The sequence below is a fragment of the Akkermansia sp. N21116 genome (assembly GCF_029854705.2).
Classification (GTDB): domain Bacteria; phylum Verrucomicrobiota; class Verrucomicrobiia; order Verrucomicrobiales; family Akkermansiaceae; genus Akkermansia.
In genome coordinates this window covers 2,305,943-2,363,613 of sequence record NZ_CP139035.1, presented here as the reverse complement: position 1 = coordinate 2,363,613, position 57,671 = coordinate 2,305,943, and the positions used below count along the sequence as shown (strand labels likewise).

The window sequence follows — 57,671 nt, the reverse complement described above, 5'->3', positions numbered from 1 at the left end:
GTTTTCGGACCGTGTGATGGTGACGGTGCATGGCCCTTTTTCAACCGGTATGTTTCTCAAAACGATAAAGGTGAACAGTCCAAAGAGTTTTCCGTTATGTGATTGCCATGTATATTTTTGATTGCCTACCGTGATATCGAACGGGAATGATATGTTGGAAGAATTGCCAATCGTCAATTCGAGTCTATACTTCCCTCGGACAGGTATTTGAAAAGAGCCGGAACAGGACGATCCCGGTACATTCAGAGAGACAATCGGCTGGTATCTGGAAGCACTTAGTTGACACTCCCCCGATCGGATAAGTGAACGGATGTCCGTAGTGATTTCCTTGCCAAACAGATCACTGGGGCGCACAAGAACTGTTACGGGATTGCCGTTGGCATCTTTGGCGCTTTTGAAAGACGCATCAAGTGCTTCCCGGGTAACTCCAAAAGCTCCCTGGGAAAAAGCAGGAAGTTCTCCCAAAATGAATAGGAGTAACAGACTCACAAAGAAATAATAGGTGGTGTTGGCTCTCATAAATTCGATAAAATTGGAAATTCCGCATTTCCGTTTTTTATGCGGACATAACTAGACAATAGCGGATTGATCATCCGCTTAAATTTTATGTTACATGCTGATAATAATGATGTAAAATAGGTGAATTATAGCTTCTCCTTTTCATGCGGGTAATAATAATGGATTTACAAATCCCTTATTATTATTCAATTCCATTTTTTTATCGTTATGAGAGGAACAGTTGACAGCGGATGATCAAATCGATGGTTTTGCACCAGATTCTCTGTGAAAGTTCTGTCGTAGCTTAAGGAAGAGATAGGGGATGTCGAAGAGTTCCGCATACATTCTGGCTGTGACAAAGCGAAACATATCGGAGAACAGTCTCATAACATCATCCTATGGAAAGACGAATTTATGAAGGAGGTCGGTATGAGATTTGCCGCATAAGGGAACTAGCATCCTGCTTTTACCAGCAAATCTGAATTACAGGTCGAGAAAGATCCTGGAGTTTAAAACATTTGCTGAAGAGAAATTTCTCTCGTATTTGATAAAATTTTGTATTATTTTGATAATGCAAAAAATGAAAGATGTATAGCGGATTACTCATCCGCTCAAATTCAGTACCACATATTGATAATAATCATGTAAAATGAATGATGATAGATTTATTTTTTATGTCTGTAAAAACAATCCGTTTTGTAAAATACTTATTATCATATAATTATACTTTTGTCTCATTGTAAGAAGAATAGTTGACAGCGGATGAGTAAATCGATAGATTGAGATACTACCATCTTCTCTTACTCCTATGAAACTGAGACTTCCTGTTTACCTTCTATCGGCTCTTCTCGCCTGCTTATCTGTCACCTATGCAGCTGATAAGTCATTGGATTTAAGTGGTAATACAAAAACAGCTACTTGGAATACTACGACTGCCTGGAACGATGGCGCCGCCTGGGCTGATAGTGATTCTGCAACGGTCAAGGCGGCTGCGGACAGTTCTACTCTCAGCATTACGGATGAGACGACCATTGCCGGTACCAATTTGACATTGTCCGAAGGAAAACTGACTGTCGATTCGACGGGAACGTCCGAGACTACCCTCCTGAATTTGACGGGGGCGCTCACCCTGACCACAGGAGAATTGATTTTTAACAATGTCAAGACGACTGCCGCTACCGCCACTATGTCAGGGGCGACGTTGTCCCTCTTTGCCGGGTCGACGATTACGACAATGAATCTCACATCGGGAACCAACGTTCTCAATACGGCTGGTTCTACGATCACGACATTGAATTTGAATGGCGGCTCGGCGCAATTGAATAATGGAACTTTCGGGGGGATTTACGTAAAAACGGCAAATGCGACGACGGCGTTTGACCTGACCGGGAGCGCAACGGTGAACGGCTCGTTGATTATGCACACCGGAACTCTGAATTTTTCGGAGAATACGGATGTGTCCCTGAAGATTTATTTAGGTTTGGGACAGAATGGGGGAGGAGCGATGACGCTTAATATGAACGGGGGGAAGCTGACTGTCCTGGGGCATGATTCCCACACTAACAGTGGTACGACGTTTTCGATTCAATTGGGCAATTGGGGGAAAACTTCCACATTGAATTTGGCATCGGGGAGTATTCTTCTGGAGGATATGGTGATTTTAGCGCAGGGCGCTTGTACCGGAACGTTGCATGTATCCGGCGACGGTTTCATGGGGGCCAAGGGTATTTATGTCAATCGCGATGTAGATGGTTCTAATGGCGTGTTCAATCTGGACGGAGGAACGGTCGTTCTTGGCGTTAATGGGATCCGGTATGCCCCCAAGAATTCAAAATCATCCTACGCCCTCAATCTTTCAGGTGGCACTCTGGCTGCGTCTGCCGATTGGGAATGCGCCTTGAATATCAATCTTGTGGAAGGAAGCGGAGCTCCCGTCAATTTCGACACGACGAAATATGATGTCAACAGTGAGACTCAGGAACGTACGCAAACCGCGGCGACAGCTGCACAAATTACTCTTTCCGGAGTTTTGTCAGGTTCGGGCTGGCTGAGTACCAGCGGTGCGGGATCCCTTGTTTTAACGGGTGAGAACAAGCATACCGGCGGTACGATCGTCACATCCGGAGGGACGCTCAAAATAGCCTCCGTAGCAGCCTTGGGCAATGGAGTGACGACGATTTACCGGGGAGGAAATCTCGCCGCGACCGAGAGCTTTGTCAGTCCAGTTCTATCGCTTGATGCCGGTAAGAGGCTTGATATTACCGGGACGGCTGGAAGCGCCAATCTCTCGATGGGATTGGCGTTGAATACAGGAAGCATGCTTACCGTCGATGTCGATGCCCTGGCAGGGTTGAAAGGAACCGATACGGCCTTGCTGGCCGTGTCGGGCAACATTACTTCTTCCGGAGTATCCAGTTTCAGCCTGAGCGGAGATTTTGACCCGCTGGTTCATACGGATCTGGATGGCACTTACGTTCTGGCCACCGGGACACTTGACGTTGCATCGTGGGCGTCCGGCGCATTGTCTACGGCGTTCCTGAATTCGTCGATTGCCCAGAACTACACATATTCGGTGACTCCGGAGGCCAACAAATTGGTTCTAACCGTGGAAAAAAACAGCGGAAGCCTGTTCTGGAATCTCGATGGGGGAACCGGAATCTGGGATACGACAACTTCCAATTGGCGAGATTCGTCGGGAACGGCCGTTCAGTTCCAGAACGGCAATGTCGTGACATTCGGCGATGTCGGTACGCTGCCTGCTGCCAATACGGTTGAAGTGGCATCGAATATTGCGCCAGGAATCGTCACCTTCGACAATAACCAGGATACTTACGTGCTCAATCAGAAGAGCGGAACGAACGGAGCATTGTCCGGGAGTTTTACCATGTATAAGAATGGAACCGGCACGGTTGAGATCAATATGTCGAATCCCGATTATACCGGTTCCGTCGTTCTTTCCGACGGTAAACTTGTCCTTGGTGCAGCCAATGCGTTGGGAACCCACGCCAGTATCAACTTTTCCGGCGGGATTCTCGGATTGAAGAATGATTTATATCTGGGTAAGACGGAAGGTACGGGGGATGTCCTCGTCGAAGTGGGATCCGGATTGAGCGTTACTTTGGAATCGACGGACGAAACGCTTTATACACATAACATTACGAAGTCCGGTGACGGGAATCTGACATTGAACGGTACGTCGTATTCCGGTGTTCTGACGAGCAGTACCGGATCGATCATTCTCAATACCAGTGCGGCAACGACATTGACGGCTACTTCCAAGTTGGCCGGTTCGTTCGTCAAGACGGGGGATGAGACGCTCAATTTGACTTCCGCCGCTTTTAGTAATTCATCCGGTTCCACGCTGACCGTCGAGAAGGGAACTGTTGTCTTGGGAGAGGGTGCTACTTATTCCGGGACGTTGAATATCCACCTGAAAGGAGAGGGTACGCGATTGAGCGTTACAGGATCAGCAACGAACATTAGCGGAACGGGAACGTTGACGATGGGAGACCAGACTCGCCTTTCCCTGGTGAATGGCAATGGTTCTTCCCGCAGCAACAATCTTTCGATCGTTCTAGATGCCGGAACCGGCGGAACCGTCCGTATTGACGGATTGACATACGGTACGATCAATTACGACAAAACGATTACGGGAACTGGCAATCTCCATATCGTCAATGACCAGGGAAATAACACTTTCCGGCAACGGGGAGGCTGGATCACCAACTCTTATGTAGGCGATACCAGTTTCTACTCCGAAAACGACAAGGTTAGTTTGGTCGAATATAATGTAAACAATGTTGTTTTGACGGAGGGGCAGACGTTGACGCCCTGGGGGACGGGGAATGTCTATATCGGAGGTACGGATTCTACATACAATGCGAAGAATTGTTCGGTCAATTTTTCCGGTCTGCCCGCTGCCCAGACAACTTTCGGCTTTGTGATCAACAATGATATTTTCCTGAAAGCCAGTGCCTCGGCTACGACGCTTCAGATTTTTTCGGGGGCTTCCTCCTCCATGACTTTGAGTGGGCGTGTAACGGCGGATTTTGGCGGTGAGGGAGGCTCCCTGACATTAAAGGGCTCCAGGGAATTGATTTTTGCCGGCGGGCTTGCCGGAAACGGTCCATTGGCGATCTCTCTCAATGCTTCGGCAACGGGTACGCGAGTGCTGGCATTTACCGGTGATTCATCGGAATACACCGGGCAGCTGACTCTGACCGATGTCCAGAAGGTGCGCTTTGCATCCCAAGTGGGCTCTAGGACTTTCGGAGGCAGTATCAATGCCGGGAATGCGGATTTCGTCGTGGCGGAATCCCTGCAGGTTGTTGACGGTTCTCTGTCGACGGGGACAGGCAATTTGAGTATTTCCTCCTCGTCCCTGATGTCCGGCTCCAACGGCGCCGCTCTGACGATCAACGGTTCCTTGAGCGTTGGAGAAGGATTTACGGTGACGCTGGATAATTCCGGAGAAGGAGCCGTGATCCCTTCGTCCGACGGAAAGTATATCCTCTTGAGCGGACAGTTGAACGGTACAACATATGATGCGTTGGCCGCGTCTGCTTCATGGGCGACTGCTCTGGATGAAAGTATCCGGAAGTACTATACGTTTTCCAGTATCAACGATACTCTTTATCTGAGTGTTCGCGGCCTGACGTCGCTGAGCTGGACGGGAGATGCGTCCGGAAATGGGACATGGAGTACCAATGCTGCAGGTTGGATGGATGGTTCCGAGCAGTTCGCCAATTCCAAAGAAGCGTATTTTGCGGATATAGCCGGAGTGGCTTCCTCCGAGATTACGATCGGAACCGGGGCCGGGGACAGTGTCTCCCCAGGAAAAATCATTATGGATGCCGAATCCACCGATTATACGTGGACGGGGGAAGGAACTATTGCCGGAACAGGCATGCTCGACAAGAGCGGTACGGGAAAACTCACTATTGATCAGAAGGCTGCCAATACTTTCTCCGGCGGAGTTACTCTTGGCGGCGGGGAAATCGTTCTTGTTTCTTCCGGCGGTTTGGGAACCGGCTCCATTGTCCTGAATGATGGGACATTGACGCTAGGTTCTGCCGGTGATCATATGCTGACGCTGGGTAACAACCAGAAGATATCGTTCAATGGAGGAGTCCTCGATTATGGAACTACCGGCAATCAGGATATTTCCGGGATCCTGGACACCCTTTCCAAGAGCGCGGTAAAAATCTGCGTTGGCGGCGATGTCTCGCATAACGTCGTCTGGGCAACTGGGCTTGCCGAGTCGGGACTTGCTTTGGAGAAGACGGGGGCGGGCATGTTATCGATTATGTCGGGAGGATCCATGACAAAGAATTTGACCGTGAAAGGCGGCGCCCTTCTCTTGGATTTGGGGAATGATTCTCTGGACATTTCCCTCCTGAAATCGGATGCCGGAACACGTACGATCCTGAAAAAGGGGACAAGCGGGGCAACCAGCCTGACGGGAAGTTTTTCCGGATTCTCGGGTGAACTTGAACTTCGGTCATCCGTATCGACCCCCGGTGTCCTGACATCGAATAACCTGTTCAATGTTGGAGGGGCATCGTTCGATAACGCTTCGAAGCTTATTCTTGACGGTGCGGCTGTCTTCTTCGGCAACGCATCGGGACTGGCCAATGTGCTTGTCGATATTGAGATCGGCGACAATGGGGCGGCATTCCACGCGAATGGCGGCGCGACCAATGGCATTGTGTTGTCGGGTATATTGACCGGGAACGGCATGCTTTCCGGGTTGGATGATTCCGGAATTCACGTGACATTTTCCGGCAATGTCAGCGGATTTGCCGGAGATATGAAGTTCTCTGCGTCGCAGATGGTTTCATTCCTGAACAGCGACGCCGAGGCCTCCGTACTTCTGGGGCAGGCCGTAGAATTGGGGGGAGGAGCCCAGTATGTCGTCAATTATGCCGGAGATGCCGAACTGGGCGCTTCCGTAACGGGGAGTTCCTCCTTGCGTCAATCCGGTGAGGGAACGCTTACCCTGAGCGGCAACAATACATCGTTCGGAACTTTAACGATCGATGGAGGCAAGGAAGTCCGTCTTGGCAACGGAACGCAGGATAGCACATGGCTTGGTTCGATCGAAGGGGATGGCACTCTCGTTGTGAACAATGCTGGAGCTACGGATTTGTCCCGTGTTTCAGGTGTCCTGAACCTGCATGTAACGGGAACCGGAAAAGCTGTCCTCAATCACGATACTCCTTCTTCCTACACGGGAAGTATTACGGTTTCAGGCGGAGGGTTGGATTTTTCATCTCTCGCTTATTCCAATACCATCGTTGTCAATGGAGGGAATCTCCACCATATGGAGAATTACTCGGGAGGAAAGAACGTCGATGTCCTGACTTCGACCGCGTCGGATTTGGGCAATCTTGCCGGTTCCAATATTAAATCCCTGAATACGAAAGCCGGAGGTTCCATTTCCGGTGTCGATGGGAGCATCAGTCTTGATGCTGCAACATTGACGCTTGGAGAAGCCAACCTGTATACGCAGGGAAATCCGATGGCTCTTCCCATTGTTAAATTCAATAATTCCTCCAGCGAGCTCAATCTGGGGGCGTTGACATTGAATGTTTCCTCCATTGAATCCTTCCTGACAACCCAGGTGGACCAGTACTACGTTATGCTGACCAATGGTATCATTACCGGAGCTGTGACGGATAGCGACATTGCCTTCGATCCCTATCTGGAAAGTCTCGGATACCGCTTTCTGGGACTTGATAGAGGTACCGTTACCATTTCGGGAAAAGATGTTGATTATCCTTATATTGTCGGAAAGGACGATGACAAAGTTATCCGGACTCCCGATACGTTGTCGCCATATCCCTCACTCTTTGTCAACGGTCATCTTACTCTGGAACTCGAAGACGGTCAGAGACTTGTTGCCAAGGAACTGAAGAGCGATACCTGGGCCACCGGAGCTTTGATCGATACGGGGACATCTTCGGCCGTCACCGTTGAGTTGAAGAATGCGGTGATGGATACGGATTATGCCGGAAGCATGAGTGGGGCGGCCGCAATTGTCAAAACAGGTGAATTCTCACTGGATATCGCCGGGGATGTAAGTGCTTCCAATCTGACTGTCCAGCAGGGGGCGTTGTCCATTGGCGGCGTTTCGTCGGTTTCCGGCGATCTTGTGGTAGAGGGAACGTCCAATTTGTCTCTCGGCAGGATGACGGAAGTAGGAGGCCAAACTATTGTCCGGGATCAGGGAGAGCTGAACATCGGAGGTGAATTGGCAACAGGCAATCTGGTGATGAGCGGCAATACGACGGCAACGCTGCAAGGAGGAACGATTCTCCTGACCGGAACGGACAATTCCAGCAAGCTGGGTAATTCCGCCTCTTTGAAGGGGACGGGGACAATTGTCATGGGAGAAGGAAGTTCGTTGCTTCTTTCGGAAGGCTCCGTTCTTGAACAAGGCATTGCCATTAAGACGGGAAAGAGCTGGTATATCGATGCCGGTTCCGATTTGTCACTGGCCGGCATGAACGGTTCCCGTCAGTCGGGACTGATTTTGAATGAAGGTGTTACCGTGACGATCGATACGGATGAAGATGCCGTTTTCGAAGGTAAATTGTCCGGTGAAGGAACGCTTGTTAAACTGGGGCAAGGTACTCAGTTACTGAATCTTGACCGGAGTACAGGTCTCTTGGATCAGAATTCTATTGAGCTTGATGTTCGGGAAGGCGGCCTGAGTATCGATCCTGCCGGAGCGGCTTTCCAGAATATGACGGTGGGATCCGTAGAAGGGAGTAAGGCGGTTCTTTCCCTGTTGACCGATACTTCGGCGAGGGAACTGACTGTTCGTTCGGGGAGCAGTTTGATTCTCGGGGCGACCGATCCCGAACTGGCTGTGGCATCCGTTACGCTGAAACTGGAAGGAAACGCTTCATTCGGGCAGGGGAGTACATTCGGAATGGTTATTCCATCCGAAAAGGGAGGCCTCACCACGACGGGAACTATTTCCCTGTCCCGAGAGATGAATCTCAGTTTAATCAACCATGATTCCGAAGGCTGGAATTTCCCCCTGGAAGACCTTGTGATCATGTCGGCAGGCAACGGTTTTCTGGATACTGCCGACAATCACGCGATTGCCGCCGGAACGGTCATGGATCAATGGAAGGTTTCTCTTGAGAAGAGTATTTCTCTCTTCTACTCGACGGCGACCGTTTTCGTCGGAGCCGATGGAAAGACGTTGCTTGCCAATCCGGTCCATAGCGACAACAACAAGCTGCTCGACTATGCCCAGAGCGATACAGCCAGAGTCGGGGCCGAACTTTTGTGGAACGCCGGATTGCAGAAGAGCGGCAGCAACCTCGACCTGATCCTTTCCTCCATCATGGACGACGTGAAGGCAGGCGATGCTTCCTCGGCCAGTCACAAGATGGCAGCCGCCGCCGGCAGCACGGTAACGAGCCTTCTGGGGGCCCAGCAGGCGGACTACCGTTACCAGCAGACCCTGCTGCGCAACCGGATGACGACCATGGGACTTCCCGAAGGGTACAACTACGACGGCGAACTGCCGCTGTGGAACGCCTGGGTACAAGCCACGGGGACATACAATCGTCTGGCTGATTCGGGGGACTTTGCCGGGTTCAAGTACAACACGTGGGGAGGAACCTTCGGTGTGGATGCCAACCTGAGCGAAAGGCTCACGGTGGGGCTGGCGATGTCGGCGAGCTATGGCAAACTGACTTCTGAAGGAGCCGACACTTTGAGCGGCGACCTGGACATCTACTACGCGAACCTGTTCGCCCGGTACCAGAAGGGCAAATGGGGTCACAACTTCATCGTGACGGCGGGTTGGAGCGACGGAACGGTCGACCGTTCCGTCAACTACGGAGAAGGCAGTTACACGGGACACGGCTCGACGAGCGGTTCTACGTATGGAGCGATGTACGAAGCGACCTACGACATTGCCTTGAACGAGGAGAACAATGCGATCTTCCAGCCCTTGGTCAATGTGAGCGTGATGCGGAGCGAAGTTGCCAATTACGATGAGACGGGGGCCGGCAACGCGGGGCTCCGGGTGAGCGGTCTTGAAGGAACATCGGCGACGGTGTCCGTGGGCGGTCGCCTGATGGGGATCGTCGGCGGGAACGTGTTCGGCCGCGAATCGCTTGGGGAACTCCGGGTGCAGGTGGCGCAGGACCTGGGTGACACGCGCAGCGAAGGCAACGTAGGATTCCTGTCCAATCCCGGCTTCAGCCGCAAAGTGAAGGGGAATAAGGCAGGGACGACGGGGCTCCAGTTCGGGGCAGGATTGAGCCTTCCCTCGGGCGACCAGGGGACGATATTCGTGGATGCTACGGCGGACATCCGCAGCGGGATGACATCGGCGAGCGGCAGCATCGGCTACCGGTACAACTTCTGAAGTAGACGCAATACAATAGGAACACCCAGGGAGTGGAAGGGCTGTCCCGCCGGAATGAGGCTGGGGCAGCCCTTTTTCATGATTCCGAATCGGATGATTTTACAGATATTCCTGAACAGAAGGATGTTGAAGGAGTGGATTCCATCCAGTTGCGCCGGGCAAGACGCAGAGCTTTGGAATCGATCGGGCAAGTTCCCGTCAAGAGGATTTGGGTACGTTCGATGACGGGAGGCGGAACATTGGCGAAAGCCTTTTGCGCCGGATGGAAGAATTGGATGTCGCCTATGGCTTCGGCCTTATTGCCGGGGGGAGTACCCAGGAGAGGGCAGATGGCAGTGTAGCATCCCAGTTCGATGGACCGGGCTTCCGCACAAACGGCAATACGGCGTATTCCTTCCTCGTCTTCTACGCAGAAGGGAACGAGCAGGATATCGACGGATTGCTGTTTGAGCAGAGTTCCCAATTCGGGCATTTCCACGTCCATACAGATCAGGGTGGCAATACGCAATCCATTGATAGTAAAAAGACGGATGGCGTGTGTGGAAGTCATGGATGCTTCGCGGGGAGCCAGAGCGATCTTGTCCTGCAGATACCATTGGCCGTGGCTGAGGATCAGGGCGGTATTGGAGGGAGCTTTTCCCTCGGAACAAACGATTTGCAAAGTTCCCGCGAGGACGAATAGTTTTTCCTTCTTGAGTGGAGAAAGGAGGGATTCGAGTAACGCGGGAGTGGCAGTATTGACATCGGAACAGAATGCCCAGAGGTATTCCGGCCAAAGGATAACGGATGCACCGTGTTGATGAGCGGAGAGGCTTTCCCGAACGACGAATTCAGCCATGGAACGAATATCGCAAGGCGCTGAACCGGGGAGAGGGGCAAGGCAGCAGATCAACATGGAGAATGGTACGGAGGGCTAGCCGGATATTACCGGGGGGAGAGCTCTCCCTTGATGACGACGTTATTGTTGTTGAGGAAACGCAGGATGGTATCCCAGTCCCCGCGACCTACGTCATTTTGGGAGAACCAGAGGGCAAGTTTGTCACCGATAAGGAAGAGAACGAAGTCTCCCGTGAGGCGGACTTCCGTGAATTTTTCCAATGGAATGGTGACGGTTTGGGCTCCTTCATAGGAATATTCAAGATGGGTCGGATAAAACCGGTAGGTTTTTTCCTTGAAATAAGAAGGAAGCTTTTTATTGGCATTGAGGGCCATGGTTGCCAGGAAAGGAACGTAGGCGAATGCGGCAAGGAAAGAGAGGCAGGCTCCCCCCAGAGCCAGCCATGTGAAGAAGGGAACCGGAGTCTGCATGAACGAATAGATGGTCATGGCCGTAAAGAAAGTACCGATGCAAATATCGGCCGGTAGTTTCCATTTGGGACGTGCGGCTTTGAACCATTCGATGAGAATCCGTTTGGTGGCGGCGTCGGAAGGGGTGGGTTTGATAATTTCGATCATAAAGGGAGAGGGAAGGGTAGATATGGATTCAATGGGCTTCCAGCCAGTTTGCTCCTGTCTGGGCCTCTACGGAGGCTGGGACGCCATGCGGGAGGACGAGTGCAGTCCGCATGGTTTCTACGATGGGAGAGACCAATTCCTGCTCTTCCTTGTGGAGATCGATCAGAAGTTCGTCATGAATCTGCAGAATCAAGCGGGAACGGGTTTGTTCAAGCAGGCGATGGACGCGGATCATAGCGATTTTGATCATTTCCGCCGCCGTGCCCTGGATGGGGGTATTGATGGCCGTTCGTTCGGCGGAAGAACGGATATTTTTGTTGGCGGACTGGAGATCGGGGAGCATGCGCTTCCTGCCGCACAGTGTCTCGGCATAGCCGAGGCGGGTGGCTTTTTCGATCAAGGTGTCCATGTAGGCTTTGACTCCGGGGAACTGGGTGAAATAGTTTTCGATGAGGGCGGCTGCTTCCGCGCGCGGACAACCAAGTCGCTGGGAAAGCCCGAATGCCGAGATGCCGTAGATGATTCCGAAATTGACCATTTTGGCGGCCCGGCGCATGTCCGAGGTGACGTCTTCCCGGGCGACTCCGTAAACGCGGGAGGCGGTTTCGGTGTGGATGTCGCGATTGTCACGGAAGGCATGGATCATGGCTTCGTCTCCGGAGAGGGCCGCCATGATGCGCAGTTCTATCTGGGAATAGTCGGCGGAGAGGATGAGGTATTCATCCGATCTCGGGACGAATGCTTTACGAATCAATTTACCCTGATCGGAGCGAACAGGTATGTTTTGCAGGTTGGGATCCTGCGAGGCGAGACGCCCGGTAGCAGTAAGCAATTGGTGGAACTGGGAGTGGATGCGTCCGTCTGCCGGAGAAATGAAACGGGGCAGGGCATCGAGATAGGTACCTTTGAGTTTAGCTGCTTCACGGTAGGCGAGAATGTCACGAACGACTTCGTGCTTTTGCGACAGAGTGGAGAGGGTTTCTTCATCGGTGACGAATTGCCCGGTTTTTGTCTTCTTGGGTTTTTCGACCAATTTGAGTTCTCCGAAGAGCAATTCTCCGAGTTGTTTGGGGGAATTGAGGTTGAGCGGGTGCCCAGCCGCTTGTTCGACCTTTCGGATGAGATCTTCGAGGTAGCCTGTCATGGCATCGGAAGCGTCTTCCAAGGCTTTGGGAAGGATGCGGACTCCTTCGAATTCCATGTCGGCAAGGACAGGCAGGAGAGGCATTTCGATCTCCATAAAGAGAGGTTCCATACCGCTTTCACGGACTTCCTTACGAAGGAGGCCAGCCAGTTGGAAGGTGATGTCTGCATCTTCGGCGGAGTAACGAGCCATGGTTTCGACAGGGACAGCGGCGGTATCCAACACTCCCTTGCCTTCTCCGGGAGGGGCAATATCGGCAAGTTTAATGGTCTGGTAGGAGAGCATGGTTTCCGCGAGAGAATCCATGCCATGCTTCAGTCCGGGGTTGACGAGGGCATGCGCCAGCATACTGTCGAAGAAGGGGCCCGCAACCTTGATGCCGGCCGCCCGCATGACTTTGATGTCGAATTTAAGGTTATGCCCGATTTTTTCCGCAGGTCCGGCAAAGACGCTACGGAAGGGTTCCAGATCGGATGGATCGGAAATAGAGACATACCATGCCTTGTGGGGTTCCATGCAGAAGGCGATACCGAGCAGGGAATCCGTCAGAGGATCCAATCCGGTCGTTTCCGTGTCGAAGCACCAGGAGGGAGCCTGTTCGAGGAGACGGGCAAGGCGGAGGCGTTCTTCCTCCGTGTTGATGAGGATGTAGTCGTGGGGGATATCGTTGACGGTTTTTACAGGATGGTCCTCGAACAGCGTGAGCTGCCCATCGGACTGTACCGTAACGGGATGACCCGCAGAATCGTCGAGGGACTCGGAAGCTGAACGGACCGGAGCAAAGAGGTCGTCTGGGGGAAGATTGGCGGGAGCGTTGCGGGGGGGATTTTTGCCGAAGAGACGTGCCTGGATGGTACGGAGTTCGTATTCCTGAAGGAAGTTGCGCAGAGCCGGCTCATCGGGAGTTTGACGAACGAGGGCATCCAGTCCGACGGAAAGCGGTACGTGACGGTTGATGGTGGCCAGTTTTTTGGAGAGGATGGCTTTGTCGGCATTGGCCTCGACGTTTTCCCGGCGTTTGCCTTTGAGTTGATCCGTGTGGGCAAGGAGGTTTTCAACAGAGCCGAATTCTTCAATGAGGGTTTTGGCCGTTTTTTCTCCGATGCCGGGGATGCCGGGGATGTTGTCGGAAGCATCTCCCATGAGGGCGAGGATGTCGATGACCTGGGAAGGTTCCTTAATATTCCAATGTTCAAGCAGAGTGGGGACATCGATGATTTCATGTTCATTTCCCCGTTTGCCGGGACGCCAGAGGAAACATGAAGGTGAAATGAGCTGGCCCAGATCTTTGTCCTGCGAAACCATGTAGGAGGCAAAGCCGTCCGTTTCATCCGCCATGCGGGTGAGGGTGCCGATGGTGTCATCCGCTTCGTAACCGTCAATCCGGAGAATAGGGATACGGAAAGCTTCCAGCATGCGGATGATTTCCGGGATTTGGGCACGGAGGTCCTCCGGCATGGATTCCCGGTTGGCCTTGTATTCCGGATAGATGATATGGCGTTCCGTAGGAACCGACGTATCAAAGCATGCGGCGAGGTGGGTAGGGGCTTCCTGGTCGAGTATGGAGAGAAGGGTGTTGGCAAATCCGAAGATAGCAGACGTGTTTTGCCCCTTGGAATTCCGGATGGGATTGGTGATAAAGGCAAAGTGGGAGCGGTAGGCCAGGGCCATGCCATCCAGCAGGAACAATCGGTTGGGGGCGGGATCACTCATCTTCGGCAAGATTATCAGCAGGACTCCGGAGGTGCAATACCCGAGGTTTCCGGGAACGCAATTAGCACGTTCCCGGAAATACCTTGTACGGGAGAGAAAATCAGTCCCGGAAATCCATGGGTATGACCTTGTTATCCTTGTTGCATCCGACGGGTTCCGGAGTACGGGACGGGTCGCGTTCGTCAAAGTAATAGATACCTTGCTTGTCGAACGAGGCGTAGGCATTTTCCATGCGTTTGCGGAAATTGTCGTAGTTTTTCACTTCCGGGGCAGTCCATCCGGATTCCGCGACGGCGCAGAGGCGTGGCCAGATCATGAAGTCGAGGCGCTTGGGCGTGTCAATGCGTTCCGTCCAGACATTGGCCTGGACACCCATGATGAGTTTTTGCTGATCGGACGGGATTTTCCACTGCTCCAGGCCTTTGTCCGGGAATTCATAGACGTCCTGAAGAGGGCAGAACCCGTTCCATGTGCGTCCCCATTTGTGGGATTGATGCTGGGTAAAATCGAAATACAAAGGACGGCGCGGAGAGAGGATCGTCCTATAACCGGCCTCAAGGGCTTTCTTCAGGATCGGAACCCGGTCATGGCGCCACCACATGAGGATTGTTTGATCCTGTGGAGCGTGGACTTCTAGCATTTCGTCCCAACCGATAGCGGTTTTACCGATTTTTTTATTGAGATTGTCGGTCATGCGATGGACAAAGTAGCGTTCGACATCCTTGTTGGATTTGAGCTTTTCTTTCTCTTTGAGTTGCTGTACTTCAGAGATATCGTCCCAGGATTTACTGGCGAAGGCGACTTCATCACCGCCGAGGTGGATGTAAGGTGAAGGGAAGATGTGAGCAACTTCCTGCAGGATATCGGTCAGGTAGGAGTAAGTTTGTTCCTTGCCGGGATTGAATGTGTACTCGGGGTGGTCCTTGGTACCGCCTCCGGAGTATTCGGGGTAGGCTTTGTTAGCGGCAGTGGCATGTCCTGGCATGTCGATTTCAGGAATGATTTCGATGTGGCGGTCGGCGGCATACTTGATGATATCGCGAATTTCAGCCTGGGTATAATAACGGACGTTTTTGTCATTGGGGCGGCTCCAGGATCCCTGGCCGCCTACTGTGGCAAGCTTGGGATACTTTTTAATTTCCATGCGCCAGCCGGGTTCGTCGGTGAGATGCCAGTGGAATTTATTGAGTTTGTATTTCGCCATATTGTCCAGGATTTGAAGGACTTTTTCCTTTCCGAAGAAATGGCGTGCTTCATCCAGCATGAATCCTCGCCATCCGTAGCGGGGAGAATCCTCAACGATGCCGCAATCCAGATTTTTTATACCTTTGCCGGAGGCGTCCTCCATTTGCTGCAGGAGGGTCTGGATACCGTAAAAAACACCTGCCGGATCGCTTCCCCGGATGATGACCTGCCTGGGTGAAATAGTTAGTTTGTAGGCTTCCTTGCCGGGGATGTCTCCTACCTTGAGAACAAATCGTGCGGAGGTGTCCGGCGCGGTTTTGACCTGCATGCCGAATTTTTTGAGAGCAGTTCCCAGGAAAATGAGTTCATTGTGCAACTCTTTGCCGGCGGCGATGGTAGCCGTCGATGACAGATTGAACTGCCCCGGAGCGTCCGTAACGGAACGCGGCTGAGGAATGGAAACGATGTCGAGAGCTTCGACTCCGGAAACCAGGCAGCAAAGGGAACAAGAGAAAAGAGCAAAGTTTTTGACGGTGATCATGAGTACAACAGTTACGTGGTATGGTTTTATATCCTATCAATTTTCCCGTGGAAAAGAAATAAAATTGTCCGATGAGAAACGGAATTCGGACTTGCTTCGTGGGTGTGTGAAGTGCAATCTGAGCGGGCTATGCTCGATATTCGCATAATTCGTGAGAACCCTGAAATGGTCAAGGAACGCCTCAAACCGCGTGGCGGCGAGGCATGGATGCTGGTGGATGCCGTCTTGAAGTGCGACGAGTCCCGCCGCAATGCCGAAACGGAAAAGCAAAGTTTACAGTCCGAACGGAATGCCACTTCCAAGAAGATTGGCATGATGAAGAAAAATGGCGAAGATTCCTCCGAGCTGGAGCTTCGCATGCGTACCATAGGCGAGCGAATCAAGGAGCTTGACGCTATTGCTGCTCAGGCTGCTCTGGAACAGGAAGAGCTTCTGATGGGTATTCCCAATATGCCTCATGAAGGATGCCCGGTCGGTCTTGATGAAACGTGTAACCCCGAAATTAAAAAATGGGGTGAAAAACCTGCAATCGCCGAACCTAAAGACCATGTCGAACTTGCCACAAAGCTGGGAATGATTTCTTTTGAAGATGCTACCCGCATCACGGGCTCCGGCTTTGTCGTGTACCGTGGCGCAGGAGCCCGGCTGGAACGTGCCCTGATCAACTTCCTGCTGGATACCCAGACCCGTGAACACGGATACCAGGAAGTGGGGGTTCCTTTCATGGTGAAGCGTGAGTGCATGGAAGGCACCGGTCAGCTTCCGAAATTCGAAGATGACATGTACGGTACGGAAAACCAGCAGTATTTCATGGTGCCGACGGCGGAAGTTCCCGTCACGAACCTGTACCGCGACATGATCGTTTCCGAAGACCAGCTTCCCATCAAGATGACGGCTTATACGCCTTGTTTTCGCCGTGAAGCCGGCAGTGCCGGGCGCGACAACAGGGGGATGATCCGCATCCATCAGTTTGACAAGGTTGAATTGGTCAAGATTGTTTCCCCCGAACATTCGTTTGACGAATTGGAATCTCTCTTGGCCGATGCGGAAACAATCCTGCAGAAGCTGGGACTTCACTACCGTGTGATTGAGCTGTGTACGGGGGATCTCGGTTTCTCGTCTGCCAAGACCTACGATATTGAAGTCTGGGCGCCGGGACAGGGCAAGTATCTGGAGGTTTCCTCTTGCTCCTGCTTTGTCGATTATCAGGCTCGCCGCATGAAATTGCGCTACAAGGATGCCGACGGAAAAAACCGTTTCTGCCACACGTTGAATGGTTCCGGAACGGCTCTTCCCCGCCTGTATGTCGCTTTGGTTGAATCCTATCAACAGCCCGACGGTTCAATCCGTATCCCGGAAGCCTTGGTGCCGTACTTCGGCGCTGAAGAAATCCGCTAAAGTAACCGGGGAACTGGCCGGCGTCGTGAGGGCTGGCCTTCACCCGGAATTTGATCTCCGGAACGGAGACAAGTTGTTTTAATCCAATATATCCAAGCCGGCAGAAGAGGGGTGTTTCCCTTTCTGCCGGTTTTTTTGTTGGATGGTGGAGGGAGAGTCCCGGATGTCAAGGTATCCAAATCCCCGTTTTGTACCTTTGGTAATTCTTTTCGATCATCTCCGGGGTATCGGCCTCCAGTGCGGCAAGGATGGCTTTGCTGAATTCAAGGGGATTGAGACCACTGGCTGTGATGATACTGTGGTCGCTGACAACTTGTTTATCGAGGTAGTTGGCGGTGCCGGTGTAATTGGTTCCGGCAAATTGTCTCAGATATTCCAATCCATTGCTGGTGTGCTTCACTTCATTGAGAAATCCATGCATGGCAAGGAACACAGAGGCGTTACAGATGCCCGCCACGATTTTGTTGTCGTCGATAGCTGTCTGGACGAAAGGGACGATTTTCACGGTTTCGGATGTGAACCAACTCATGCCGCCTATTAGAATCAGCCCTGCGTAGTCTGATGGTGCATCCTCTAAACTGTAATCGGGCAGAACCTTGAGCCCGCCGATTGACACGACGGGTTCCTTACTGAGCGAAAGTGTTTTGACGGTGTATTTTGCGCGGCCTGGTTCCAGACCGAAATTCAGGAATGCCGCGATGTAGGCGATTTCCCAGTCGGCAAAGTCGGGGAGCAGGACAAAGAGAACTTCTTTTTTCATTTCTAAAGCAATGGTAAGGAATTCGGAAGAAAATGAAAAGCCGTTTCCTCCTGCGGGCTGGGGAAACGGCTTTGGGATGATTCAAGAATATATCGTGTCGTCAATCAGGCTTCGACGGCAATTGTCTGTTCGCGGTCGGGGCCGACACCAATTGTAGTGATCGGAGTACCGATGAGTTCGGACAGGCGTGCGACAAACTTCTTGGCGTTCTCCGGGATTTCCTTCCAGGAACGGCAGGAAGAGATGTCCTGCATCCAGCCGGGCAGTGTTTCGTAGACCGGTTTGCAGCGTTCCCATTCTTCACAACGGGCAGGGGGATATTCAAGGATTTCACCGTCGAGGTCGTAACCGACGCAGATTTTGATCGTCTTGCACTGATCGAGCCCATCAAGGTTAGTCATGGCCAATTCGTCGAAACCGTTGAACATGGCGGAGAAGCGGAGAAGGATGGCATCAGCCCAGCCACAGCGGCGGGGACGTCCGGTCGTAGCTCCGAATTCGCGTCCGAGGCCATGGAGGTAGTCGGCGATTTCAGCATCTTCCGTGACGAAAGGCCCGGAACCGACGCGGGTGGTATAAGCCTTGCAGACGCCGATGATGCGGTCGATCTTATGGGGCGGCACTCCCGTTCCGGTGCATGATCCGGCAGACGAGGTGTTGGAGGAGGTGACGAAAGGATAGGTACCAAAGTCAACGTCGAGGAATGCGCCCTGGGCTCCTTCGAAGAGGATACTCTTGCCTTCCTTGATCGCCTTGTTCATTACCGGGATGGTGTTGGCGATGTGGGGACGGAGCACCTTGGCTGCCGCTTCTACTTCGGCGATCATTTTGTCTTCGTCCATGGGAGCGGCCCCCATGTTTTGGAGTTCGATATTGGCGCGCTGGATACGGTTGCGCAAGACTTCTTCAAAGATTTTCGGGCAACGCATGTCTGCTACGCGAACGCCGATGCGACGTGCTTTGTCGGCGTAGGTCGGGCCGATGCCGCGCTTGGTGGTACCGATGGCCTTTTTGCCGAGGGAGGATTCGGAAGCGGCGTCCATCTCCTTGTGGAAAGGAAGAACGAGGTGGGCGCGGTCGGAGAGAAGGAGGTTTTCCGAGTTGATGACGATACCCTGCTTGCGGAGGGTTTCCATTTCTTCAACGAGGCCGATAGGGTCGAGGACAACACCGTTGCCGATTACACACAGTTTACCGGGCCACAGGATGCCTGAGGGCACAAGGTGCAGGATGTATTTCTGACCGTTGGCAATGACTGTATGCCCTGCGTTGTTACCGCCTTGTCCGCGGGCAACAACGTCTGCGGTTTCTGTTAAAAAGTCGATGAGTTTTCCTTTTCCTTCGTCCCCCCATTGGGAACCGATAATGATGGTGTTCATGGTAAAAAAACCAGTATGGTCGTTATTTTTTGAGAATCAATTTTTTTGTTGTCGCTTTAAGCCCGGTTGCTGGAACCGGAACGAAAATCTTCGATAAGTCCGGCGAATTCGGCGAAGAAGTAGTTCGCGTCATGAGGACCGGGTGCGGCTTCCGGGTGGTATTGGACGCAGAAGACGGGCAGGGACTTGTGACGGATGCCTTCGATCGTGCCGTCATTGAGGTTGATGTGGGTGACTTCAACATCGTCCGGCAGGGTATCGGGGTCAATGGCGAATCCGTGGTTTTGGGAGGTGATGGCGACTTTGCCGGAGCGAAGATCTTTGACGGGCTGGTTGCCGCCGCGGTGGCCGAACTTGAGCTTGTAGGTTTTGGCCCCGAAGGCATGGCCGAGGATCTGGTGGCCGAGGCAGATGCCGAAGATAGGCAGTTTGCCAAGCAACTTGCGGATTTCCTCATGGATGTAGCCGAGAGCAGCCGGATCGCCGGGCCCGTTGGAGAGGAAGAGGCCGTCTTTGTCCATTGAGAGGATTTCTTCGGCCTTGGTCCTGGAGTTAACGACGGTTACGTCGAATCCTGCCCTGCGGAGACTGCGGAGAATGTTGCGCTTGATTCCGAAGTCGTAGGCGACAATGTTATATTTGACGGGAGGCAGTTTTTCGTAGTTGCCGGATTGCCCGGCGCAAACGTTGGGCAATACCCAATTACGGGATTCGTCTTCCCAGTGGTAGTTGAATGAAGTGGAGACTTCCTGAACGAAGTCGCTGCCTTCCATGGGAGCGCTGTGACGGGCGGCTTCCACGGCTTCGGCAGCGGAAAGGTCGGTGGAGATGCAGGCTCTCATGGCTCCCGCGGAGCGCAGATGCTTGGTAAGTTTCCGCGTATCGACGCCTTGGATACCGAGAATGCCGTGGCGGGCGAGCCAGGTATCAAGGCTTTCCTGTGAACGCCAGTTCGAGGGAATTTTAGAAAGTTCTTCAATGACAAAGCCGCGGACTTGAGGGCCGGAGGATTCGTTGTCTTCTTCATTGACCCCGTAATTGCCGATCATGGGATAGGTCATTGCTACAATTTGTCCACGATAGGAAGGATCGCTGAGTATCTCCTGATACCCTGTCATGGAGGTATTGAAGCAGGATTCCCCGGTTGTCGTGCCGGAGGCTCCGAATGCTATACCCTCAAAAATTGTACCGTCTTCAAGTGCGAGGATTGCCTTCATCAGTTTTAAGCCGGGACAATCTAATGGCCCAATCCATTCATTGCAAGAGAATCTTGATCCATTGGGGGACTTTTCCATGAAAGCGGTCATGAATTCCTCTGTCTAACATCGATCTTGCACAGAATCTGCGTTACGGATAGGCTTCCGGGCGTGTGAGCGATGGATCCCTGCAGCAAGGAATGACCCAGCGCATGGTTGCCGGAACAGCCATGCAGATGGGGGTGCGTGTCCTGCAGGCATCGTCCATGGAACTGGGTCAGATTGTCCGGGAGGTTCTTGAGAGCAATCCAGCATTGGAGGAAGAACGTCCGGATGATCTTGTTTCTCTGGAAGAACCCTTCGATGAAGGACGGGATGACTGGTCGGACGGTACCGGTGACGACTGGGAATCGTATATGACCGATGATGCAATGGATCGGGATGAGGAAGCGGGCGGATATGACAGCGATGCCGTTGCCCGTCATGATTTTGCATACGATTCCATTGCCGGATCTCAATCCTTGTCCGGTTATCTGCGCGAGCAAATCCTTCGGGAGTCCTTACCCGGTGATGTGGAACGTGCCTCTTTGTTACTGGTTGATTATCTGGATGAGCGTGGTTTTTTTTCGGAGGATCCGGAGGAGATTGCCGAAGAGAACGGGGTGTCGCGCAAGACACTGAAGGAGGCTTTAGAAGTACTTCGGGGGCTGGAACCCGACGGGGTCGGTGCTCGCGATTTAAGGGATTCCCTGATGATTCAATTGGAGCATGGAGGTGCGGGGAAGTCCCTGGCTTTTCGGATGGTGCGCGACTGCTGGGACGATCTGGCACGGCATCGTTACCGCGAAGTTGCCGAGAAGCTTAGGGCAACAACGGATGAAGTTACCGAGGCCATGGAAGAGGTCGCCAGGATGAATCCCAATCCCGGTGCAATATTCAGCCGGGAGACGAATCCCTACATTGCTCCCGATGTGCTTGTTGAAGAAGATGAAGACGGTTCGTTTGATGTGTTGCTAACCGGGGATTACGTTCCCCGTCTGCGTCTGGACGATTCGTATAAAGAGGCATTGTCAGAATACGGAGGAAATGCCGAAGTACGGGATTATTTGAAACGGTGTTTTCGCGAGGGGCGCAATTTGATCAGGGCTATTGCGCAACGACAGGAGACGATTCTTCAGGTGGCCCGTGTGCTGGTGCGGAAGCAGGAAGCTTTTTTCAGGAAAGGAGACCGTTTCCTTGTCCCGCTGGGTATGGAAGCGGTTGCGGACGAACTGGGAGTTCACGTTTCGACCGTATCGCGCGCTGTGGCGGGCAAGTACCTTCTTTGCAAATGGGGCTACAGGGAGTTGAGAAGCTTTTTTGGCTCGGGCGTTCAAGCAGCAGGAGAGCATGGAGGAGAATCCGGTGACGGAGATGCTTTGGCGGCGGTGGCGGTCCAGACCGTTATGAAAGAAATTCTGGAGGGAGAACCTTCTTCCAAACCGTACAGCGATGCTGCCCTGACCCGGGAATTGGAAAACCGGGGTATCCGGATTGCCCGCCGCACGGTGACGAAGTACAGGGAGCAGATGAAGGTGCTTCCTGCGTCGCTACGCAGGAAGGGATAAAGGTGGGATGTGGGGGCCGCCTTACGGTTCCAATATAAGCGTTCTGCGTAGACCGAGAGCGATGAGAAGGGATGAGAAGGAAGCGTAGTCGGTTTCCCGGTCGGAGGAAGTCAGCACATATTGGTAATTGCCGATGCAGGCGTCTTCTTCGGCAGCATTGCAGAGGCGCAGGGCGATGATATCGTCTGAGTCCGTATTGCGTCCGCGAAGCCTGGCTTCGAGTTCTTGCTGGGGAACATGGATGTACACATCGGCATAGGCTTTGCGGATGATGGGGTCATCGCAGGCGCGTACCTGGCCGGCACCCTGGACGTCGATGTCCATGACAATGTTGATGCCTTGTTGAAGGAGGTCGATGATGTCCGATTTAAGCGTGCCGTAACAATTGCCGTGGACGGTGGCGTGTTCCAGGAATTCTCCGGAGTCCGTCTTGGCTGTGAAGGCGTCCATGGTGAGGAAGTGATAATCGAATCCGTTACGCTCTCCTTCGCGCGGATGGCGTGTCGTGCAGGAGATGGAGTAACGGCAGAGACCGGCATCGGTGGCCCGGCGGCAGAGGGTTGTTTTACCGGAACCTGACGGTCCGGAGACGACGAGGAGGGATCCCAGTTGGTTCATGGAGAGAAAAGATAGTAGGGGGGAAAGTGTGTTATTCGATGTTTTGCACCTGTTCGCGGATTTTTTCCAGATCCGTTTTAGCGGCGACGACGAGATGGGCCAACGTGGCATCGTTGGCTTTAGAGCCGATTGTGTTGAATTCGCGGAAGATTTCCTGACAGAGGAAATCGAGCGGTCGTCCGGATGGAGTGGATGAATCGCACAGGGCTTTGAATTGGGAGAAATGCGAGGCAAGGCGAGTAATTTCTTCCGTGACGTCACACTTGTCGGCAAAGACGGCCAGTTCGCGGATGATGCGGTCATCACCGAGGTCCACAGGGAGGCCTGCTTCTTCCAGGCGCTTGACCATGGAGTCGCGGAGACGGGAAGGGACGGAGGGGGCCAAGTCGGCTATTTGCGAACGGAAGTTTTCGAGGTTGGAGAGTTTTTCCAGAAGGTCTTTTTTGAGATTTTCTCCTTCGACGGAGCGCATGGAGAGGAATGCGTCCAGGGCTTCGCGCAAAGTCGGTTCCACCAAAGGCCATAGTTCTTCGGCGGATTCTTCCGCATCCTGGGCGGTTGTCATAACTTCCAGACGAATCAAGTCCGATACGGTGAGGGGAAGATCTCTGCCTGCTACTTCCGAGGCTCGGTCGAGAGTTTTCATGCATCCGGCGAGGCGTGTTTCATCAAGGAACATGGTATTTTCCGAAGAATCCGGATTACGGTCTACTGTGACGGAAACGGAGACTCTGCCTCGCGAAACGGCATTCTGGATGACGGGACGGATGGATTGCTCCCATTCGGCATATCCCCGGGGAATATTGATGGCAATTTCCAGCTGCTTGCGGTTGACTCCGGATAGTTCGACTTTGATGGAGCTGGCAGCCGTTTGTATCTGTGCTCGGCCGAAGCCGGTCATGCTGTTCATGGTGAAGTTGGGAAATAGCGTTAGTGTTGTTCCGAGTAAGCCTTGATGATTTCTTCGGAAAGGATAGTCAATCCGCGGCGCAGGATGTCGTCTGACTGGGTGAAACTGATGCGGATGCATTCCTGTGTGTGAGGCCAGGAGTCGTATTCCTCCTTGTCCATGGCAAAGAAGAAATGATGGCCCGGATTGATGAAACAGCCGCGTTCCCGGCAACGTTCATAGAGTTCCTGGGAGGTGATGGGAAGGCCTTCCATCCACATCCAGAGGAACATGGCTCCTTCGTTTTTGTGGAGTTTCCAAGGCAGGTTGTCGGGCATGAGTTCGTGAATCAGCCTGATGGCAAACTCTGCTTTTTGCTGATAGAAAGGTACGACGAGCGATTCGCAGATGCGCTCGATGGAACGGTCTTCGATGTACGGAGCAATGAGTTTTTGTCCGAGATTATTCGGACAAAGGGCGGATGTCGTAACTGTGCGGACGATGGCGTCGATGATTTCTTCCCGGGCGATGATGATGCCGGTGCGCGTACCGGGGAGGCCTATTTTGGAGAGGCTCATGGTCAGGATGACATTTTCGTCCCAGACCGGGGTAGCCTTGACGGAACAAATGTTGGGCAGGGGAGCCCCGTAGGCTCCATCCACCATGAGAGGCACGCCTGCTTCGGCGGCTAGCTTGTGAAGGCGAGCCATTTCATCATCCGTGACGACGTTGCCCGTCGGGTTGGTGGGCCGTGACATGCAAAGGGCTGCTGTCTCAGGCGTAATCTTCAGTCGCTCAAAATCGATACCGTACTTGAACGAGTGCTTGTCGAGAATCGTGATTTTGGGACGGATTCCGCGGAAAACAGCGGCCCCGAAGACGGACTGGGGCTGGTAGCCGATGTAGTCCGGACAGATGGGGAAAAGTATTTCCCGGTATCCTCCTCCGGTTGCCGGTCCCCCCAGAAGGTTGAAGAGCAGGAAGAAGGCCATTTGACCGCCCTGTGTGACGGCGATATTCTTTTCCGTCAATTGCCAGTTATATTTGTCATTGAGATAATCGACCAGCACCCGGATGAATTTGGCGTCGCCGCGAGGGTGGGCATAAGTACCTACGAGGGAATCGAATTCCCCGGAGGCGGCCATTTTGTTGAGGCTTTCATGCCAGAGGGCGCTCACTTCCGGGAAGAAGGCGGGGCTTCCGCCGTTGAGCTGGCAAATATCGGGATTTCCCGAGTGGATAGCCTTGTAAAGGTCTTCCATTAAATCGTCGATGCCAGTGCGGATGATCAGGTTTTGGCCGATTGTAGAAAAGTCCATGGTTAGTAGGGCTATTGTAGGGAGATGAGGGGGAGGGCACCAGAAAATTCAGGTGGGGGCTTCGAAAAGGAGGAGTAAGTCAGAAAATTAGAAGGATTTTTGTCTGCTGTTCGACCAACCGATTGACTTGCATGGTTCTTTTCCTGCATAATACGGACATGAGCTATCTTCAACCATCTCTCAAGGCACTGCTTTGGGCAGGAGTCGCAGTCTGTACACTGACGTCCTGTATGGAAAATGAACAGAAAAAACAGGAGAAGCTTTTACTGATTGAAAAACAGACGCAGGAGATGCTTCAGGAGATCAAGATGATGGAAACAGAGGCTGCCAAAGTCGTTTCTATCCCACATATCGACAAACTTTCCCTGAGTTATGAAAAGGATATTCAGATTCTGTCCCGCAAGGAAAAGAATTTGGATAAATATATTGAAGCTCTGACGCTTCGGCGTGATGCTCTCCGCCTTAAACTAGAAGAATTCCGCGCAAGCCACCCCATTGATTAATTTTTAATTGCCTTATCAAATGTCCCGCAAGGAAAATTTACAGGAACGCTTCCTCGACAAGCCATCGGAAAAACTGGCCGATCTGGAGAAGGAAATCGCAAGGCAGGATGCCGAAGCGGCCAAGGCGCAACAGGAACGCTCCGCCCGGCAACAGAGCAGCGAATCCAAATACGCACCCAAGAACAATTTCTTCAAGGTTGACTTCCAGCCTGCCTCCAGTGGTCAAACAATTGCTCGGAAAACGGTAGCATCGACTGGGGCAATGGCTGCTTCGCCGTCGGAACCAGCATCTTCTTCGTCCTCATCTCCTCATCGGGAAGCTCCTGTGCGCCAGCCGGCTGCCGAGGTAAAAAAGGAACCGGTACGTGTTGCTTCCTCTCCTGTGTCCGAGGATGTGAGAGTCGCTCTTTCTTCTCCCTCTCCAGTTGAAAAAAAATCGGTTCAGGCTCCCATTCCTGTTGCTGCAGAAGAACCTCCTTCGCCTCCCGTGCCCCCTTCAGGTTCTGATGAGGATGCTCTTGAGGATTCGGGCAACAAACAACCGGAAGTTTCTGAGGCTTCAAGCAATTTTTCTTCCGTCCTTTTCTGGAATATTTGCATCATTCTGGGTATCGGCCTGGTCGGAGGTATGGGCTATATGATCTACGAACAGTCCAAGATTATGCCGGAGGATCCGTTGACAAAGGCCAATAATGAATTCGAGCAGGTGCGGAATGAATATAACAAGAAGAAACTTGAATTCTTCGATGTGGAAAAACGGAAAATTCGCAACAAGGCTCTGATTGAAAAAGGGGAGGCAGTTACTATCCTCGAACAGAACGTCGATCTGAAAAACAAGAAAATCAGTGATCTGGAACGTGAAATTCTAGGGGTCCGGGGTGAAATGCGTTCTTACTTCCAGCGCTATAAGGCTGATACGCGCCGCAAGGCCCGCAATCTGCACTTCGACACGATCATGACGGAGAAGACGAAGAAGACCTATTTGGACGTTAGTATCCAGCGTGTGACGGATTCCTATATTTCGATCGTTCATGCGGGAGGGGCTACACGTTTGGATCCATCCGATCTTCCGGAGGCTCTTCAGAATCGCCTTGGATTCGGCGATCCGCTCGGACTGAAATTAATGGAAGCGGAAGTGGCACAGGAAAAGCAGGAAAAAGAAGCTTTGGACAAATATCTTCCCGCCTCGCACAGCCTTCAGGAGCGCCAGATGCTTACTGAGCAATTGACGGAAATAGTCACTCCTGTTCAACAACAGGTAGATCAGCCTGCTGCCCGGCAGACCGCCTCGTCCGCATACCAACCTGCCGCTAGACCGGCTCCCGTACCCGCCAGCGATATCGAACCGGCTTCCGGCAAGCCCCGTGTGGATACATCGGGTCATAGCCTTGATGACAACTGGGTGCCTCCGGCGGCTCCTCAGCCATTCCCCGTGGAATGAGTCGCGGACGCAGAACGATACATCATGCCATTTTTTGCCAATACCTCGGATAATGAGTTTAAGATCCCAGCTGGAAGAACTGTTGCCTGAAATCCTTCCGACTGACCCGAAAGAGGCCATCAAGGGGACGGAGTTGATCCGGCTTGTCCGCATGCGCCTGGGTGGAGACTATTCCGATGCTTCCCTGCGTTACCATTTTTCTTTCATGGCGGCGGAGCCTGATTCCGGCATTGCCAAAGTGGAGCGAGGACAGGGGTATTACCTGCGTATCCCTTCCCGGGAGAGGGACACAAGTATGTCCCCTAAGGGGCTTTTGCCTTTGTTCCTTGGAGAAACCCAGACGGATATGGAATCCATGAAGGCGCGAGCCCTGGCTCTTGTCGTACGACAGTATGATACGACCGGACGCGGTGTGTTCGTATTTGCTCCCGGTGAATACGGTCCGTCGTGGAATAAACCCGAATTGGCAGTTGTGGATTGGCCGGAAGGCGAATGGGAAGGATCTTCCCTCGTCTTTGACAAGAGCGGTCTGGAACGCAGAAGAATGGTGGGAGCTCCTGTAGTTGAGTTGCAGAGTGTTTGTGTCGCCTACATGCCGCAGGCCGATTCCCTGCGAAAAGAATTTTTCCGGGCCTTGTCTACGTCATGTTGGGCGCAGACGGGAGAACTGATCATTGTGGGAGAAATGCCGGATGACGGCGAGGTGGCAGAGCTGCGTCGTTTGGCGGCAGAGTTTGGAGTTGGGGTTGTCTGCATGGAAGTTTCCGAAGAGCGTTTGGCGGAAATGCCCGGAGCAGAGGAGATTTTTCGCGCAGACGATGCCCATTGTGCTCTGTTGCTGGCGGGTATGGAGCCTGTACGCCTGGCGGCGGGACGAGCCAAGCCACGTGGTGCGGAGATGGGAGAGGTCGTCGGTGGCGAGTTCGGAGCGCTTTTTGACTGGATGGCTGCCTGCTTGGAACGCGGGCGAGTGGAAGAATTTGAATTTCGCGTATCAAGTTATTGATTTTTAAGCTGTCGTGATTTTTATTGTATCCCTGTATTATAGGGGAGATGAGTCATCATCCCGTTTTGGACGGGATGACGGGGTCATGGGAATGTGTTGTATGTGGAGCCATCGTTATGGCAATTCACATACAAGACTACGGAATGGCTGCTTCCGGTGCACATGGCGGGGGACTGATTCCCCTGCAGGACGCTCATGTCCTGGCCCAGGGAGCATCAAGGCTGGCGGATGGAGTAACCGATGCCGTTGTTGGTTCGGCGGCACTTACCGGTAAAATCGAGCAATTGAAGGTTCTCGGAGAACGGGCAGAAGTGAGAAAAGGACTTGAACGCTTCCATCGGGAAACGATGGCCGCTTTCCAATCGCGGAATGACTATGAGAATTTTTCCCGCGATTGGGAAGATGCCGTTGCCACGAAACTGCCCGATTATTTTCCAGGAAATCTGAGTGAAACAACTCGGGTGGATTTGGATGAAGCCATCCGGCAATTAAGAGTAACGGGTGGCATTGAAGTCCGCGAAATGGCCCATCTGGGCATGGTAGAACGAGCACGTTCTTCATGGAAAGCCGGTATGGAGGTCGCGGCCCGGAGCGGGGATTCTTCGGCTTTGGAGAAAGGACTGGAAGAAGGAACCGGGGTATTCATCCCTGTTTCGGCAGGGGAATCCTACAAGAAAGAGCTTTTGCAGGCGGGCAAGGACTCAGGCATTGAGAGGGAGAGTCTTGGGAATCCTCTTGTTGCTTTGCGCGAGCTGGATGATGGACGGCACCCATTCTCGAACAGGAAGGATAAAGCCATTGATTTGGAAGCGAAATGCACGGAGCAGGCTCTTGTTGTCAAGGAACACCTGGGGGCTTTCTATGCCAATGCTCTGTCACACGGAGAGCCTCTTGATCCACAAAGTGTTTACAATGCAGAACAAAGGATGTTTTTGAAACCGGAACAGGTACGTAGTCTGTTGGACGGAGAGGCTCAAAAGAGAAGAGAGATGATGGAAGGAGTCCGTTTCAAGGCACCGGAGGCGGACTTGTGTGAATGGCGGAGAAGAATCGACGAAAGGAATGTGACTCGCGAAGGCGAAGCGGAGTTTCTGATTTCTCTGGCGACGGCGGGATTGCCTCGTCGCGATTTTGTTGCGCTTCATGAACGTTTCCTGAAGACGGCTTCTGTACCGGACGGAATCCGAAAACACGTTTCGCGTGAATTGAGTGCCATGTATAGAAATGGTTTATGGGGAGCTCCCGGCGATGACGTGGCTCTTAAAGCCTGGAGACGCATGCAAGATGAGGTGATGGACGCGATTGTCCAGGAACCCTCGGATACGACTCGGGAAAAGGCGGATGAGTTGATTGATAGAGAAAGGATGAAACAGGGGGCTTCATGGGTGGATTTTTCCTCCATGCAAGCGAAACAAGATAACAAAAAAACGAATATATGAACGAGTCGGATGAAAATATGACGGTCTTGGAGTCCGAGAACGGGAAACGTGACATGGAGCGCGAGGAGTACTGGAACCGGGTGTTGACGGGTGATGTCTCTACGATTCCCCAAGATGTCCGTGAAGCTTCCGGTATTGTCTTGCCTGCCGGAGAGGATGATGAGGAACGGCTGGCTGGGCATATCGTGCGATCCTGGGCGGTGGATCATACGCGGCATTCCAAAGAGAAAATCATGTCGGACTGGGGGGAAATCCGGAGAGAAATTGCCGGAGGCAATGGGACGCGTGCGAGTGTTTCTGACAGGGAGTTGTTTTATGTCTTGTCGGAAAAAGCGCGGGTGAAACGCAATGACAGGGAACAACTTGGAAAGTTGTATGTCGAAGCCTATGAAAAAGCCTTGCAAAACCAGGAAGGAACCGATGATGAACAGGTACGTTTTTGGAAGGCCTCCCTGCCAGAAACTTTGCATGAAGTCGCTGAACAGGTCATTCGCCGCGGGCTCCACGAAGGAGGGGATGACCGCCGACGTCTGGAAACGTCCGCCAACCATGTATGGGAAGGCATGAAGAGCTTTATGCTTTATGAGGGCGTCGATGTGGACGAAGAGGACAAGAACGAAGGCATCCTCTCAAAGATAGCTTACAATCCTCTGATGCGAGCCCTGTGGCATACTCCGGATATAGGGAAGGCGACGGAGGTTCTCCAGTCTCTGAATGAGGAGGACAGGCAGAAGGTTTATAGCATGCTGGCTCCCCGGATGAAAGAACGGGTATCTTTACCGGAAGGTATAACCCGGTCCGTGAATAGAGGGCTGATGAACACTGCCTACAATGCTTATCTGGCCAAGGTTAATTCTGATGCCTTATTTTGGTTAAAACAAAAAGATTCCTGGGAAAAGGCTTTTCCCGGAAGTAGCGCCAAAATAGAAAAAAAGGGAAATGAAATTGCGGAGAAAGCCCGTATTTTCAATGAACTACGCGCAATGACCCAAGACAGAATGTTCCCCGTTCATGCCAAGGATGCCAGCTGGATTGATGATTTGCTCGTGGATGGCGCCTACAATGCCGCGCCGGCAGCACTGGCTTTTGCCGGCGGGGCAGGTATCGGCCTGTTGTCCATTGCCGAAACGGGGAGACAGATGGAGGAAGCCCGCGAGATGAACCCGGATGGAGACTACGAAGCACAGATGCGCGGAGCTACCGGTTCCGGATTGGCAAGTGCTTTATTGTCTCTGGGAATGACGAAGCTGGGACAGAAAATGGCTGAAACGGCTTTCCATACGTTCAAGTCGGTACGCGGGATGGCTTCCTCTTTAGAGAAGCTCCGTACGATAGCCGGAGAAGGGGGAAATATAGCCCTTGATACGGGGATGATGGTTGCTGAGAACAAGCTTCAAGAGCTGGTTCAGTATGGAGGCCAGGAAGCTGCGGCATTGGTATCGGGGAAAGAATCCGGCGTGCCCTGGGAGGCCTGGAAAGAAAGGAATTTGTCTCTGGACGACCAGTTGAAAGAGGCGGCCACCATGTTCCCATACATTCTGTTGGGAGCAGGCAAGATCGGGCTGCGGCATTTCAGGAATCCGGAGAGCATTCTCAACAACAGGAAAGCTTTAGGACGATTCGGGATTTCTGAAAAAATAGCGGATCGAATCCGTCGCGAACCGGACATGGATACTCAAACTTCCATGTTGAAACATGCTATTGCAACACGTCCGGTTTGGGGAACAGTATTTCTTGGTAAAAAAGCTTATGAATGGGCCTGTTTGCTGGAAAATCCCAAACAACCCCTGTTCTCGTCTCCCGATGAAGTAAGGGACTTTATGGACATGACCCCGGTAACGGTCGAAAAGCCATGGAAACCTTCCGGTGAACTGGCTGACTTATGGTACGGCAGTCGGAAAGCTCCCGATGAAACCATGGCTATTCATGTGGCGAGGGAAAGATGGATGATTCGTGCCGGTTTGCCGGACATGACCGTTCGTCGCGATGGACAGCGGAAAAAGGGAAAAAGGTTTCTTCAGGAAACCGATGACCATTCTTTGACGGACTGGTTCCGGAAAGAACAGGCGGCCGAACAGAGGAACCTTTCCATCCTCAATTCTGATCCGAACCAGTCGGTTCTTCCTCTTGCTTTGCGGGAGGGAGGAGGATTCCACCCCAATTTGCAGAAGGCTCGGTTAGCGTTTTTGGACGACTCCGCGCAAACGCTTGTCAAACATGCCTACAGGATGCTCCTGTTGAAATATCCGGATCCTGATCTGGTCCCCGATGTTGTCCAACGCAAACCGGAGGCATGGGATAAATGTACGGAAAATATGCAAGCCCGGCTCAAGACAATCGTTCTCGACGGAGCCTTGCAGCTTGCAGACGAGCGATCGGTTCCCCAAGTGGATTACGATATTACCAGGAAGTTCTGGCGTACATGGGTTGAGGATGCCTCTCCCAGCCAAGTCCAGGAAATGACGAAGTGGATCGATGAACTGAACAGGAAATGTCCGGAAAGCTACCGGGACAAACTGGGGCTTTGCCGCGATTTCGATCCTTCCGTCGAGAGATCCGGGGAACAGATGGTGGATTACCTTGTCGTTGCCGAGGACTGGGCCTCTGCCGTTCCCTCCTCTGTCCGGGAACTCATGCCGGAGAATTGGAAGGCGTTAAACCGGATTTCGTGGTCTCTCAAAGCACATGCGCGCACGCTCCGGGAGATGATCCCCGGCTTGCAGGACTTTGACTTGACTGTAATCCGTGGCATGCTTCCGCGTGATGGCTATGCTGATCTCACTCTTCGAGAACTGCGTTTGAAGCCGGAACAAATCCATAAGGATTTTTTATCTTCATCGATTTCGCGGAGTAAGGAAGAATTGAATGTTTACCAAATTTTCGATTATATGAAACCCGCCGTTAAGTATTTGGAGATGCTGACTCCCGACTTCATAACGGTAAGGCGGATTGGGAGCAGATCCCAATTCTTCAGGGTACAGTATCCGGATGGGAATCTTTCTCCCTGGCATCCCAAGAAAGAGTATGCCATCAAAGATTTGGCGGCTCATATGGCCATCATGTTTTCTCCGGAGGGTAGTGTTAAATGGGACATGTCCAGGAAATGGGCGCTGTTTGCAGTGGAGAAGGGGATGGTGTTCCGTATGGACGACTTCAATGTGGTCCGGCTCAAGTCTCCGAATATCAGAGGCAGTCTGTATGAGCAGCTTACTGCGCATGCTGTGGCGGAATTGGTAGAAGCCGGATATGGACAGCGTTCCTTCCGTTCTCCGGGTGAAAAAATTATTATCGCCCCGAATGATACGGGAAGCAAAACCGGGCTTTTGAACCAGACTCTGGAAAAGATGCGCAAGGAGATATACCGCAAGTATGTCGGTCCCGTGAGAGACATGGGATGTGCCGCAGCCAATGGCATGGGATTCGGAGCGGACGGCATTTTGTGGAATAACATTGTCCTCTATGATCACCTTTCTCCTCTGGCAATGATTGAGGATAAGGCGGAAGTTATCTGGAGCCGTCTGCTTGCCACCGGGCAACTGCCTGTGGATGAAGGCTGCAGGATCCTTGCCCAATGCGGCAGAACCATGATTCCGGAAGCGGAATTTGCCAGGAATGCCCATCTTCTGGTCGAGGAATTGTCCCAGTTGTCCAAGGAATACTACATGGCTCATTTGGATCATGCCAGCATTCCCCAATCCGTACCTATGTGGCTTAAATACACGGCTGTGCGACCATTCCCCGACAAGAGGGAAATGTCCCGACTGCAAGCCGCCGTGGAAGAATGTGCATTTGTGCCCGATGATAGCCTGACGTTCGCTCAAAAAGAGCAGTTGCGGAGATGGGCTATGGCAATGGACACACGGGAAGTTAGAAATCTGGTCGATGCGGCACAAATGAAGACATGGGAGAAGCCGGGACTTCCCGGATTTTTTGCCGGCATGATTGCTGACTCGACGGGGATGAACAACATTGTTCGTTCGGAACGCGTTTGGGCATTGGACGGTAGAGGAAAAGACTCTCTGCTCAATGCGCTGGCGGAAGGATACAGAGATGCGACGGGAGCGGAATTCCATTACTACCCGGCCATGGAACGGTATGTACACGCGATTCTGGGAAACAGGCTTCCGGAGATTCTACCGGGTCATATTCTCGGTGATTTGAAACTTCGTCTGACGGAATTGCCTCCGGTACCCTCCAAGGTTGCTCTGCCTGGGTTGGATCACGGAGAAAACCTTTTGGCCAATTTGTCTATCCAGTTGGAACGCATGCCGGAACTTTCGCTCTGGAAGTCCCGGAGCGATGGAACGTATGCCGTTTTGGGGGAACTGGGGGAGGCGAATGCTTCATTCCCGACTCTGGATTCGGGGAATTGGGACACGCCCGTGACGGGCAAAAAAGTGATGAGCGGCTACGGTCCGCGCGTTGGCAGGGATTATACCTTGGACGTGCGCAATACATTGCCGGACAGGATTACCCAATCGCCATCAACCTTGTTGGCATTCAGGACTCTTGAGATGATTCGGGAGGAATTTGCCAGCCGTCCGGTTCCGACCTCCGCCGGTATTGTCTGGGGGGAACGCTTGTTCCTGCCGATAGGCGAAGAACGCCCATATGGGATTTCTACGGATTGGGAGGCCCGTCCCGTTTTCTCGGAAGTGCTGTCCCGGTGGGGGACATTGCCTCCCGGGGAGGTTATTGCAGGTATAAGAGTTCCTGATTCTGGAGGAATTTCCACCGAGGAACTGCAAGCCTCGACGGGGTCCATGTGCGTGCTCCGGGATCCCGAAGATCCCATGCATACGGTACGTCTCATGCCGGGAATTCCGCATGCTCCTTTACCGGAAGCCAGAGCTCCGTTTGTCGTTCACCAGTACCATGGCGTGTTCCTGGATGCGGAAGGAAGACCGGTTTTTCCGGAAGAACCGGGACGCAGTTATATTCCTCTGGAATGTTTTCGGGGTGCGAAGGTCGATTGCGACATGTCTCCCGGAGAGTTGGATGTCTGGCGCCGCATGGCATTCCACCATTATCTGGAGGAACTTGGAGATATGTCTCTGCACCAGCGCCGTTGGTGGACACCGGGGATGGGGGACAGTTCCTATCAGGAAGCCGTGATTCGCCTGTACGAGGAACTCGGAATCGGCCATGCCGTCGAGCAAGGGAAGATGATGGAGGACGATCCTCGCTTCATCCAAATGCTGCGCATGATTCTGCCGCTGATGAGCAAGCCGGGGTATTTGTATTCGTTCGACCAGTACGACGGAAGCAACCACCAGTCGGCCATCGGAGACGGAGCCGCTCTTTACCAGATTTATTCAGATAATCCTTTATAGAAGCGATGACGAAAAAACAGGAAAAGGAAGATATTCCGGGAGCTTGGCTCGAACATCTTGCCGATCAGCAATGGAGGTTGGAACATCTCTATTGGATTGAAAACAAGACGGGCAATTTGCAACGGTTCCGAATGAATTCGGCGCAACGGAGGTTACATGCCAACCTGTGGTTCCGCAATGATGTCCTGAAAGCCCGTCAGTTGGGGATTTCCACCTATGCGGCTTTGCTGATGCTGGATATGTGCCTGTTCAGAAGCAATTTCCATTGCGGCATTATTGACAAGACCCTGCCGGATGCCCGGCAGAAACTCTCTAAAATCCGTTTTGCCTGGGATCATCTTGATTACATGCCCCAGGACGGGAACGAAGAGGAATTGATTCTTTCCCGGCTGGGAGAATGCGTGAAGGAACGGACCGGTATTCCCGGCAAGTCCGGATGGAAACTACCCGTCGATACACGGACGGAACTCGGGTTGAGCAACGGCAGCGATATTCGTATCGGAACCAATCTGCGAGGGGGGACAATCCAGTTCCTCCATGTTTCGGAACTGGCACATGTGTCCGTCCATGCCCCGTGGAGAGCCCGCGATATCCGCACGGGTGCGATCAATACGGTCCCGTCCGGCGGATACATACTGAAGGAAAGCACCCATGAGGGAGGCAGGTTCGGGGTGAATTACGAATTGACGCGCCAGGCAATGGAAAACAACGCCAAGGAGGAATTGTCTCCGCTGGATTTCCGATTCTTTTTTTTCAGTTGGTTCGACCATGAAGGATATGCCCTCTCCGGAAAGGAACGGTGGAATAAAGATTTGGATATCTATTTTACGGAATTGGAGTCCAAACACGGAATTCGTCTGGATGCGGATAGAAAGAGGTGGTATGCCCGGATGAACCGCGTTATGGGACGGGCCATGAAGCAAGAGTATCCCAGTACACCGCAGGAGGCTTTCCTCTCGGGGGAAGAGGGGAGTATCTATGGCTCCGTCATGGCGGCTATTCGCGAACGCGGACAGATCGGCGTTGTTTGCGAAGGTGATCGGAAGGATCCCATGTTCACGTCGTGGGATCTCGGATTAAGTGACCACACGGCTATCTGGCTGGTGCGTCTGGCGGGAGGAAAACTGTACTGGCTGGATCATTATGCCTGCAACCAACAGGGAATTGCCCATTATGCAGAAAAAATGAAGGTATGGGAAAAAGCGTATGGTCCCGTTGTTTGGCACTTTTTACCACATGATGCTTCCAAAAGGGATGCCCATGGGCAGTCGTATGTGGAAAATCTGGCCCGTGAAGGAATCGAGAGAGTGCGAGTTGTTCCCAGAACGACAGATATCTGGCTGGGAATCAATTCTCTGAGAGAGCTACTGGAGTCGAGTTTCTTCCACGAGAGGACTCTGACTCGCCCCGTGAATATCAAAGGGGAATCGGAGCCTTCCGCTCTGGAGCATTTGGAACTGTACCATTCCAGACCACCCGGAGTTTCCGGGACTTTGCGGGAGGAACCCGTTCACGACGAACATTCGCACACGGCAGATGCGGCAAGAACTCTGGCAGAAGCATGGTCCCATGGTTTCATGACTTCCATATCCCCCGGGACAGTCGGAAGACGCAGAGCCCGGATGAGATAAACCTGAATTACTTGACGCAGGGCCAAACGATGCCGATCGGGTCGAATGGAGGGCGGATCCCTTTATTGGAAGCGGGGTCGGGCAGGGCGTAATTTGTACGGAACAGAGGCAGGATCGGGTTTCCTTCTTTGTCTTTCTTCATATCCTTGGTTCCTATTTCTTCGAGCAGCAGAAACGCTGAAAAACCGCCGCCGGGAACTTCGGAAATCAGAATTTCAATAGGATAGACTTCATTGGCCGTTACCGTGAATTCCGCTCCGGCAGCCATGCCGTTGAGCCGCGTATTGTAGTGCCCCATGGTTTTATACTTGTAGAAAGTCACCGGAATTTTGTAAATGCCGGAACGTTGAATTTGTCTTTTTAGGACATCGTTTTTCGTCGTACCGTCCATGACCTTGAAGTTTTTCCCATTGGCCATGTATAGCCCGAGAGACGCATAGGAATACCCATGGTCGAAGACTTCCTTGCCGTTGAAGCGAACGGTGATCGTATCGTCAGCCATGCCGACAAAACGGAATGTACCGGATTTGGGCGCTACGACTTTTCCTCTGTAGATAGCAATCCAATGACTGGGTTTGACCTTGTCTTCGCAACCGTAAGCTTTAGGAGCTTCATTGGCGCTTCGGTGGGAAATGAAGATGTGGGAATTATAAAGTTTCTTGGGGGCCTTGAAGTATCTCGACAATGTGCTTTCCTTCCATCCGGAATCGACGAATTTTTTCATGATAGCATAGTGCTCTCCGTCCGTAATTTTAAGCGGTTGGCCGGAAGATGTTTGCTTGAGGTCGTAGAATGTACCAACCAGAGAACTCCCTCCGGGAGAGTCACTGCCGAATCCTCCCCCTTCCGCTCCGAGGTCATCTCCGACTCCGGCACCGAAGTCAACGCCGAGTTCAAGACTTTGCCCCAGATCCGAGATATCGGGCGTATCAATGTCGACCGAAGCTATGGCAACATCGCTGACAGAGTTGGAGGTAATGATGCTGGCGTGGTTCTGGACGGATGCCACCGGACGGGTCGTGACTCGCTCGGGCGTTACGGGAGAATCGGTGGGGGGCCCGTCCTCATTGGATGTAACATAGGCGACGACTTCCGGTTTGTCCGGTTCGGCGATGACAATAACGACTGCGTACAGGAGAAGACCGAAAAGAACGGTGGCTAGCAAAGCTGTGAACAGGGCTGCAAGGAAATTACGCGTTTTTTGGGAACGGTACGCCTTGTCAGCGTCCTCCGTCATACTGATGTGGAGACTCATAGAAAAGAAAAAGATCAATTTAAAGATATGAAATTTAGTGCCGTACATCAAGGAGTAAAACGAGAAAACGCTTTCCCGCCTTCCGGGATTTCATCACGTATCAGGCGTGATGAAATCCCGGAGAAGGGTAAGTATGTTTTTGCGCATGGGATTTGAACCAATAAGCGCTACTGCTGCGGTAGTAGCGGCATCACAGTTGGCGGGAGGCGCGGCATCGGCGCTTTCACAGTATCAGGGAGCAAAAACAGCAAAGGCCATTGGACGAGCCAATGAAGAGAATTTGTCCGGACAGTCGCGCTTGACCATGGACGAACAGCGGGAAAATACCTCCCGGCTCAGGGACAATGCTGCCTTGGCTATGGGACAGCTACATGCCGATGCGGGGAAAAGCGGTTTGGCGACCGAAGGTTCGGTGGCCGTCAGGGAACAAGCCGTAGCTAACAGGCTGGAAACGGAAATCCGCGATCAGGCGAGGCAGTCGTTACTCAAGGCTCAGGAACTGAGGCATCAGGGGCGGTTGGCTGCATGGGAGGGAAACGTGCAGGCACGGGCGGGAAAACTGTCGGCAGCGGGTTCGTTGCTGGGTAGTTTCGGTAATGCGGCCAATTATTTGTCGAAATAAGAATGTTGCCAGAAGGAAACCGGCCTGCAGAAATATAGAGGATTGACTGTTCAAAAATGTCCGTTAGACTGACAGACATATATGGAGCAAATGTCCCCAACCCAGCGGAATACGCAACGTAAGATTGTGGAGGCTGCAATTGAGTTGATGAGCGAAAGGGGATTCCACCGGGTCAGCGTACAGGAGGTCGGGGAAAAGGCCGGGATTTGCGAAAAAACGGTTTTCCGGTATTTTGCCACGAAGAAATCCCTGTTGGATGCCATCATCAAGTACAGGGAGTACGCCAGCGAATTGAAGGAGGAATTCGAACGGAAGAGGACCTGGAATCTTGATCGAGACCTTCACCTTGCGGCTCAATTGTATTTCGAGGCGACGAAAAGCAAAAGGAACGCCTTCCGTGCGTATTTGAGTGCATTGGATTCCGTAGATACGAACGGAGACGATTATCTGAGGAATTCGCGGGAACTATATGATTTCCTGTTCGACTACTTGTCAGCCATGCAGGAGCGAGGACAGGTAAAAGCCGGAGATACCGGTACGATGGTGCAGGCATTTGTCAACACCCTGCACGGATACATGCTCATGTACTGTCTGAATGACGATGAAAAAGTCTGGAAGGTGAAAATGAAGTCCATGAAATGGATGATTGAGGTGTTTGTGCATGCCTATTCTTCCGATACAAAGACCGACGCGAAATGAGCAAACATTTGAAGGCTATTTCTCTGGGCAGCATGGCATTGGTCGCTGCGGGAGGTATCGCATGGGGTATTTGGCATTTCCGCGAAGGTCATTTTTTATCGACGAACGATTCACGGGTGGAGGCGAGTATTGTTTCCGTCGGTTCCAAACTTGCGGAACGCGTGGTGAGCGTGGATGTAGAGGAAGGCGATTCTGTCAAAATCGGGCAAATTCTCGCCCATCTGGATGAAAGGAGTATCCGTGCCCGCCTGATGGCTGCCCATTCGAAGGTTGCTTTGAAACAAGCCCGTTACGATGAGATGATGACGGGATTCAGACCGCAGGAAATCGAGTCCCAGCGAGCCAAGACGGCCCAGGCTTCTTCCAATCTGGAACATGCCCGCCGCGATTATGAACGCATTGAAAAACTTGTACGCGACCATGCCGGGATTAGTTCCGCGGACCGTGATGCCGTCCGGGCCGCTTATCTGGCAGCCCAGGCCCTGGAAAAGGCGGAACAGCAGAATCTGGGTTTGAAGATCGAGGGATACCGTGAAGAGGAAAAGCGTTCCGCGCTGGCGGAACTGGAATCCGCCAAGGCTGAATTGCAGGAACTGGAAGTCTTGTGCGAGGAATGTATTATCAAATCACCCGTGGAAGGAATTGTTGCCCGCAAGCTGGTCAATAACGGGGAATTGGTAAGTGCCGGACAAAAGCTCTTTTCCATCGTAAACAACCGCGATATCTGGCTCAACATTCGTGTGGAAGAAACGAAAATAGGCCGTATCCATGTGGGGCAGGATGTCCAGTTTACGTTGGACGGGTATTCCGGCAAGATCTTCCATGGGAAAGTCTATGAGATCGGCGCCGCAACATGTGCGACGTTTTCCCTGATTTCGACCGAGAATGTCAGCGGCTACTTCACCAAAGTGATGCAGAGATTTCCGATTAAAGTGAGTTTACCGGACGATACGTCGGATGTCGTCTTCAGGCCGGGGATGCAGGGCACGGCCAAAATCGATTTTTGATCACGAGAACACATGAGCAATCCGGTTTCCATGGAAAAAGTACCTCGCCTGCATGTACGGATTCTCGTGGCGATGGCTTTCGTATGCTCTGTTCTGCCATTTTTGAACATGGGATGTATTGTAGCGGCAACGCCTGATTTATCGGGGACGTTTGTCGTCGGTACGCTGGATGTGTCGTGGTCGGGGGCAGCTTGTCCGCTTGGGACGGCATTGTCGTTTACGGGAGCCGCCTATTTGTGGTCCCGCATTGGGTTGAGGCGAGCATTGAGGCTGGCCCTTCTCCTGGTTGCTGGAGGTTCTTTGGCTGCTTTGGTTGCCGACCATTTCATGATCATGATCGGAGCCAGGTTTTTGCAAGGGATAGGCGGGGGACTGGCTCTTGCCTACGGAACGGGTTTGATCAATGCCGCCCTGCCTCAAGAATCGCGCAAACTGGCCATGGAACTGAGACTGTGTTCCATTGGAGCTATTTCCTGTGTCAGTCCCATCGTGGGGTGTATACTCGTTCAATACTGGAACTGGAGGGGGCTCTTTGTCATGGTGGGACTGATTTCCATGGTTCTGGCTATTCTGACGACTCTTCTGGTTCCCAACCAGAAAGTGCCTAAAAACGGAAAATTCGACTGGTTTTCGTTTCTGGCTTTGGGAATGGGGTGCATGTGCATCCTCATGGTGATCATTTACGGTGAAATCGACGGATGGACGGCCCCGAATGTTCTGGTGTGGATGTATGGGGGATTTTGTGCGATTGTTCTGGTTGTCATTTCCTGCATGAATCATTCAAGCCCGTTGCTGGATTTCCGGATCCTGGGCAACTGGAGGTTTTCTTTCGGGCTGCTGGCGTCTTTGTGCAACATATTTTGCGTATGCTGGTTGAGGTCCGGCACCGTTCAGTTTATGCGCAATGTGATGAATTATGACCCATTCATGATCGCATGTGTCTTCATGATTCTCGTGGCCGGTTTTTTTGCGGGAGCAATCATCGTTCTCCCTCTTCTGCACCGGGGCGTACTTGCCCTGAGGGTGGGTATGATGGCTGGATTGATGGGGTTGGGCGGTTCTGCTTTTTTCCTGGCCCGTCTGAATTCCGGCTGTTCGTGGATGGACGTGGCATGGCCTTTGGGCGTATTCGGCATCGGGTATGCGTTTTGCATCAATGTGGGAACGCCTCTTGCCCTGAGGGGAGTCCATCCCCGTTTGCTTGCCTCTTCGTCGAGGTTGCTGAATACGTTGCGCTATGTGTTTATAGCCATGTATGTCAGTAGTGTGAGTACAGTGCTTGCCCACATGAGGGAAGATTACAGGTTTACCGTCGCTGAACGAACCCGCGACGATGCTCCCGGAACGCTTTCTACGCTGGACCAGTGGCAGGATCATTTTGCAACGACTGGTGCCACACCTTCTGAAATTCATTCGGAGGTTCATGCCATGGTACAAAAAGCCGTTTCCTTGCAAAGCCAGGTGTTTTCAGCCGATTACTTTTATTTATGTGCCATGATGGTTGGGGCGGCGGGTATTTTATTTGCGTTGTTTTGCATCAAAGTCAACCAGGAACGAACGAGCAATTCATGATTCAGAGATCTATCCATCTTTTGATTCCGCTCTTTGCGGGGACCTGCCTGTTGCTGGGTTCCTGCAGGGTACCGGCTGTGTTTGAACGACCTGCGATGGAGTTGCCGACCGGTTCGCCGGAGCAGGGGGACAAGGTTGCCAATTCTCCCGTCGGGACCGGATGGTGGCGTATTTTCCACGACCCGGTACTTGAACGGCTGGAGGAACAGGCTCTGGCGTGTAACCGGGATTTGATTCGTGCGGCTGCATTGGTTGACCGGGCGGCGGCCATGTCTGCCGAGACCGGAGCGTCTCTCGCTCCTCAGGCCGGATTTCAAGCCGGAGCGAAAAAGCAGGAGCTGACTCAGGGACAGAGCTATTCACAGAATTTGTCGTACCGGGGAAGGGATGTCTGGGAAATGTCGGGGATTTTATCGTACGAAGTCGATTTATGGGGGAAGCTGCGTTCACGATCCGAGGCGGCAAATGCGGAATTACTGGCCTCGGCCGAGGCACGGGATGCCGTATTTCTTCGCCTGACTGGGGAAGTGGCTTCAGCTTATATCGACGTCAGGACATGGGAAGAAAAATGCCGGATCATCAAAAACGTTCATGCTTCCTATGAACAAACGTGTTCCATGTATGAAAAACGTTTCCAGCAGGGGCAGTACCCTGAATTGGCCCTGAGACGTGTACAGGCGGAACGTTCCAAGACTTTGGCTCAGCTCCATTTGGCAGAAAATGAACTTTCCAGGGCGGAAAGCGTTTTAGCTGTTCTTGTCGGGGATAGTCCCCGAAAGATTATGAAAGGAAGTAGTCGGAGAGGAGGGAATCCGTCCCTTTTGTCCTCCCCTCCTTCCATACCGTCGAACATTCCCAGCGATGTCATTGAGAGGAGACCGGATATTTGCGAGTTGGAGTCTCGTCTGAAATCGGCCTTTTACGGAAAAGAAGCAGCCAAGGCGGATCGGTTGCCGTCTCTGATGCTGACGGGATCCATGGGGCAGCTCAGTACGGATCTGAACCGTCTGCTCAACCAGCCATCACGCCTGTTCGATGCCGGTGGAAGCGTGATGCAAACCTTGTTCGACGGAGGAAGAAAGAGGGCTGTCGTCCAAATGGCTGAGGCTGACTATGCCGCTACGGAAGCCGCCTATGAACAGGCTGTCCTGAATGCCTTCCGGGAAATCCGGGATGCTTTGGTAGAACGGCGCAAAAGTGCGGAAATTTACGAATCGACCAGAAACGAGGTGGAATATCTTCGTCGCAGCTGGGATATTGCTTCCAAGCAATATGAAGCCGGGTATGTCGGTCTCATGGATACATTGGATACGCACCGCAACCTTTTGAGTGGAGAATTGGACATGGCAGATGCTTCCCGCATGCGACTCAATGCCATCGTCAAATTCTGCAAAGCGCTCGGCGGAGGCTGGAAACGACCTGCTGAAAAACGGCCATGACAGGCGTGCCTTGTTTTCTTCCTTTGCGTTTTTCCAACATGGAACAGGATTTTCTCGGAAACATGCACTTGCCATTGGCTGAAAATGCTGTAAGTTTTTCGTCCTTACGTTTGAACTTACCGTATTGATCACTATGCCAGACGCACGTTTCCAACCATTGCCGGGATTCCGCGATTTTGCTCCTGCGGAATGCGCTGTTCGCAATTATTTGTTCGATACGTGGCGGCATGTGGCGCGCAGGTATGGATTTTGCGAATGGGAAGCTCCGATGGTCGAGGCAACTGAACTTTATTTGAAAAAGACGGGCGGAGAGTTGCCTACCCAGTTGTTCCGCTTTCAGGATCAGGGGGAACGCGACATCACACTACGCCCGGAACTGACTGCTTCCCTGGGCAGAATAGCTGCCGGTTACCAGAGGGAATATCCCAAGCCCTTGAAGTGGTTCGAAATCGGTTCCTGCTTCCGTTACGAAAAGCCTCAGAAGGGACGCATGCGCGAATTCTATCAGTTCAATGCCGACATTCTGGGTGAAGCCGGATGCGGGGCTGACAGCGAATTGATTTCCCTGGCTATCGATTGCATGCGCGAACTCGGTTTCAGGGAAGGGGACTTTATCGTTCGCGTGTCCGACCGGGAAGCATGGCTGCGCTTTGCTGCCGATCATCATGTTGCCGAAGAGGATGTGCCTGCTTTCCTCGGCGTGGTGGATAAATTTGAGCGAGACCGCCCGGAAGAATGCCAGGTTAAATTGGACGCTTTCGGTATTCAACGCAACGAATTGGTCTCCTTCATCGGGAACCCTCCAGCCGGAGTTTCACCCCGCTACGACGAATTGGTGGCGGATCTGACGGACAGAGGGCTGGAAGCATATGTCAAACTGGATCTTTCCATCGTCCGCGGGCTTGCGTACTATACTGGTCTTGTATTCGAGATTTTCGATTCTTCCCGCACGCTTCGTGCTGTGGCCGGAGGCGGTCGCTACGATGCCTTGATTGCCGGTTTGTCCGACAATGCGGTGGACATGCCCGCCACCGGTTTTGCCATGGGGGATGCGGTGATTACTCACCTGATTGAACAAACTCCGCATGCCAAGGCGTTGATGGATGCAAGTATTGCCTCGTCCGGTTGCGACTTGTATGTCCTGCAGGCGGATGATTCCCGCCGCCGCGAAGTGCTGTCCCTTGCCTCCGCCTTGCGTGACCTCGGCTACCGCGTCGATATGCCTTTATCTCGGACGAAGATGGGAGCCCAGTTCCAGCGGGCCGAGCGTTCCGGAGCCAAATACGCCATCGTGATCGGACGGGATTACCCCTCAATCGAACTCAAGAACATGGCCGACCGTTCGGCTCAGACCGTTCCGGCAGACGAACTCCTGGATATCCTTTCCGGGCTTTTAGACCGCTAATCCTCCTTCATTTTTACATACTCCCTCAAAAAATTTACTGATATGAACAGTTACCGTACCCATACATGCAATGATCTGCGCCTGTCCGACGTGGGAACCGATGTCACCCTGATCGGCTGGGTGGATTCCGTCCGCGACCACGGGGGCGTGATTTTTATCGATCTTCGCGATCGCTCCGGCATCACCCAAGTGGTGTTCCATCCCGACATGAATGCGGAAGCAGCCAAGGCGTCCCAATCCCTCCATTCCGAAGACATGATCCAAATCACCGGCAAGGTGATCGAACGTCTCAAAACGGATACCGTCGATACGACGAACGACGATCTGCCGACGGGGGCTATCGAAGTGACGGCCACCTCCCTGAACGTGATCAACAAGTCCGAAGTTTTGCCTTTCCAGCTGGATCGTACGGTTTCCAACGAAGACATCCGCCTCAAGTACCGCTATCTTGACTTGCGCCGTCCGGAGATGGCCCGCAACATGATGATCCGTCACCGTGCTACCAAGTCCATGCGAGACTATCTGGATGAAGCAGGATTCCTTGAAATTGAGACTCCCGTCCTTTCCAAGTCTACGCCCGAAGGCGCACGCGACTTCCTGGTACCCTCCCGCCTGTCCCCCGGTAAATTTTATGCTCTGCCCCAGGCTCCCCAGCAGTACAAGCAGTTGCTGATGGTTGCGGGGATGGAACGTTATTTCCAGATTGCCCGTTGTTTCCGCGACGAAGATTTGCGCGCCGACCGCCAGCCGGAGTTTACCCAGATCGACATCGAAGCCTCGTTCATTACTCCCGAAGACATTTATGCCTTGACGGAAGGCGCTCTCAAACGAGCTTACAAGGAAGCCATCGGCGTTGACATTCCCACTCCGTTCCCCCGCATGACGTGGAAGGAAGCGATGGATCAATACGGTTCCGATAAACCGGAATGCCGTTTCGACATGAAGTTGACGGACGTGTCCGACATTTTCACGTCAAGCGGATTCAAGGTGTTTTCCGGTGCCGTCAAGAATGGCGGAGTTGTTAAGGCGATCAATGCCAAGGGATTTTCAAATCCCTCCGTCGGTCAGATTGATTCCCTTACAAAGACGGCCATGGAAGCCGGAGCCAAAGGGTTGGCCTACATCAAAGTACGCGAAGACGGCTGGAAGAGTCCGATTACGAAGTTCCTTTCCGAAGATGAAATCAAGGCTCTGACGGAACGCCTGAATATCGAAACGGGCGATCTTGTCCTCTTTGCCGCCGGAGACTGGGAACAGTCTTGCAATATCCTCGGTCGCGTTCGCCTCCAGTGTGCCGATTTCATGGAAATCCTCAAAGGCAACACGGAACGCAATTTCCTTTGGGTGATTGAATTCCCGCTTCTCGGCTGGGACGAAGAAGAACAGCGCTGGGCGGCCATCCACCATCCCTTTACGCGTCCTGTCAAGGAAGACGAGGAAAAACTCCTCAAGGGAGAACTCAGTACGGAACTCCGCGCCCAGGCCTACGACGTTGTTCTCAATGGCGTCGAACTTGGCGGCGGTTCCATTCGTATCCACGAACGCGATCTCCAGGCGGCTATGTTCCGCGCTCTCGGAATTACGGAAGAACAAGCAACGGAACAGTTCGGTCACATTCTTTCCGCATTCTCCTATGGTGCGCCTCCCCACGGCGGTCTCGCCCTCGGTCTTGACCGCCTGGTGATGATGATCTGCGGAGCTGAGTCGATTCGTGAAGTGATTGCCTTCCCGAAGAACAACCGCGGTGCCGACCTGATGAGCGATTCCCCAGCGACGGTAGACTTCAAGCAACTACGCGATATTCACATTCAGGTTAAACTGCCTGAAAAGCTCCTGAAGGAGCAGCAGAACAAGGAAGCCTGAGGCTTTTTTGCCAATCTTGAACGCCTGAGCCGTTTCCGGATACCCGGGGACGGCTCTTGTGTATCTTGATGATTTTAAAACGTTGGCTTGCGCGGATAGAATTGTTCTTGTAGATAGTAAGCAGAATGAAATCTGGAATTCGCCATGGCGATAATGATCAACCTTCCTATCCCGCTTGGAATTCATTGTCCAAAAGTGCATTAACAGTGTTGCTGGCTTCTTCTTTTATGGGATGCTCTCAGCAGGAAAAAAGCCTGGATCTTCCGGGAGTACCTCCTCTTTCTCCCGGTCAATCTGACGGAAATTCTGCTGATTCCGAGGGAATACCCAGGCACCCCCCCATTCGATTAATGGGTAAGGTTCGCTCTGATCCACTACAGCCTGACTGTAAGGATCAACAATCATCGTCCAATTGAATCATGATAAAGATTCGATATCTAAACACCCACAAGAAATCACACTATCCATCCTTGACGTCGGCCTGTGAATTGAGCGAGTAGTCAATGAAGTCATTTGGCTTCTTCATGCCGTTCCCCAAACCGGAAAAGTCATGAAAGCCAAGGATATGGCCGTCAATTCTCAGGAGTAACAGTCCCATCAATCTTGATTCCATGTATTTGACCCTTTGCCTGACACGTGATTGCAACTTGCGGTGTGGCTATTGCTACGCAGGCCGCAAGTTTGCCCGTGCTATGGAATGGGATGTAGCGCGGCGAGCCATTGATCTGGGGATGGTCGAAACTTTGGCTCAGGCGGGAAAAACGGGCAGGGAACCGAAGATGATTCTAGGTTTTTTCGGGGGAGAACCCCTCCTGGAATGGGATCTATTGCGACGCTGTGACGACTATGCCAGCCAGTGTGCCGAACAACTGGGTATCCACATGCGACATACGCTGACGACGAATTTGACTCTGGTTACCCCGGATAAGAGCGCATGGCTCCATAGGCACAAGTACCACCTTGGTTTGTCTCTGGATGGTTGTGCTGCCATGCACAATACTTGGCGCAAGTATGCCAGTGGGGAAAAGAGCCACGGGGATTGCCTGCAAGGTTTGGAGTACGTCAAGGAGTTATCCGGCGATTGGGCGGAGATAATTATGGTGGTGGATCCGCGACAGGTTGGTTATCTATCGGAATCCGTACGTTTTCTGGGCGGTATTTCTCCCTACGGAATTGTGGTGAACTGTAACTTTTCAGCAGATTGGTCCGAGGAGGCCTGCTCGACGATGAACCGGGAGTTTGATCACATGGGCGAGCTCTGGCTCAATTGGTTTCGCGAAGGAACTCCACGTAGGATTAACGTGATCGACTCCAAGATCAAGACTCACCTTTGCGGTGGGTACCACGAAAAGGATCATTGCAAGATGGGCGAAACGGAACTCACTGTCTCGGTCAATGGCAATTTCTACCCCTGCGAACGTCTTGTGGGCGACGACGATCGGGAAGAACTTTGCTTCGGCAATGTCTTTACTGGTTTTGATATAGCACGGAGACTGTCCATCATCATGAGCCGTGGCAATAGGACGGAAACCTGCCAAAGCTGCCCTGTAAAGGAACGTTGCGTCAACTGGTGTGGTTGCTCCAACTATGCTTCGACGGGCAGGCTGGACGAAGTATCACCCTTCATGTGCTTCCACGAACGCCTATCCATGAAGGTAGCCGATCGTGTAGGCGGGATTTTATGGGAAGAGAAGAACCCATTGTTTATCAATCTATTTTACGGGAATCTTAAGGAGGGTTAACAGAATGGACAGCAACTCTACATGGATGCGGAAATGTTTGAGGCGCTGGGGGATGTCACTCGTTATTCCTGGAATTGTAGGTTTGATCTTCTGGATGGGAGTCAAATGGCCGATTGATTCGAAGCTACCAGCTGAACCTTTGCAATTACAGGGGCTTGACGCAGATTGGCCTTCTCCTCTGGATTTGCCGGATGCCATGCCTTATGACAAGGTTGTCTGGCTCTGTTCGCACAATGCCATGAGTAATGGAATGGATGGCTGGGTATGCCCCAATCAGAACTGGAATATCCCCTCTCAGCTCCAAGCCGGAATCCACGCTCAGATGTGGGATGTATGGCTTCAGGGGGAAGAACTTGTCTTGCGCCATGGCAATGAAACGGCATCCTTTCCCGGTGCGATTCCTTTGCGGAGGGCTTTCGGAATGGTGGGGGAATATTTGCGAAACAATCCGAGGGCGATTGTAACGCTGATTTTGGAATCCTACGTCCCGAATGCATCTATCCGTAAAGTTGCGGGAGAAGCCGGCGTCTCTGATTTCTGTACCGTCCTGCCAGTGAACGGGTCATGGCCTACTTTGGGCGAAATGAGAGCTCAAGGAAAACGCCTGGTGATGCTGACGGACAGGCCGGATGGTGTCGGACAATGGCCGATGCCCGTTTGGGAACATTGTGTGGAAACTCCGTGGAAGAATAAATCCGCGGACGCCATGGACGATGCTCCCGGGCGGGGAAGAGAGAAAAACCGTTTTCTTATCGTTAATCACCTGGTATCGGCTTTCCGTCCTTCGCGAGCGACAGCAGAAACAATCAATGCTGCAGGTGTTCTACAGGAGCGGATTCGGCGAATTCAGGCGAGGTGGGGGAGGCAACCCAATTTCTGGGTGATGGATTTTGTCGATATAGGGGATGGACGAACATGTGTTCACGATTGGAATAAAGCATGGAAAGCCGGGAATCCCCCAAATTCCTGAAAGACCCATTTGGAAATGGGCGTATAATTTCTATTCTATCGACATTATGAAGAAGAAGCATTTGACAACATGGAGCCGAAATGCCCTTGCCGGAGCCGCCCTAGTCGTTTCCGGTTTGGCACTGGCTCAGGAAAAGCCCGTTTACATGGATGAATCCAAACCGGTGGAGGAGAGAATCCAGGACGCTCTTTCGCGGATGACTCTGGAAGAAAAAGTAGCCATGTGCCATGGTCAGGCTACCTTCAGCAGTCCCGGTGTCCCACGCCTCGGCATTACGGAGCTTTGGATGAACGACGGTCCGCACGGTATGCGTGCGGAAACAAACTGGCACAATTTCGGACGTGCCGGATGGACGAATGACAAATGTACCGCTTTTCCGGCTTTGACTTGTCTGGCGGCCACTTTCAACCCCGACATGTCTGCCTTGTACGGGAAATCTATTGGAGCGGAAACCCGCTACCGTAAAAAGGATGTCTTGCTTGGTCCGGGGGTCAATATCTATCGTACTCCTTTGAATGGCAGAAACTTTGAATATATGGGAGAAGACCCTTTCCTGTCCTCCGTCATGGTCGTTCCGTATATCCGGGAAGCACAGAAATTCGGAATTGCCGCCTGCGTCAAACACTATGCCTTGAACAATCAGGAAACCCACCGCAGCGGTATTGACGTTCAGGTAAGTGACCGAGCCCTGAATGAAATCTATCTCCCCGCCTTTAAGGCTGCCGTCACCAAGGGAGGAGCCTGGGCGATTATGGGGGCATACAACCGATTCCGCGGTGATTACTGCTGTGAAAACGACCTCTTCCTGAACAAAATTCTCAAGGGAGACTGGAAGTTCGACGGTGTCGTGATCAGTGACTGGGGAGCGACCCACAATACGAAAAAGGCGGCGGAAAACGGGCTGGACATCGAAATGGGAACGAGTACGGATCCCAATAAAAACTTTATGGGTACCCCCATGCTGGAAGCCGTCAGGAAGGGTGAAATCAAAGAGTCGGTCGTCGATGACAAAGTGCGCCGCATCCTGCGGCTTGCTTATCGGACGGCGTTGAATCCGAACCGTCCCTGGGGCAGTTTTGCTACCGATGAACATGCCGATGCTTCGCGGAAGATTGCCGAAGAAGGTATTGTGCTGTTGAAGAACGACGGTCATCTGCTTCCTGCTGATCCCGGCAAGGTGGGAAAAATTGTTGTCGTCGGTGAGAATGCCGTGAGAAAAATGACTGAAGGCGGCGGCAGCTCCGAACTCAAGGTCAAGGAAGAGATATCTCCTCTGGACGGAATCAAAACGGCTTTCCCGAAAAGTCAGGTCGACTATGTCCCGGGTTATGCTTCCAATGGCAAGGATACGGAAAAACTCCGCAACGATGCGGTGAAGGCAGTTGCCGGAGCCGATGTCGTGTTTTTCTTCGGAGGATTGAACAAGAACGGAGGGCAGGACAGCGAAGGGGCCGACCGTGGAGGTTATGCCCTGCCGTACTATCAGAATGAATTGATCGAAGCACTTGTGGCAGCAAACCCGAAAACGGCGGTCATTCTCATTTCCGGCAATGCCGTGGAGACTCCGTGGATTGATCAAGTCCCGGCTCTGGTGCAAGGGTGGTATGGCGGTTCCCAGGCAGGAAACGCCTTGGCGAATATCCTTTCCGGCAAGGTGAACCCGTCCGGCAAGCTCCCGATGTCCTTTCCGGTAAAATTGACGGACATAGGCGCCCATTCTTACGACGAGCTTTGCTATCCCGGCAAGGATGGCAAGGAGGAATACAAGGAGGATATCCTTGTCGGTTACCGTTGGCTGGATACCAAGAAGATCTCGCCACGCTTCCCGTTCGGACACGGACTTTCCTATACGACATTCAAAATCGACGGATTGAAGACGGACAAGGATGCCTACGGTGTCGACGAACCGGTCAAGGTCACTTGCAAGGTGACGAACACCGGGGCGGTTCCCGGTGCGGAGGTTGTTCAGCTCTACGTACATGACGAGGAGTCGTCGGTGCTTCGTCCGGAGAAGGAACTCAAGGGGTTTTGCAAGGTTTTTCTGAAGCCGGGTGAAAGCCGTGAGGTAATCATGGAACTAGGCAAGGACGCTTTTTCCTATTACGACGACAAGGAGAAGACCTGGACGCTGGAGGGAGGTCGATTTGAATTGATCCTCGGTAATTCGTCCCGTGATGCCTCGTCTGTAAGAAAGAGCATTCAAGTAGGCCGGTAATTCAATCTTTCTGTTTCCGAACAGAGACAGTACGACAAAAGGGCAGGGCCGCCTCGCCGGAATTCGAGACGGCCCTGCCTTTAAGTTATTTTGGAAAGCCTCTTAACGCTGCAGGAAGAGAAGCTCGGAATAAGTCGGAACAGGCCAGAGTTGAGAATCCGTGATTATTTCCAGAGAGTCGATTGCTTTGCGCAGGGCACTCATGCCGAATTTCATGGCGTCCGTGTCTTTGGCTTTGCGGGCTTCCCGGAGAGATTGAACCCATCCGGGGATGGAATCGTAGAGTTCTCCGATACGGGATGCACGTTCGATTGCAGTATTGAGTCCGGCTGTGAGTCCGGCTTTTTTGAGGCGGACAATGGTGTCGGCCAGTTCGGAAAGCTGTTTTGCGACAGCCGGCATGTACATGGTTTCAGCCATGAGGATGGCCGTTTCCGTTTCGATGCACAATTCCTTGAGGTAGATTTCCATCTGAACTTCGTAGCGGGCATGCAATTCGCTGGGGGACATGACCTGGTACTTGTCGAAAAGGGAAACGGCTTTTTCTTCTTCCAGAGCGGCCAGGGCTTCAAGAGCTCCGGGACGGTTGTACAGGCCGCGGCGTTCCGCTTCCTTGACCCATTCCTTGCAGTATCCGTCTCCGCTGAAGAGAATGCGTTTGTGACGCTTGATGATGTTCCGGAGGGTTTTCTGGAGGACTTCATGGAATTCGGGTTTTCCGGCCACGGGTTCCAGAATCGTGGTGACTTCGTCCAGGGCTTCGGCCATGATGGTATTGAGAACAGTCATGGGCCAGGCACATGTCTGGGAGGAACCGACGGCCCGAAACTCGAACTTGTTGCCGGTGAAAGCAAATGGACTTGTACGATTACGGTCCGAGGTGTCCAGGGGAAGGTCGGGAAGGGAATCGACTCCGATATTCATGACTCCCTTCTTGCGGGCGGAACCGGAACCTCCGTTTTCGATCTGCTTGATAATTTCGTCCAGAAGATCCCCCAGATAGATGGAGATAATGGCTGGCGGAGCTTCGTTGGCCCCAAGACGATGTTCGTTACCCGCTTTGGCCACGGAAGCCAGGAGGATGTCGGCATGCTTGTCGACGGCCATAATGATACAGCAGAGAAGCGTCAGGAAAATAGCATTTTCGTGAGGGCTCTTGCCCGGGTTGAAGAGACTGCCGAAACCGGGTGCTCCGAGAGACCAATTGTTGTGCTTGCCGGAACCGTTGACTCCGTCAAACGGTTTTTCGTGAAGCAGGCAGACGAGACCGTGCTTGTTGGCAGTCCGGCGAAGGACTTCCATGAGCAACATGTTGTGGTCTACGGCCAGGTTGAGGCTTTCAAAGATCGGGGCGATTTCGAACTGGCAGGGAGCTACTTCATTGTGCCGGGTTTTGGCTGGGATGCCAAGCTTCCAAAGAGCTTCATCCACATCGACCATAAATTCCAAAACGCGATCTTCAATAGCTGCAAAATAGTGGTCCTCCATTTGCTGGTGCTTGGGAGGGATGGTGCCGAAGAGTGTTCTCCCGCACATCATCAGGTCGGGACGCTTGCTGAAGAGTTTCTTGTCAACCAAGAAGTATTCCTGTTCGGCTCCGAGGTCGGGCGTTACGCGGATATCGGGAGATTCCCCGAAACAGGCAAGCAAGCGCTGCGTTTGAAGGGCAACGGCTTTCATCGAACGGAGAAGGGGCGTCTTCTTGTCTAGCGCTTCTCCTTTGTAGGAACAGAAAGCCGTGGGAATGCACAATGTCGCCCCGTGTCCGGTACGTTTGATAAAAGCGGGGCTGGTAGGATCCCATGCCGTATAGCCGCGGGCTTCAAAGGTGGCGCGGAGACCGCCGGAGGGAAAACTGGAGGCATCCGGTTCGCCTTGGACGAGGTTCTTGCCGGAGAAGGATAGTTCCAGGTTGCCTTCATTGTCCACTTCTACAAAGGAATCGTGCTTGCCGGCTGTGGAACCGTTTAACGGCTGGAACCAATGCGTGTAGTGGCTGGCCCCTTTTTCAAGAGCCCACTGCTTCATGGCGACAGCGACATCGTCGGCAATGTCGGGATCAAGCTTGTGGCCTTTCCTGATCGTAGCAAGGAGCTTTTTATAAACATCCTTGGAGAGGTAGTTCCTCATTGTTTTCAGGTTGAAAACGTCTTGACCGTAAATGGACGAGATGAGTTGCGAGGCATTTTCCAGCGGGGAGGGAAGAACGGTTTTCATGTGAAGGGAAGGCCTTGGAAGACGGCGGAAAAATAACATATCCGTCTGGTAACGCAAGGCTCAAGATGGACTGATGGCTCTTGTCTTTGTCAGGATTTTCCTGTGAGGGAGAAAAAAACTTTGTCCGGTTCCGCATATTGTGGACGGAACCGGACAAAGTGGAGAGAGAGGGAAAAGCGGACGAAGAGTCGTTTTTCCCTTGTTTCATAGCGTAGTCGGCTATTTCTTTAATTGTTCGGGAGTTGCCTCCCGGACAATTACTTCGGTTTGCGAAGGCTTGAGTCCTTTGGAGATGACCTGGAGGATGGCTTTGCCGCTCTGTCCCCGTTTGGAACGCAGGATGACCTGGGCCAGTCCGTGAAAGGCTTTGATTTTCATAATGGAACTGTTATTCGGGTTGGACATGACGGTGAAGTCGGTAGGGTCTCCGTTGCAGATGCCTGCAATGTCGGCGGCTCCCGTCACTTTAACCGCGAGTTCGTTGTTGGCAGTCGGCACGATAAGACCATTTTTGTCACGCAGGGAAATCGTGATATAGGCAAGATCTCTTCCGTCGCCGACGATACTGTCGGTTTCCGGACGAACTCTGATTGAGGCCGGTTCCCCGGTGGTGCGGACGGTTTCCTGTGCCCATTCCTTACCGTCTTTGCGGGCGACAACCTTGAGTTCTCCGGGCTGGTAGACAACATCATTCCAGACGAGGCGGTAACGGTCCTTTTCACCCTTGCCTTTTTTACGGACTCCGAGGGATTTGCCATTAAGGAAGAGTTCCGCTTCATCTCCGCTGGTGTATACATGGACGGGAGTGACAAGTCCCTTGCGTTCCGGCCAGTTCCAGTGGGGCAGGATGTGGGCGACAGGAAGTTCCGGGCGCCAATGGGCTTGATAGATGTAGAAGCGATCCTTGGGAAAGCCGCAAAGATCCACGATGCCAAAGTAGGAACTGCGGGAAGGAGCCTTGTTGCCCATTTCCTTAAGAAGCTTCATGTAGGCTTCCCGTTCCTTTTCATCGGTGAAGTTGGCTGCGTTGGTTTGGTCGAGATTATAGGGAGTCGGTTCACCCAGATAATCGAATCCTGTCCAGACGTATTCTCCGGCTGAGGTCGGGCTATCTTCCTGAGCGGCGAATTCTACGTCGGGACGATAGGCCCAACCCGGCGCAAACAAGTCATAGGAACTGACCTGGAAGTTGTAAAAGCCTTTGTTCTTGTCCCAATTCTCCGGTACTGGGAAGAAATATTCCCCGCGTGTACTGACACAGGAGGCCGTTTCGCTGCCGTACACGGGCTGGTTCGGACGGTCTTTGCTGAATTTGTTATAAGCCCACGGTTTGTAATTGAACCCGTACACGTCTACCGTGTCACCGAAGCCGTTGCGGGCTGCAGCTTCGACATTGCAACCGGCGGTAACGAGGCGGGTCGGGTCTTCCCTGTGGAAAAGATCCGTGAGCATTTGGGAATACTTCGGTCCGTCTGCCGTATGCTGTTCGGAAATTTCGTTACCGCTGCTCCACAGGACGACAGAGGGGTGGTTGCGGTCACGGTGGACGAAGTTGATGAGATCGCGTTCGTGCCATTCGTCAAAGTAGTTGTGGTAGTCCTGTCCTTTTTTGGGTTCATGCCACATATCGAAAAGCTCGTCGATTACAACGACGCCGTTCCGGTCGCAGGCTTCCAGCAATTCCGGGGCTGGCGGGTTGTGGCTTGTTCGGATGGAGTTGACGCCCATTTCTTTGAGGATACGGACCTGGCGTTCGTAGCCGGCCTTGTGCACGGCAGTACCGAGAGGCCCGAGGTCTCCATGCTGGCAAACGCCTTTGAGCTTGATTTTGTCGCCGTTCAAGTAGAAGCCGTCCGGTTTCCATTCCACCGTACGGATACCGAAGTCCGTGGTGCGTTCGTCCACTTGCTTGCCATCTACCATAACCGTTGTACGGATGGTGTACATGTGCGGAGATTTCATGGTCCACAATGCGGGATTTTTGACTTCCAATCGGGTTGCTACCGATCCCTTTTTCCCGGGAGAAATTGGGGCTCCTTCGGTTTCCTGGGAGGCAACAACGTCGCTTCCCTGAAGAATTTCCTCTTTGACGACAGGGGTTACGACTGCATCCGTTTGGTTGACAACGGAAGTTTCCACATCGACCTGGGCCAATTCCTTTCTCACTTCGGGCGTTTTAACAAAGACACCCCATTGATCGATATGAACCGGATTGGAAATGTTCAGCCAGACATGCCTGTAAATGCCGCCGCCGGGGTACCAGCGCGATGAATGGGGTGGATTGTCTACCCGGACGGCAATCGTATTTCTTTGTCCGACACGGATATACGGAGTAATATCGACGCGGAAGGAAGAATAGCCGTACTTCCATTCCCCGGCGAGTTCTCCGTTGACATAAATCTTCGGACGAGACATGACTCCGTCGAAATCAAGATAAAAGCGATTGCCGGAAGTCTTGGCCGGAATATCAAGCGTTTTCCTGTACCAGCCAATACCGACCCAGGGAAGCTTTCCGGTTTCGTTTTCCAGTTCCATGCGGAAGGGCCCTTCAATACCCCAGTCATGCGGCAGGTTCAGGGAACGCCACTGGCTGTCATTGAAAGAAATAGACTTCGGGTGATCTTTGTCCGCGTTATTGCCCGATACCTTGGGCAAGAGCGGTTGATCTTTCTCGTCAAGCAGGGAAATCTCCCGGACGCTGGCCCAGTTGGCTCCTCCGTTGCCTTTAACTGTCAGCTTGTAGTAACGATAGGTGCCGCTAATCTTTGCTGAATCCTCCTGGGTTTGATTGTCACCGGAAGAGACTTCAGCCAGCTTTTTCCAACTGCGTCCGTCGGTGGATCCCTCCAGAGTGAAAAGATGTTTGGCTTGTTTTTCCCAGATGATTTTTACTTCTTGGGGAGAGACTGCACGCCCCATGTCAATCGTCAGATTGTGACCGGATTTGTTGTCTGCCGCGCACCAGCGGGTACTGCGGTCTCCGTCCATGGCGTTGGAGGCAGGATTGCCTGATTCTTCGCTATCGGCAATCAGCATGGAAGCCGACTTGCCCGGCTCTTGCTTGACCGTACCGTCAGGCATTTTGCCGAAACGAGCGAATTTCCATCCGAAATCCAGTGTTTCCGTTTGTGTTGTATCTACGGGTGCTGCGAAAGCCTGGGATACGCACAGGGCTGTCATGCACAGGGCAATATGGGATAGGGAGAACTGCATCACCAACTGCTGTATCATAAAAGACGACCTTGAGGCAAGGTTTTCTATAATATAAAAAAGGAAACCCTGTGGTTTCATTCACCCGTCCGGATTATAAACCGAAGGCAGGGAATAGACTTGTGGAATCTGCCCATCCGGGGTAGGAGATAAAGGAAATTATGGACCTTGACGCCAGCAAAGCCGGAAAATTGATCGACGATGTACGGGACAATAAACCGCTCGTCCACCATATCACAAACTATGTGACTGTGAATGACGTTGCCAATGCGGTGCTCGCCTTGGGCGGTGCTCCCGTGATGGCCGATGAATTCGAAGATGCCGTAGAGATGGCCGGGATGGTTTCTTCTTTGGTATTGAATATGGGGACGTTGAACAGGCGGACAATCGACTCAATGGTCGCAGCCGGTAAACGGGCGAATGAACGGGGGATCCCCGTGGTATTCGATCCTGTTGGTGCCGGGGCGACATCCTTGCGCAACGAGACCGCACGAATGCTTCTGCAGGAAGTTAAGATGGCGGTTGTGCGAGGCAACTTGTCCGAGATTTCGTTTATCGCAGGGTTGAAGGCCGTAACGCGCGGTGTAGATTCCGGAGAAACCGAAGCCGGAGCAAATCCATCTGCCGTAGCCCGGACAGCGGCAGGAATGTGGAATTGCTCCGTCGCGATGACAGGAGCCATTGATGTGATTACGGATGGAAGGAAAACGATTGGCATTGCCAACGGTCATCCGATGATGGCCCGTGTGACGGGAACCGGTTGCATGGCTTCCGCATTGGTCGGTACTTGTGCCGGAGCAACGGATGACATGCTGCTGGCTGCCCTGGCCGGAACGGCTGCCATGGGAATTGCCGGAGAACTTGCCTGGGAACGGACGGGGGATAAGGGCACCGGATCATTCCGTACAGCTCTCATGGATGCCTTGAGCATCATGGAGCAAAGTACAATGGAGCAATGGGCAAGATTTCATGAAAATTTCTCCTGATTATTCCCTCTATCTTTGTA

At 52.6% G+C, this 57,671-nt stretch carries 36 protein-coding genes (2 of these 36 running past the window's edge); 21 read left to right on the top strand and 15 right to left on the bottom strand.

The annotated features are described in order from the left end of the window. Nucleotides 1-519, bottom strand: partial view of a hypothetical protein gene (locus tag QET93_RS09130; protein WP_322189955.1) — the 5' portion only. It extends 1,164 nt beyond the left edge of the window; the window shows 519 of its 1,683 coding nt (coding positions 1-519); the start codon lies at nt 517-519; its stop codon lies beyond the left edge, outside the window. 787 nt (nt 520-1,306) lie between these two features. On the opposite strand from QET93_RS09130, the gene QET93_RS09125 reads away from it, so the two are divergent. Continuing rightward, nucleotides 1,307-9,892, top strand: coding sequence for a hypothetical protein (locus tag QET93_RS09125; RefSeq protein ID WP_280132105.1), 8,586 nt, complete (start codon nt 1,307-1,309; stop codon nt 9,890-9,892). 76 nt (nt 9,893-9,968) lie between these two features. Here the strand turns inward: QET93_RS09125 and QET93_RS09120 are convergent, their stop codons facing one another. The 4 genes from QET93_RS09120 to QET93_RS09105 all read right to left on the bottom strand — a co-directional run bounded on the left by QET93_RS09120 (nt 9,969) and on the right by QET93_RS09105 (nt 15,930). Next, nucleotides 9,969-10,787, bottom strand: coding sequence for a nitrilase-related carbon-nitrogen hydrolase (locus QET93_RS09120; protein ID WP_280132106.1), 819 nt, complete (start codon nt 10,785-10,787; stop codon nt 9,969-9,971). Nucleotides 10,788-10,816: 29 nt separating this feature from the next. Beyond that, a complete protein-coding gene (locus QET93_RS09115; RefSeq protein WP_280132107.1) occupies nt 10,817-11,347 on the bottom strand; it encodes a hypothetical protein in 531 nt (176 codons plus the stop codon). Between the two features lie 28 nt (nt 11,348-11,375). Continuing rightward, nucleotides 11,376-14,204, bottom strand: coding sequence for a DNA polymerase I (gene polA / locus QET93_RS09110; protein WP_280132108.1), 2,829 nt, complete (start codon nt 14,202-14,204; stop codon nt 11,376-11,378). 100 nt (nt 14,205-14,304) lie between these two features. Then, nucleotides 14,305-15,930, bottom strand: coding sequence for a beta-N-acetylhexosaminidase (locus QET93_RS09105; protein ID WP_280132109.1), 1,626 nt, complete (start codon nt 15,928-15,930; stop codon nt 14,305-14,307). 129 nt (nt 15,931-16,059) lie between these two features. On the opposite strand from QET93_RS09105, the gene serS reads away from it, so the two are divergent. Further along, nucleotides 16,060-17,328: a serine--tRNA ligase gene (gene serS, locus QET93_RS09100; protein ID WP_280126304.1), complete on the top strand. Its 1,269-nt coding sequence runs from the start codon at nt 16,060-16,062 to the stop codon at nt 17,326-17,328. 166 nt (nt 17,329-17,494) lie between these two features. Here the strand turns inward: serS and QET93_RS09095 are convergent, their stop codons facing one another. The 3 genes from QET93_RS09095 to carA all read right to left on the bottom strand — a co-directional run bounded on the left by QET93_RS09095 (nt 17,495) and on the right by carA (nt 20,684). Continuing rightward, nucleotides 17,495-18,088 carry a type 1 glutamine amidotransferase family protein gene (locus QET93_RS09095; protein ID WP_280132110.1) on the bottom strand — a complete coding sequence of 198 codons (594 nt, stop codon included), beginning with the start codon at nt 18,086-18,088 and terminating at the stop codon, nt 17,495-17,497. Between the two features lie 104 nt (nt 18,089-18,192). Continuing rightward, entirely contained in the window at nt 18,193-19,467 is a 1,275-nt protein-coding gene (locus QET93_RS09090) for an adenylosuccinate synthase (RefSeq protein ID WP_280126302.1), read from the bottom strand. 56 nt (nt 19,468-19,523) lie between these two features. Beyond that, nucleotides 19,524-20,684 (bottom strand): glutamine-hydrolyzing carbamoyl-phosphate synthase small subunit, encoded by a 1,161-nt coding sequence (carA, locus tag QET93_RS09085; protein ID WP_280132111.1) that lies wholly within the window; start codon nt 20,682-20,684, stop codon nt 19,524-19,526. A 152-nt stretch (nt 20,685-20,836) separates the two neighbouring features. Here carA and rpoN point away from each other — a divergent pair, with 152 nt between their 5' ends. Beyond that, nucleotides 20,837-22,270 carry an RNA polymerase factor sigma-54 gene (rpoN, locus tag QET93_RS09080; RefSeq protein ID WP_280132112.1) on the top strand — a complete coding sequence of 478 codons (1,434 nt, stop codon included), beginning with the start codon at nt 20,837-20,839 and terminating at the stop codon, nt 22,268-22,270. Between the two features lie 21 nt (nt 22,271-22,291). Here rpoN and gmk read toward each other — a convergent pair whose 3' ends face one another. Genes gmk through QET93_RS09065 form a run of 3 tightly spaced genes read right to left on the bottom strand, consistent with a single transcriptional unit; the run spans nt 22,292 to nt 25,096 of the window. Next, a complete protein-coding gene (gmk, locus tag QET93_RS09075; RefSeq protein ID WP_280126299.1) occupies nt 22,292-22,888 on the bottom strand; it encodes a guanylate kinase in 597 nt (198 codons plus the stop codon). Nucleotides 22,889-22,919: 31 nt separating this feature from the next. After that, the gene (locus tag QET93_RS09070) at nt 22,920-23,798 is read right to left on the bottom strand and encodes a YicC/YloC family endoribonuclease (RefSeq protein WP_280132113.1); all 879 of its coding nucleotides are present in this window, start codon (nt 23,796-23,798) and stop codon (nt 22,920-22,922) included. A gap of 20 nt (nt 23,799-23,818) precedes the next feature. Then, complete coding sequence (locus QET93_RS09065) at nt 23,819-25,096, bottom strand: valine--pyruvate transaminase (protein WP_280126297.1); 1,278 nt, start codon at nt 25,094-25,096, stop codon at nt 23,819-23,821. A 131-nt stretch (nt 25,097-25,227) separates the two neighbouring features. Here QET93_RS09065 and QET93_RS09060 point away from each other — a divergent pair, with 131 nt between their 5' ends. From QET93_RS09060 to QET93_RS09035, 6 genes are all read left to right on the top strand, one after another. Beyond that, complete coding sequence (locus QET93_RS09060) at nt 25,228-25,599, top strand: hypothetical protein (protein WP_322189954.1); 372 nt, start codon at nt 25,228-25,230, stop codon at nt 25,597-25,599. A 19-nt stretch (nt 25,600-25,618) separates the two neighbouring features. Continuing rightward, nucleotides 25,619-27,040, top strand: a complete 1,422-nt coding sequence (locus QET93_RS09055) for a hypothetical protein (RefSeq protein ID WP_280132114.1) — start codon at nt 25,619-25,621, stop codon at nt 27,038-27,040. A 52-nt stretch (nt 27,041-27,092) separates the two neighbouring features. Continuing rightward, nucleotides 27,093-28,046 carry a hypothetical protein gene (locus QET93_RS09050; protein WP_280132115.1) on the top strand — a complete coding sequence of 318 codons (954 nt, stop codon included), beginning with the start codon at nt 27,093-27,095 and terminating at the stop codon, nt 28,044-28,046. 116 nt (nt 28,047-28,162) lie between these two features. Next, the gene (locus tag QET93_RS09045; protein ID WP_280132116.1) at nt 28,163-29,485 is read left to right on the top strand and encodes a hypothetical protein; all 1,323 of its coding nucleotides are present in this window, start codon (nt 28,163-28,165) and stop codon (nt 29,483-29,485) included. Further along, nucleotides 29,482-34,818, top strand: coding sequence for a hypothetical protein (locus tag QET93_RS09040; protein WP_280132117.1), 5,337 nt, complete (start codon nt 29,482-29,484; stop codon nt 34,816-34,818). Before QET93_RS09045 ends, QET93_RS09040 begins: the two co-directional genes overlap by 4 nt. A 5-nt stretch (nt 34,819-34,823) precedes the next feature. Next, entirely contained in the window at nt 34,824-36,449 is a 1,626-nt protein-coding gene (locus QET93_RS09035) for a hypothetical protein (protein ID WP_280132118.1), read from the top strand. 7 nt (nt 36,450-36,456) lie between these two features. Here QET93_RS09035 and QET93_RS09030 read toward each other — a convergent pair whose 3' ends face one another. After that, complete coding sequence (locus QET93_RS09030; RefSeq protein WP_280132119.1) at nt 36,457-37,704, bottom strand: PA14 domain-containing protein; 1,248 nt, start codon at nt 37,702-37,704, stop codon at nt 36,457-36,459. Nucleotides 37,705-37,849: 145 nt separating this feature from the next. On the opposite strand from QET93_RS09030, the gene QET93_RS09025 reads away from it, so the two are divergent. From QET93_RS09025 to aspS, 7 genes are all read left to right on the top strand, one after another. Further along, nucleotides 37,850-38,326 carry a hypothetical protein gene (locus QET93_RS09025; RefSeq protein WP_280132120.1) on the top strand — a complete coding sequence of 159 codons (477 nt, stop codon included), beginning with the start codon at nt 37,850-37,852 and terminating at the stop codon, nt 38,324-38,326. Between the two features lie 81 nt (nt 38,327-38,407). Next, nucleotides 38,408-39,025, top strand: a complete 618-nt coding sequence (locus QET93_RS09020; RefSeq protein ID WP_280132121.1) for a TetR/AcrR family transcriptional regulator — start codon at nt 38,408-38,410, stop codon at nt 39,023-39,025. Further along, nucleotides 39,022-40,032: an HlyD family secretion protein gene (locus QET93_RS09015; protein ID WP_280132122.1), complete on the top strand. Its 1,011-nt coding sequence runs from the start codon at nt 39,022-39,024 to the stop codon at nt 40,030-40,032. Before QET93_RS09020 ends, QET93_RS09015 begins: the two co-directional genes overlap by 4 nt. 30 nt (nt 40,033-40,062) lie before the next feature. Then, nucleotides 40,063-41,604 (top strand): MFS transporter, encoded by a 1,542-nt coding sequence (locus tag QET93_RS09010; RefSeq protein WP_322189953.1) that lies wholly within the window; start codon nt 40,063-40,065, stop codon nt 41,602-41,604. Beyond that, nucleotides 41,601-43,043, top strand: a complete 1,443-nt coding sequence (locus QET93_RS09005) for an efflux transporter outer membrane subunit (protein ID WP_280132124.1) — start codon at nt 41,601-41,603, stop codon at nt 43,041-43,043. The genes QET93_RS09010 and QET93_RS09005 overlap by 4 nt, the downstream gene beginning before the upstream one ends. A gap of 133 nt (nt 43,044-43,176) precedes the next feature. Continuing rightward, nucleotides 43,177-44,448 carry a histidine--tRNA ligase gene (gene hisS / locus QET93_RS09000; RefSeq protein ID WP_280132125.1) on the top strand — a complete coding sequence of 424 codons (1,272 nt, stop codon included), beginning with the start codon at nt 43,177-43,179 and terminating at the stop codon, nt 44,446-44,448. Between the two features lie 42 nt (nt 44,449-44,490). Continuing rightward, nucleotides 44,491-46,311 (top strand): aspartate--tRNA ligase, encoded by a 1,821-nt coding sequence (aspS, locus tag QET93_RS08995; protein ID WP_280132126.1) that lies wholly within the window; start codon nt 44,491-44,493, stop codon nt 46,309-46,311. Between the two features lie 460 nt (nt 46,312-46,771). Here aspS and QET93_RS08990 read toward each other — a convergent pair whose 3' ends face one another. Further along, nucleotides 46,772-46,909 carry a hypothetical protein gene (locus QET93_RS08990; protein ID WP_322189952.1) on the bottom strand — a complete coding sequence of 46 codons (138 nt, stop codon included), beginning with the start codon at nt 46,907-46,909 and terminating at the stop codon, nt 46,772-46,774. A 13-nt stretch (nt 46,910-46,922) separates the two neighbouring features. Between QET93_RS08990 and QET93_RS08985 the strand changes: the two genes are divergently transcribed. The 3 genes from QET93_RS08985 to QET93_RS08975 all read left to right on the top strand — a co-directional run bounded on the left by QET93_RS08985 (nt 46,923) and on the right by QET93_RS08975 (nt 51,238). Further along, nucleotides 46,923-48,053, top strand: coding sequence for a radical SAM protein (locus tag QET93_RS08985; RefSeq protein WP_280126282.1), 1,131 nt, complete (start codon nt 46,923-46,925; stop codon nt 48,051-48,053). Nucleotides 48,054-48,057: 4 nt separating this feature from the next. Further along, nucleotides 48,058-49,023: a hypothetical protein gene (locus QET93_RS08980; RefSeq protein ID WP_280126281.1), complete on the top strand. Its 966-nt coding sequence runs from the start codon at nt 48,058-48,060 to the stop codon at nt 49,021-49,023. Between the two features lie 145 nt (nt 49,024-49,168). Further along, on the top strand, nt 49,169-51,238 hold the full coding sequence (locus QET93_RS08975; protein ID WP_345786081.1) for a glycoside hydrolase family 3 C-terminal domain-containing protein: 2,070 nt from the start codon (nt 49,169-49,171) through the stop codon (nt 51,236-51,238). A 102-nt stretch (nt 51,239-51,340) separates the two neighbouring features. On the opposite strand, the gene QET93_RS08970 is transcribed toward QET93_RS08975, so the two are convergent. Next, nucleotides 51,341-53,455, bottom strand: coding sequence for a glutamine synthetase III (locus QET93_RS08970; RefSeq protein ID WP_280126279.1), 2,115 nt, complete (start codon nt 53,453-53,455; stop codon nt 51,341-51,343). Nucleotides 53,456-53,674: 219 nt separating this feature from the next. Next, nucleotides 53,675-56,686 carry a beta-galactosidase GalB gene (galB, locus tag QET93_RS08965; protein ID WP_280132129.1) on the bottom strand — a complete coding sequence of 1,004 codons (3,012 nt, stop codon included), beginning with the start codon at nt 56,684-56,686 and terminating at the stop codon, nt 53,675-53,677. Nucleotides 56,687-56,826: 140 nt separating this feature from the next. On the opposite strand from galB, the gene thiM reads away from it, so the two are divergent. Continuing rightward, entirely contained in the window at nt 56,827-57,651 is an 825-nt protein-coding gene (gene thiM, locus QET93_RS08960; protein WP_280132130.1) for a hydroxyethylthiazole kinase, read from the top strand. Beyond that, on the top strand, nt 57,635-57,671 hold the start of the coding sequence (gene thiE, locus QET93_RS08955; RefSeq protein ID WP_280132131.1) for a thiamine phosphate synthase. Its footprint extends 596 nt past the window's final position; only the first 37 of its 633 coding nucleotides appear in the window; its start codon is at nt 57,635-57,637; its stop codon lies beyond the right edge, outside the window. Before thiM ends, thiE begins: the two co-directional genes overlap by 17 nt.

Coding starts and splice junctions, on each gene's coding strand:
- QET93_RS09120 (WP_280132106.1), bottom strand. CDS start 10,787: ATGTTGATCTGCTGCCTTGCCCCTCTCCCCGGTTCAGCGCCTTGCGAT.
- QET93_RS09035 (WP_280132118.1), top strand. CDS start 34,824: ATGACGAAAAAACAGGAAAAGGAAGATATTCCGGGAGCTTGGCTCGAA.
- hisS (WP_280132125.1), top strand. CDS start 43,177: ATGCCAGACGCACGTTTCCAACCATTGCCGGGATTCCGCGATTTTGCT.
- QET93_RS09090 (WP_280126302.1), bottom strand. CDS start 19,467: ATGAACACCATCATTATCGGTTCCCAATGGGGGGACGAAGGAAAAGGA.
- QET93_RS09055 (WP_280132114.1), top strand. CDS start 25,619: ATGTCCCGCAAGGAAAATTTACAGGAACGCTTCCTCGACAAGCCATCG.
- QET93_RS09025 (WP_280132120.1), top strand. CDS start 37,850: ATGGGATTTGAACCAATAAGCGCTACTGCTGCGGTAGTAGCGGCATCA.
- QET93_RS08980 (WP_280126281.1), top strand. CDS start 48,058: ATGGACAGCAACTCTACATGGATGCGGAAATGTTTGAGGCGCTGGGGG.
- aspS (WP_280132126.1), top strand. CDS start 44,491: ATGAACAGTTACCGTACCCATACATGCAATGATCTGCGCCTGTCCGAC.
- QET93_RS09020 (WP_280132121.1), top strand. CDS start 38,408: ATGGAGCAAATGTCCCCAACCCAGCGGAATACGCAACGTAAGATTGTG.
- QET93_RS08985 (WP_280126282.1), top strand. CDS start 46,923: ATGTATTTGACCCTTTGCCTGACACGTGATTGCAACTTGCGGTGTGGC.
- serS (WP_280126304.1), top strand. CDS start 16,060: ATGCTCGATATTCGCATAATTCGTGAGAACCCTGAAATGGTCAAGGAA.
- QET93_RS09045 (WP_280132116.1), top strand. CDS start 28,163: ATGGCAATTCACATACAAGACTACGGAATGGCTGCTTCCGGTGCACAT.
- QET93_RS09050 (WP_280132115.1), top strand. CDS start 27,093: ATGAGTTTAAGATCCCAGCTGGAAGAACTGTTGCCTGAAATCCTTCCG.
- QET93_RS09105 (WP_280132109.1), bottom strand. CDS start 15,930: ATGATCACCGTCAAAAACTTTGCTCTTTTCTCTTGTTCCCTTTGCTGC.
- thiM (WP_280132130.1), top strand. CDS start 56,827: ATGGACCTTGACGCCAGCAAAGCCGGAAAATTGATCGACGATGTACGG.
- QET93_RS09060 (WP_322189954.1), top strand. CDS start 25,228: ATGGTTCTTTTCCTGCATAATACGGACATGAGCTATCTTCAACCATCT.
- QET93_RS09010 (WP_322189953.1), top strand. CDS start 40,063: ATGGAAAAAGTACCTCGCCTGCATGTACGGATTCTCGTGGCGATGGCT.
- QET93_RS08975 (WP_345786081.1), top strand. CDS start 49,169: ATGGATGAATCCAAACCGGTGGAGGAGAGAATCCAGGACGCTCTTTCG.
- carA (WP_280132111.1), bottom strand. CDS start 20,684: ATGAAGGCAATCCTCGCACTTGAAGACGGTACAATTTTTGAGGGTATA.
- gmk (WP_280126299.1), bottom strand. CDS start 22,888: ATGAACCAACTGGGATCCCTCCTCGTCGTCTCCGGACCGTCAGGTTCC.
- QET93_RS09005 (WP_280132124.1), top strand. CDS start 41,601: ATGATTCAGAGATCTATCCATCTTTTGATTCCGCTCTTTGCGGGGACC.
- polA (WP_280132108.1), bottom strand. CDS start 14,204: ATGAGTGATCCCGCCCCCAACCGATTGTTCCTGCTGGATGGCATGGCC.
- galB (WP_280132129.1), bottom strand. CDS start 56,686: ATGATACAGCAGTTGGTGATGCAGTTCTCCCTATCCCATATTGCCCTG.
- QET93_RS09125 (WP_280132105.1), top strand. CDS start 1,307: ATGAAACTGAGACTTCCTGTTTACCTTCTATCGGCTCTTCTCGCCTGC.
- QET93_RS09015 (WP_280132122.1), top strand. CDS start 39,022: ATGAGCAAACATTTGAAGGCTATTTCTCTGGGCAGCATGGCATTGGTC.
- QET93_RS09115 (WP_280132107.1), bottom strand. CDS start 11,347: ATGATCGAAATTATCAAACCCACCCCTTCCGACGCCGCCACCAAACGG.
- QET93_RS08970 (WP_280126279.1), bottom strand. CDS start 53,455: ATGAAAACCGTTCTTCCCTCCCCGCTGGAAAATGCCTCGCAACTCATC.
- QET93_RS09030 (WP_280132119.1), bottom strand. CDS start 37,704: ATGAGTCTCCACATCAGTATGACGGAGGACGCTGACAAGGCGTACCGT.
- QET93_RS09070 (WP_280132113.1), bottom strand. CDS start 23,798: ATGAACAGCATGACCGGCTTCGGCCGAGCACAGATACAAACGGCTGCC.
- QET93_RS09065 (WP_280126297.1), bottom strand. CDS start 25,096: ATGGACTTTTCTACAATCGGCCAAAACCTGATCATCCGCACTGGCATC.
- QET93_RS09095 (WP_280132110.1), bottom strand. CDS start 18,088: ATGAAAAAAGAAGTTCTCTTTGTCCTGCTCCCCGACTTTGCCGACTGG.
- QET93_RS08990 (WP_322189952.1), bottom strand. CDS start 46,909: ATGGGACTGTTACTCCTGAGAATTGACGGCCATATCCTTGGCTTTCAT.
- QET93_RS09040 (WP_280132117.1), top strand. CDS start 29,482: ATGAACGAGTCGGATGAAAATATGACGGTCTTGGAGTCCGAGAACGGG.